Source organism: Psychrobacter sp. CX16, from assembly GCF_057396245.1.
Genome location: NZ_JBXYJF010000027.1, coordinates 1 through 43,824, shown reverse-complemented (window position 1 = coordinate 43,824; position 43,824 = coordinate 1). Strand labels below are relative to the sequence as shown.

General features: G+C 42.4%; 35 protein-coding genes and 1 pseudogene. 22 read left to right on the top strand and 14 right to left on the bottom strand.

Annotated features, from left to right (window positions below; genetic code table 11):
• Positions 1–156 precede the first annotated feature (156 nt).
• Together AC2SLM_RS10220 and AC2SLM_RS10215 are read left to right on the top strand one after the other, a co-directional pair.
• Complete coding sequence (locus AC2SLM_RS10220; protein WP_486551878.1) at positions 157–366, top strand: cold-shock protein; 210 nt, start codon at positions 157–159, stop codon at positions 364–366.
• A gap of 231 nt (positions 367–597) precedes the next feature.
• Positions 598–1,632 carry a UPF0104 family protein gene (locus AC2SLM_RS10215; RefSeq protein ID WP_486553659.1) on the top strand — a complete coding sequence of 345 codons (1,035 nt, stop codon included), beginning with the start codon at positions 598–600 and terminating at the stop codon, positions 1,630–1,632.
• A 125-nt stretch (positions 1,633–1,757) separates the two neighbouring features.
• On the opposite strand, the gene AC2SLM_RS10210 is transcribed toward AC2SLM_RS10215, so the two are convergent.
• Positions 1,758–2,666 (bottom strand): histone deacetylase family protein, encoded by a 909-nt coding sequence (locus AC2SLM_RS10210; protein ID WP_486553657.1) that lies wholly within the window; start codon positions 2,664–2,666, stop codon positions 1,758–1,760.
• A gap of 66 nt (positions 2,667–2,732) precedes the next feature.
• Positions 2,733–3,956, bottom strand: a complete 1,224-nt coding sequence (locus AC2SLM_RS10205; protein WP_486553656.1) for a type III secretion system chaperone family protein — start codon at positions 3,954–3,956, stop codon at positions 2,733–2,735.
• 329 nt (positions 3,957–4,285) lie between these two features.
• Here AC2SLM_RS10205 and ccmA point away from each other — a divergent pair, with 329 nt between their 5' ends.
• The 5 genes from ccmA to ccmE all read left to right on the top strand — a co-directional run bounded on the left by ccmA (position 4,286) and on the right by ccmE (position 7,866).
• Positions 4,286–5,053: a heme ABC exporter ATP-binding protein CcmA gene (gene ccmA / locus AC2SLM_RS10200; protein WP_486553654.1), complete on the top strand. Its 768-nt coding sequence runs from the start codon at positions 4,286–4,288 to the stop codon at positions 5,051–5,053.
• Complete coding sequence (locus AC2SLM_RS10195) at positions 5,053–5,763, top strand: heme exporter protein CcmB (RefSeq protein ID WP_486553652.1); 711 nt, start codon at positions 5,053–5,055, stop codon at positions 5,761–5,763. Before ccmA ends, AC2SLM_RS10195 begins: the two co-directional genes overlap by 1 nt.
• 259 nt (positions 5,764–6,022) lie before the next feature.
• Positions 6,023–6,811 (top strand): heme ABC transporter permease CcmC, encoded by a 789-nt coding sequence (ccmC, locus tag AC2SLM_RS10190; RefSeq protein ID WP_486553650.1) that lies wholly within the window; start codon positions 6,023–6,025, stop codon positions 6,809–6,811.
• A 112-nt stretch (positions 6,812–6,923) separates the two neighbouring features.
• Positions 6,924–7,127 carry a heme exporter protein CcmD gene (gene ccmD, locus AC2SLM_RS10185; protein WP_486553648.1) on the top strand — a complete coding sequence of 68 codons (204 nt, stop codon included), beginning with the start codon at positions 6,924–6,926 and terminating at the stop codon, positions 7,125–7,127.
• A 208-nt stretch (positions 7,128–7,335) separates the two neighbouring features.
• Positions 7,336–7,866, top strand: coding sequence for a cytochrome c maturation protein CcmE (ccmE, locus tag AC2SLM_RS10180; protein WP_486543781.1), 531 nt, complete (start codon positions 7,336–7,338; stop codon positions 7,864–7,866).
• A 135-nt stretch (positions 7,867–8,001) separates the two neighbouring features.
• Here ccmE and AC2SLM_RS10175 read toward each other — a convergent pair whose 3' ends face one another.
• The gene (locus AC2SLM_RS10175; protein WP_486553647.1) at positions 8,002–9,864 is read right to left on the bottom strand and encodes an ATP-binding protein; all 1,863 of its coding nucleotides are present in this window, start codon (positions 9,862–9,864) and stop codon (positions 8,002–8,004) included.
• 64 nt (positions 9,865–9,928) lie between these two features.
• Entirely contained in the window at positions 9,929–10,651 is a 723-nt protein-coding gene (locus AC2SLM_RS10170) for a response regulator transcription factor (RefSeq protein ID WP_486543755.1), read from the bottom strand.
• Between the two features lie 627 nt (positions 10,652–11,278).
• Here AC2SLM_RS10170 and pilG point away from each other — a divergent pair.
• From pilG to AC2SLM_RS10130, 8 genes and pseudogenes are all read left to right on the top strand, one after another.
• A complete protein-coding gene (gene pilG, locus AC2SLM_RS10165; RefSeq protein WP_486543756.1) occupies positions 11,279–11,665 on the top strand; it encodes a twitching motility response regulator PilG in 387 nt (128 codons plus the stop codon).
• Positions 11,666–11,676: 11 nt separating this feature from the next.
• Positions 11,677–12,039, top strand: a complete 363-nt coding sequence (locus AC2SLM_RS10160; RefSeq protein WP_486543757.1) for a response regulator — start codon at positions 11,677–11,679, stop codon at positions 12,037–12,039.
• A 6-nt stretch (positions 12,040–12,045) separates the two neighbouring features.
• On the top strand, positions 12,046–12,579 hold the full coding sequence (locus AC2SLM_RS10155; RefSeq protein WP_486543758.1) for a chemotaxis protein CheW: 534 nt from the start codon (positions 12,046–12,048) through the stop codon (positions 12,577–12,579).
• Between the two features lie 958 nt (positions 12,580–13,537).
• A pseudogene (locus AC2SLM_RS10150) lies at positions 13,538–14,596 on the top strand (methyl-accepting chemotaxis protein); the annotation flags it as partial.
• Between the two features lie 3 nt (positions 14,597–14,599).
• Complete coding sequence (locus AC2SLM_RS10145) at positions 14,600–20,065, top strand: hybrid sensor histidine kinase/response regulator (protein ID WP_486553646.1); 5,466 nt, start codon at positions 14,600–14,602, stop codon at positions 20,063–20,065.
• Positions 20,058–21,128, top strand: coding sequence for a chemotaxis protein CheB (locus AC2SLM_RS10140; protein ID WP_486553645.1), 1,071 nt, complete (start codon positions 20,058–20,060; stop codon positions 21,126–21,128). Before AC2SLM_RS10145 ends, AC2SLM_RS10140 begins: the two co-directional genes overlap by 8 nt.
• A gap of 42 nt (positions 21,129–21,170) precedes the next feature.
• Positions 21,171–21,674 (top strand): hypothetical protein, encoded by a 504-nt coding sequence (locus tag AC2SLM_RS10135; RefSeq protein ID WP_486553644.1) that lies wholly within the window; start codon positions 21,171–21,173, stop codon positions 21,672–21,674.
• A gap of 61 nt (positions 21,675–21,735) precedes the next feature.
• Positions 21,736–22,293, top strand: a complete 558-nt coding sequence (locus tag AC2SLM_RS10130) for a cytochrome b (protein WP_486553642.1) — start codon at positions 21,736–21,738, stop codon at positions 22,291–22,293.
• 188 nt (positions 22,294–22,481) lie between these two features.
• Here the strand turns inward: AC2SLM_RS10130 and minE are convergent, their stop codons facing one another.
• From minE to AC2SLM_RS10105, 5 genes are all read right to left on the bottom strand, one after another.
• Entirely contained in the window at positions 22,482–22,766 is a 285-nt protein-coding gene (minE, locus tag AC2SLM_RS10125) for a cell division topological specificity factor MinE (protein ID WP_486543763.1), read from the bottom strand.
• Positions 22,767–22,768: 2 nt separating this feature from the next.
• Positions 22,769–23,581 carry a septum site-determining protein MinD gene (gene minD, locus AC2SLM_RS10120; RefSeq protein ID WP_486543764.1) on the bottom strand — a complete coding sequence of 271 codons (813 nt, stop codon included), beginning with the start codon at positions 23,579–23,581 and terminating at the stop codon, positions 22,769–22,771.
• 328 nt (positions 23,582–23,909) lie between these two features.
• Entirely contained in the window at positions 23,910–24,701 is a 792-nt protein-coding gene (gene minC, locus AC2SLM_RS10115; protein WP_486553640.1) for a septum site-determining protein MinC, read from the bottom strand.
• A 285-nt stretch (positions 24,702–24,986) separates the two neighbouring features.
• Positions 24,987–26,066: a hypothetical protein gene (locus AC2SLM_RS10110; RefSeq protein ID WP_486553639.1), complete on the bottom strand. Its 1,080-nt coding sequence runs from the start codon at positions 26,064–26,066 to the stop codon at positions 24,987–24,989.
• Positions 26,067–26,327: 261 nt separating this feature from the next.
• Positions 26,328–27,290, bottom strand: a complete 963-nt coding sequence (locus AC2SLM_RS10105; RefSeq protein ID WP_486553637.1) for an acyltransferase — start codon at positions 27,288–27,290, stop codon at positions 26,328–26,330.
• A 468-nt stretch (positions 27,291–27,758) separates the two neighbouring features.
• Here AC2SLM_RS10105 and AC2SLM_RS10100 point away from each other — a divergent pair, with 468 nt between their 5' ends.
• From AC2SLM_RS10100 to AC2SLM_RS10075, 6 genes are all read left to right on the top strand, one after another.
• The gene (locus tag AC2SLM_RS10100) at positions 27,759–28,415 is read left to right on the top strand and encodes a YiaD family glycine zipper/OmpA-like lipoprotein (protein ID WP_486553636.1); all 657 of its coding nucleotides are present in this window, start codon (positions 27,759–27,761) and stop codon (positions 28,413–28,415) included.
• A gap of 232 nt (positions 28,416–28,647) precedes the next feature.
• The gene (locus AC2SLM_RS10095) at positions 28,648–30,111 is read left to right on the top strand and encodes an imelysin family protein (protein ID WP_486553634.1); all 1,464 of its coding nucleotides are present in this window, start codon (positions 28,648–28,650) and stop codon (positions 30,109–30,111) included.
• Between the two features lie 243 nt (positions 30,112–30,354).
• A complete protein-coding gene (locus AC2SLM_RS10090; RefSeq protein WP_486553632.1) occupies positions 30,355–31,965 on the top strand; it encodes a di-heme oxidoreductase family protein in 1,611 nt (536 codons plus the stop codon).
• Between the two features lie 114 nt (positions 31,966–32,079).
• Entirely contained in the window at positions 32,080–33,225 is a 1,146-nt protein-coding gene (locus AC2SLM_RS10085; protein WP_486553630.1) for an imelysin family protein, read from the top strand.
• A gap of 4 nt (positions 33,226–33,229) precedes the next feature.
• Complete coding sequence (locus AC2SLM_RS10080; RefSeq protein WP_486553629.1) at positions 33,230–34,630, top strand: DUF1513 domain-containing protein; 1,401 nt, start codon at positions 33,230–33,232, stop codon at positions 34,628–34,630.
• Between the two features lie 5 nt (positions 34,631–34,635).
• Positions 34,636–35,340: a M48 family metallopeptidase gene (locus tag AC2SLM_RS10075; protein ID WP_486553628.1), complete on the top strand. Its 705-nt coding sequence runs from the start codon at positions 34,636–34,638 to the stop codon at positions 35,338–35,340.
• Between the two features lie 36 nt (positions 35,341–35,376).
• On the opposite strand, the gene AC2SLM_RS10070 is transcribed toward AC2SLM_RS10075, so the two are convergent.
• Complete coding sequence (locus AC2SLM_RS10070) at positions 35,377–36,120, bottom strand: HD domain-containing protein (RefSeq protein WP_486553626.1); 744 nt, start codon at positions 36,118–36,120, stop codon at positions 35,377–35,379.
• A 59-nt stretch (positions 36,121–36,179) separates the two neighbouring features.
• Entirely contained in the window at positions 36,180–37,082 is a 903-nt protein-coding gene (locus tag AC2SLM_RS10065) for a hydrogen peroxide-inducible genes activator (protein WP_486553625.1), read from the bottom strand.
• Positions 37,083–37,487: 405 nt separating this feature from the next.
• On the opposite strand from AC2SLM_RS10065, the gene ahpC reads away from it, so the two are divergent.
• On the top strand, positions 37,488–38,054 hold the full coding sequence (ahpC, locus tag AC2SLM_RS10060; protein WP_486543776.1) for an alkyl hydroperoxide reductase subunit C: 567 nt from the start codon (positions 37,488–37,490) through the stop codon (positions 38,052–38,054).
• A gap of 182 nt (positions 38,055–38,236) precedes the next feature.
• On the opposite strand, the gene AC2SLM_RS10055 is transcribed toward ahpC, so the two are convergent.
• From AC2SLM_RS10055 to thrS, 3 genes are all read right to left on the bottom strand, one after another.
• Entirely contained in the window at positions 38,237–39,490 is a 1,254-nt protein-coding gene (locus AC2SLM_RS10055; RefSeq protein ID WP_486553623.1) for a toxic anion resistance protein, read from the bottom strand.
• Positions 39,491–39,815: 325 nt separating this feature from the next.
• Entirely contained in the window at positions 39,816–40,319 is a 504-nt protein-coding gene (infC, locus tag AC2SLM_RS10050; RefSeq protein WP_486543778.1) for a translation initiation factor IF-3, read from the bottom strand.
• A 23-nt stretch (positions 40,320–40,342) separates the two neighbouring features.
• Positions 40,343–42,277 carry a threonine--tRNA ligase gene (gene thrS, locus AC2SLM_RS10045; protein WP_486553622.1) on the bottom strand — a complete coding sequence of 645 codons (1,935 nt, stop codon included), beginning with the start codon at positions 42,275–42,277 and terminating at the stop codon, positions 40,343–40,345.
• Positions 42,278–43,824: the final 1,547 nt, after the last annotated feature.

Below are 43,824 nucleotides of genomic sequence, written 5' to 3'. Positions count from 1 at the left end.
CCATTGGTATATACTGGGCACCTGCTTAAGAGAAGTCCTGCAGCAAATCATTACCTCGTAGTATTAGCATTAATCCTTCGTTTTAAGATTTACAGTAGTTGCTCCAAGCGTTACCGACCAAATTGGTCATTATGTTTTAAAATTAGGATTATATATATGTCAGATACTATCAAAGGTACAGTAAAGTGGTTTAACGAAGCTAAAGGTTTTGGTTTCATTGCTCCAGAATCAGGTGCAGACGTTTTTGCTCATTACAGCGAAATCGCAAGCTCAGGTTTCAAAACCTTAGCTGAAGGTCAAGAAGTTGAGTTCACAGTAACTCAAGGTGCTAAAGGCCCACAAGCCCACGGTATCACAGCAGTATAATTTATTACTCATACTGTGTAACCACAGATTGAGAATAGATATACAATAAAAAACGAGCCTCGCGGCTCGTTTTTTTTGGTTTAAAATTTGAGTTATTATTGCTTACCTTAATCACACACCCAACTGCCTATCTAGCTAGGATAAATGCACAATCGAAGAGCAGACACTGTTATCATATAGACCATCACTAATATCTCTATTAGCATTAAGGCGTCATAACGAAGCGTGAGTATGTCTATTAATCTAAAAACAGTCTTAAAACCAAAAGTTATCTTATTCAGAGGGTTTCTATTTTTATTAACCTTGGCGATATTTGTACTTGCGCTGAAGACACTGTATTCATTAACGCAAAGTATTCAGCTCTCTGAAGTATTAAGTGCGATCGAACACATTCCTAATATTGATATTTTTTGGGCAGTTTTGGTTGTGGCGTTTGGTTATTTGATTCTGACGTTGTATGATGCCATGGCTTTTCGGCAGATGAACATCAAGCTACCTTTTAGAAAAATAGCTTTCACTTCTTTTACCGCTTATGCCATTGGTCACACCATTGGGTTAGCAATCTTATCTGCCTCCGGTGTGCGCTACCGCATGTATAGCGTGAACAATATACGCCCTGAGAGCATCGCCAATGTGGTGTGGCTGGTATCTATGGCCTTTACCTTTGGTATTACTACCTTAGTTGCCTTATCAATAGCATTCAACCCTGACGCCACTGTTATTATGATGAGTCAGCTTGATATGCAGCTGGCAGAGGTTTCGGTAGATATCCCTAACTTTATGCGCGATGTGGCTCTAATACGAGGGCTGGGACTTGCTCTACTAGCTTTAGTTGTAGCTATTGTAGCTTGGTCGGGATCCAAAGGGCGCCATATTCATATTAAAAGTTGGCGTTTTGACTTGCCGGCGGCCAGTGTCTTAATTAAGCAAATTATCATCTCAATAATTGATCTAGCAAGTGTCGCCTTTGTGTTGTATTTACTATTACCACATGATGCTAGCATTGGTTATTTCACCGTGTTCTCAGCCTTTGTGCAATCGATGATATTAGCGATATTGAGCCATGTCCCAGGTGGTTTAGGCGTATTTGAACTGACTATGATGGCCTCATTGCCGCAAGTGGATAAAGCCTATTTGTTGGCAGTATTGCTTGTCTTTAGGCTGCTTTATTATATTTTGCCATTTATATTGGCAGTTCTCTTCTTTATTCTGCATGAAATATGGTTACGTTGGTTCCGCAGCGTTCAAGATCAACCAGTCAAATAGATTTATCAGTAGATATCTTGCGTGCACCTGAGTTTACTATGGTAGTCAAGGTTACTTAAGGTATACCACCCTTAACTCAAGCATTTCTGTTATGTCGGCCACTAGCCAGTTTGATTGACTCTGTTTTATTCATCAAAGAATATCTGTTTGGCCAGTCGAAAAGTATTGCAGTGTGCTTCTACTACGTGTTCGATGTCTTCTGAATAACCGCCGCCCATAACAATCGCAATGGGGATGTTGTGGGCTTTTGCTTGTCTGAGTACAAACTCATCACGCTGTTTGCAGCCCTCTAAGCTTAATGCCAATTTACCCAGCTTATCGGTTTCTAATACGTCAACTGCTGACTGATAAAAGATGACATCAGGTTGATGCTGCTCAATAAGTTTGGGCAGAGTATCGGTTAGAATCTGTAGATACTCTTTATCACCGGTATTATTGGGCAACTCAATATCTAGATCAGAGGGTGGTTTACGAAACGGGTAATTTTTCGCACCATGCATGCTAAACACAAAGACTCTAGGCTCGTCCACCATAATACTGGCATTGCCATTGCCTTGATGTACATCTAAGTCGACAATTAAGATACGTTGCGCTTCACCACGTTCTAACAGTAAGTTACTGGCGATACATACATCATTGAACACACAAAAACCTTCACCATGGTCTGCGAAGGAGTGATGTGTGCCGCCTGCCACATTTAACGATACGCCATATTGCTGAGCATGTTGGGCACATTCGTAAGTGGCATGGGCAATATAACGACCACGCTCTACCAGTTTAGGAGTCATCTCAAAGCCAATAGGACGTGCTTCTTTGCGAGACAGTGACTGGGTTTTTAATTTATGCCAATACTCTCGTGTGTGAGTGGAGAGAATCTCTGACTCAGATAACTGCTGTGGCGCAAAAAAATTGGCTTCCGTGACTGTACCTTCCTCCAACAAGCGCTGAGGAATCAGCCAATATTTTTGCATAGGAAAGCGGTGCTTTTCAGGCACCTCGTAGATATAGATAGGGGAGTAGGCGATTTTTAGCATAGCATCATTAAAAGTCTGGTTTCAGTCAGTCAAAATGGATAAGCACAGCGATAGCTATGATTAAGGCTACTGCGGCGTAGTAGTTGCTAAAAAGAAGGTGTTATTTGCTTTGGCTTTATGCAGCTCATCGAGAATGCTTTGTAGCTCAAAGGCTTCAGGGTCACTATTAAGTAAATCAGTAAACAAGGGTGCAAAGGACGAGGTCATCGCCATGATGCCCTTAAGTAGATAACTGATAACCGTCGGAGGAACGATACCGCCGCTGGCATTGATAATCGGCTCCATATCCAAGGAATTCTTGAAGCGAATCTCACCATCCCGAATGTCAATTTCGACACAGCCAAGCATCATGTCATAATTGAGCTGAGTTGCTAGGGTTATCCCAGCTTGTAGGTGCGACGCAGGCAGTTGAAACGGTAATATACCGTACATAGCGACAAGTTGAGTGTGCTCATGGACCCGAATAACGCAGCCCCATTCCAAGTCTTCGGGCTGAGATGAAGCAATATCATCTAGGCTGTCATCCATATAGGCCTGCTCGTTAATACTGTTTTCGCTATAGTAACGCATCGCCATCGAGATATGATGCACTTTGCTTTTATGTGGTGGCTGCTCTGGATTAGAACGAGAGTCATCAGTATTTGGCGCATCAGTATCTGTATTATTCTGAGTGTTTTGAGCATCACTATCGGCTGTTTTAGATTCATTATTAGCGCTATCCCGATTGGCAGTGCTTTGCTCAGGGTCATGATAATAATAACTTAAGTCACTGGCCTCTAAGAAGTCTAGAATAGCATCAGTAATTGGCTTGTCCGAGTTACGATAGGTGCTGCTGCGCTGTTTCATGGTGTCCGCATCATCAAGGTTTGATAGGGTAATGAATTTTGACTGTTTACGCTCTGCGCTGTGATAATCAGACTCTTTCTCAAGCGAGTGCTGAGGTGCAGTTTCTGTAGATGCTCTACGCCCAAACGCTCCATTCTCATCGCTATTATTACGGTTGTCGCTAGACTCTACATTAGCGCCAGATGGCGCTTGCTGATGAGTAGTGACGTCAATATTGGCCTTGCTAGAGTAAGGGTGTGAGCCGTGTTTATCTACGGGTTGCCTTAATGATTTTGAATGAGATTCAGAGGCGTTATGAGAGTCAGTAGTCGATTGTCCAGACATGTCTTTTGAAGACTGTGAATAGTCCTCGTTTTGGGAGACGTTCGCGCTGCCTGTCTTATTTTCTGTTAAAAGTAGGTTTTTGATACGTTGCCAAAAAGACAGTTTATTTTGTGAGCTCATAGTAAGGACAATAGGTTAGTTATGGGTCGGGGTTTGATATACTATGCTATAGTCATTATTAGACATAGTGTTCAAAATAAGTGTTAATACGATAAGCCCCTATTGTTATAGGATGCTGTTTTTGTATTTTATTCGTGTATCACTTCATATATGACGGCTAATCTTGCTGATTGCAATGCCTTAACGCCTTAGCTGTTATAAATAATGAGCCAATATGTATCTATAATCAATGTCAGTCACTCCGATATTGCTAATCCATCCATTATGCCAACAGATCGAGCCTGTAAGTTTGGCTGTGGTAACGTAATTTTCCACGGGTAATCCAGTTAATGCCTTCTTTTGAGACACTGCGAACCATGACACCGAGCAATCCGTCATCCATTTTAGGGTTACAGAATTTGACCGTACAGCGAGGCGACTTCCCGCTGTGCGTCGGCGTGAACTTGTCTTTGCAGCACGGCGAGATATGCCATTTAATAGGTGCAAATGGGACCGGTAAAACTACTTTGCTAATGCAATTGGCCGGCTTATTGCCGCTACTTGATGGCAAAGTGATGTATTTGAGTGAGCCGCAACTTCCCATTGCACCGCTATATGTGTCGCATCAATTAGGTATCCATCCTAATTTAACCGTAAAACAAAACCTGTCTTTTTTATTAAATCTGTATGGTATTCGTCCAACTGATCAAGAGATTGATGCTGCACTCGAATGGGTCGATTTAGCAGGTTTTGAGAATATGGGTAGCAATCAGCTGTCCGCAGGGCAAACACGGCGCATTACGTTGGCTCGTTTATATCTTATGACACCAGAGCAGACGCCTTTATGGCTACTTGATGAGCCCTTTACTGCATTAGATGTGAGTATGGTAGCGCGTCTTCAAGAGCGGCTACAGTCGTTTGTGGCCTCTGGGGGAGCGGTATTGATAACCAGTCACCAACGTGTTGATGTGGTCAATAAAACCTTTAATCTATCAGATTATTTGCCTAAATATCAGCCTGATGATTTTGAAGATGACGATGACGACAACATCTATTACGAGTCTGCTATTAATGCGAATGATGATGATAATTCTGCGGATAGTAAGGGGGCGCACTGATGTCTGAATCTGTATCCCATGTTCAAAATTCCGATCATACAGGCATTGGTACTCGTCAGCTGTGGCGCCGCGAATGGCAGGTTAAACAACAAGGCGCAGTACAATGGCTATATCCGCTAGTGTTGTTTTTGGTAATCATCACCCTGTTTCCATTAGCGGTGGGCAGTGAACCACAATTATTACAGCGTTTGGGTGTTCCTGCGGTGTGGATTGCTGCTTTATTATCTTTAGTCATGGGCGTTGACGGACTATTTAAACCCGCTATGGATAACGGGACACTAGCCCAATTAATCGTCTCAAGAACTCCAATACCTATTTGGGTACTGATACGCTTGACGATTCACTGGGTATTCAGCAGTGGCTTAGTCGCTTTGCTAAGCTTGCTTGCTGTGCCCTTGTTTGGGCTGTCATGGGGTGAGGCAACAGCGTTATTGGTCTCAATTCTGGTCGGTAGCCCGATGTTGCTGATGTTATCGGCGATTGCCAGTAGTTTGACACTATCGCTTAAAAATGGTGCAGTATTAGTACCACTCATCGCATTACCAATGCAGTTACCAGTGCTTATTTTTGCCACCGGTGCTGTCGACCTATATGCTACAGGTCTTAATGGACTACCGATTCTTGCGCTACTTGCCGCAGGTAGTATTATTTCAGTGATTGTCATGCCTTGGGTTATCGCCATGACCTTAAAGATGGCGTGGCTTAATTAGCTTAAATCAGACCAATCTTTGCTATAATGGGAAGATTCTTATTAGGTTATCTATACGTCACTTAAAATTTGCTAGCATCAAGATATTTTTTAAAAGCCAGCGTCATAGAAAGTACGGTCTCATACCAATGGGATGATGAATGATTAGTTGGCTGTTGAAATAAATAAACGCATCGTGATATAGAATTATAAAGGGGATGATTTCCTTTATAGTATCTGTCTTTAGTCGAACTCACCGTGGCTTACAAGGTCGTCTTATTATGCCAAATGCTAAATCATCACCTCAGAACTCAGGATTTTTCTCACGTCTTTGGCAGGTTTTTTTGGCCACTGTTGGCACGCGAGAGTTTTTCCGTATCTTTGCGCCATGGGTAAAGTGGTTGGCAGGTTTGGCGGCTATTTTATTGGTTGTCGGTGGTATTTGGGGCTTGGCGTTTGCGCCGCCTGATTATCTACAAGGCAACAGTTACCGTATTATTTTTATTCATGTGCCGGCTGCGGGTATTGCGCTATCGATTTATTTTGCGATGGCGGTACTTGGCGTTATCTTTTTGGTATGGCGAATTAAAACGGCCAATTTAGTGGCACAAGCGATTGCACCTATCGGCTTCACATTGTGTGTATTAAGTCTGCTGACCGGCTCAATTTGGGCTAAGCCAACTTGGGGCACCTTTTGGGTGTGGGATGCGCGTTTGACCTCAATGCTTATTTTGGCCTTTTTATACGCCGGTGTGATGGCATTGTTTGCCGCTTTTGAACACACCCCGAACCGAGGTAAAGCCGCTGCTATTTTGTCTGTGGTCGGCGCCGTTAACTTGCCGATTATCAAATACTCAGTAAATTGGTGGAATACGCTGCATCAGGGCGCCACCATTACCGTTACTGATGCTCCTAAAATGTCTCTTGATATGTTAATGCCATTATTAATGATGATGCTAGGCACTTATTTATTGGTAGCCGCATTGGCTATCTATCGTACCAATACATTGATTTTACGCCGTGATCAAAATAAGGCTTGGGTCAAAGAGTATGTACGTTTGTCCAAATAGTCTCTGTTTCTTTGTTGAGGGTTAGTAATAGATATAGCCTCATCATATAGGTTAGGAAAAGCAAAGCACAAAAGACTGCGTTTGGATTATCAGCAATTAAAAGGAGAGCAGAGTGCACCCTTATTTTTATAGCTTTCAAGAGTTCTTAACGATGGGTGAACATGGCCCGTATGTTTGGAGTAGTTGGGGCATTACCGTGCTCGCTATTCTTGGTCTGATATTTTATAGCTTGAATCAGCGTCGCCGATTGTTAAAGGAGCTTAAGATACAAAATGCCCGTCAGCAGCAGCGCAAACGCGGCTCTCAAAACAGATAACATTATTGTGTAAGAACAAAGAAAGATGGCATCGTGATAAGCATATTATGCGATGCCGAAATTGAATATTAGAGACATGTATTTAGCATTAAAGAGACTAATAATAAGGTTTCGTTAAGCCGAAGAGAGATTTTCTTCACTCACACATTATTGGTGTCTTATTAGCGGCTATGCTGATGGGATACTTTAGGTTATGAAAGGCAATCTTATGAATGCTGTACGCCGTAAGAAGTTAATTTGGGTCGCCGCGACATTATTCGGTGCAATTATCGCTGTCGTTCTGGTGATTTACGCCATCGGTCAACAGACAGATTATTATTTCGACCCTACCGCAATTGCGGCTGGCGAAGCACCGCAGAATAAACGTATTCGTGCTGGTGGTATGGTGGTCAAAGACAGCGTGAAGCGTGATCCAAATAACGAGTTAAAAGTGCAATTTGCTATCACTGACTTTAATGCCAGTGTGCCTGTCAGCTATCAAGGAATTTTACCGGATTTATTTGCAGAAAACTCTGGCGTGGTTGCCACCGGTAAGATGCAAGGCGATGTGTTTGTTGCCAGTGAAGTATTGGCTAAGCATGATGAGAACTATATGCCGCCGGAAGTAGCTGCTTCACTCAAAGAAGAGCATGCAGAGCGCGGTGTTACGCCAGACTCAGAACAATTTAGTCCGGCTATTCCAGTTAAAAATAATACAGAGCAGGGCAATCATATGACTCAAACGTTAGAAAAAGAGTAGAGTATGACGAGATATTAAAAAAAGCGTGGTTTAGATTACGTCTATTAAGATAATGGATATTGAGCGTCTAAACCAGGGTAATAATTTGATAGTAAAAAAGGGTTAACCTAAGCATCATCTACTGATGGGCTTGGTTTAACCCTTTTCTTTTTGGGTAGGAGACTTGGCGTCGATAGGTAGGACAACGATAAAGCGCGTATGCCCATTATAAGTATCAGTGCGGATAGTGCCTTGATGCGCTTCTACAATCTGTGCAACCAATGACAGTCCCAAGCCTGATCCTTTATTCTTCTGCTGTAAGCGCACAAAGGGACTAAAGATCTCTTTACGCTTGTCTAGTGGGATGCCGGTGCCTTGGTCAATAACAGATACTACCGCATAGTTTGGCGTGACCACAGGCTCAGCCTTTGGACGACGTAAACGTTTAGCAAAGCCCATTTCGTTGAGTTTACTGGTTTCAGGCTTCCCTTTTTTAGCCGTTTTGGCTGGTTTTTCTTTCGAGCTGTCCTCAGCTACCGCGTTCCCTTTATCCTCAGATGATGTGTTCTTAGCATTCTGGAAATCATCAGTATTTACTTTGGCATCAGGCTCATTGGGGGACAGTAACTCTACATACTTTGAATCATTATTAGCTGAGGTAACGCCTAAATCTACTGAGTTACTATGAATCGCATCCTCTGTTATCGGGTCATTAGAAGCAATCGAGTTTTTATCTTCAGCTATATTATCAGTCATTATACCATTATTTGTATTCTCGACCAGCTCTGCATCTTGTATATCTCCTTCAGTACTAGGTGCAGCCAAATCAAATAAGCCTTCTGGCGGATAGATGGCATCTGCTTTATTCACCACGCCATAGACATGAACGTCAATAGGCGGCTTGCCATGAATCAGAGCATTATTTAATAGATTACGAATCAGATGGATCAGCAACTTCGGTTGACCTTCAATTGTCAATGCCTTGCCGTACAGGGTGGCTTCAGGATAATGCTGACATTCTTGACAGACTAAATCATATAGATTCAATTTCTCATTAGACTGTGCTGCATGACCCGCGTCGAGACGACTGACAAGTAAGATACTTTCAACCAAATCATTTAGACCGGTTAAATCACGATTGACTGCTTGCGCCCGTTTCTGGAATTGTGCTTTTGTGTTTTCAGACAACTCGCTTGAGAGCATATCCATCATCTCAATTTGTAAACGAATACGCGTAATTGGGGTTCGTAGTTCATGAGAAGCATGAGCCAACAGTAGATTATTGGCATTAATTAATTGCTCTATCTTTTGAGCGGCTTGGTTAAAGCCTTTCGCCAAGCTAGCGATTTCATCGGTACCTTTAGTCACTTTGGCAGGGACACGTACGCTAAAGTTACCCTCCCCAAGTGCAGCCATTTGACGGCTCATCTGATTAATACGCCACGTCATAGAACGGGCAATCCACCACAATACGCCTGACATTATACCGAGCAGTAATAAGGTACCGGTAAATAGGTTTAAGACGGCCCAGAGCTCAGAGCGCTGCGGCGGGTTACGTGGCTCATACAGTAAAGTATACCCGCGGTCACTCATTGCCTGCACATTGAGTTTATCAGATGAGAAAAAGGCCGGTAGCATACGTGAGATTAAAGAGGGGTCTTCAGGTAACGTCTTAGGTAAGTCGCTATCATCTGTCTGAATCAATAAATGACCCTGACGATCATATAGCCCCATTTTCGCTTGCAACGACTCATCAAAGATATCAAAACTCTTTTTGATAACGGCCAACATAAAGCGAGCCTGTAACAGCTCGTTTGTGGTCGTAGCATTATCTAGCTCATCAACAAAAGGGTCGACCTGACTAACGATTTGTTTAGCAAGTACTTCCCAGCGCGCGTCGGCTGAATTGTCATGCACCATATTCATGAGTGCAATCATAGCAATAGCAAACAAAACCAGTGTCAAAGTGACACTGGCAAAGAGCTTACTAAAAACCGTTTTAAAACCAATCCGAGGCATAAAAAGCTCTAACTTAAGTCAAATGGACTCATTAACTGGCTATATAAGAGTAACTGTCGATTTATTACACTTGGTCCGTGGCAAATTGATAACCCACACCGCGCACAGTGATAATACGCTTAGGTTGACGAGGATTATCTTCAATGAGTGCTCTTAATCTTGATATATGCACGTCAATAGCACGATCAATATTATCTGAACTGTCATCGTTTGGCATGGCTTGCCATAATTGTTCACGGTTTAACACTTTACCCGCATGAGTGGCAAAGTAATGTAGAAGTTGGAATTGATGGGTGGTTAAGCGAACCGGTTTGTCATCAATTGTCACTTCATGGCTGTCTGGGAATACACTTAAACGACCAAAGGTTAGACTATCAGACTGACCATCCGCTTGATTTGGCTGCTCATGGCGACGCAATACGGCACGAATACGTGCTAACAGCTCGCGCGGCTCAAATGGCTTGGCGATATAATCATCAGCACCCATCTCTAATCCTAGTACACGGTCTGTAGTGTCGCCTTTAGCGGTCAACATCACGATAGGCACTTTATTCGTTTGAGTGTTTTTGCCGCCACGGATTTTCTGACATACTTGCATGCCATCCATATCTGGTAGCATTAAATCTAGGATAATCAGATCAATGCCGCGTTCTTTTGTATCTAAGATATCCAAGCCTTCTTGACCAGTAGGGGCATGGTGCACCTCATAATAATTCATCGTGAGGTAATCGCTGATTAGTTCGGCTAAATCTGGATCATCTTCAATTAATAAAATATGTTTGCTCATCGTTATTATCCTTAAAATATTCAAATGTTATAAAAGTAATTGTTATAAAAGTGGTAGAAGGCTCTAATACGTTTGGCAATATCTAATGGTCTGTTGATTATGATTCATTATTAAGACTTGAATCACTCGCCAGACAGTAAATACGTATGCCAATTTTAAATCTATAATGCCTAATAAAGGTATATCTTAACAATACACAAATTGTTACTATTCCTCGCTATTGTTACACGAGTCATTATTCGTTAACACAATCCCACCTAATAGGGCGGTATTAGCTGCCTTTTATAAATATTGAGTTTAGTGAGTACGAATAATAGAAGCAAGCGATAAATAAAAGCATTTAGCGACTAAATAAAAATAATATCTGTGTTGACCTAAATAGCTTTAGGAGCGCTAAACCTAGGAAATTGGTAGTAAAAGCAGCTAATTTGTGCTAAAAATAGCATCACTATAAAGAATCATAGAACGTCTTTAATACGGGCTACTTATTTTCAGATCAATCTCTTGAGATTGTGAGTGATAGCACTGGTTTTTGCTGCACTTATAGACATATCAAAGCGAAGCTTGAAAATAAAAAGCAAAGCTTTTTCAGTGTATTAGAGGCGTTTATAACACAGGATAATCAGAATGGATATTAGTTTTGACGGCTTAAAGGTCATGGTCATTGATGACTCAAAAACCATCCGCCGTACGGCTGAGATGTTGCTACAAAGAGTCGGCTGTGAAGTAGAAACAGCAGTAGATGGGTTCGAAGCCTTGGCAAAAATAGCCGATTATCATCCTGATATTATCTTCATCGATATTATGATGCCCCGCCTTGATGGCTATCAAACCTGTGCCATTGTCAAAAACAATCCTGATTTTGCTGATACGCCTATTATTATGCTGTCCTCCAAAGACGGTCTGTTTGATAAAGCAAGAGGCCGTATTGTGGGCGCAGATGAATATCTCACCAAGCCATTTAGCAAAGATGAGCTGTACGATGCGTTAAGACAGCATCAGAAACAAGCATAACGGAGCATGATATGGCTAAGGTTTTAGTGGTTGAAGATTCGCAATCTGAAATGGCACGGTTTCGTGAATTGCTCAAAAAGCATAACTACGAGGTGATTGAAGCAACCAATGGCAAAATGGGCGTTGAGATGGCCATAGAACATTTGCCTGATGTCATCTTGATGGATATCGTCATGCCCGAAATGAATGGCTTTCAAGCTACCCGTCAAGTGGCGCGCGGTGAGAGCACCAGTCATATTCCGGTGGTGATGATTAGCACCAAAAACCAAGAGACCGATAAAGTGTGGGGCAAGCGTCAAGGTGCCCGCGCTTATTTGACCAAACCCGTGCATGAAGATGAGTTATTGACGACCATTCATTCAGTAATAGGATAAACCGCTGTGGCTTTAAAAGGATTTATAGAGTTACTGCGCTTAGACAGCATGGCCAAGGCAAGGCTTTCAGGTAATGCGGACAATCGAGATCCAGATTGGCAAGGTGTGGCCTTTGAAGTTGCTGGCGAGCGGTTTGTTGCGCCCATTGGCGAGATTGCTGAGGTTATTGCCATGCCGACTGCCTTAACCCCTGTTCCTTTGACCAAACCATGGCTATTGGGTATTGCCAATGTGCGAGGTCAGCTCCTGCCGCTGGCTGATTTAGCAAAATTTCTAAATCTAAACAGCCGTGCGCAGCAGTTATCGCACCGTAAAGTGTTGGTTGTTCATCAGCAAGACATGTTGTTCGGTATTTTGGTGGACAGTGTTTGGAATATTAAAAAGTTTTCTGCCGAACAATATCTAGCCAAGACGCTGCCTAATAACTCTCCTTTTTTGCCTTACAATCATGGCCAATTTGTTCAAGACGAGCAGCATTGGCCTATTTTTATGCCCAGTTTGTTAACCCAAGACCCTCGTTTCTTAGATGCGGCATTGTAGCAAAACGGGTTGCTAGTGTTTGTAGATAAGGGTGGTTTGTACTAGGCAATTGGATGTTGAGCAGTCTATGGATATTAACTGACCTGTGCATATTATGGCGTAGAATAATCATGGACAGATGACATACCACACGGCATATTCAATAGCCATTACCCAAACAATACATTAATAATAATCCATGCCGTGTGCGACCACGCGTGAAAAAGACTTAACTTAAGGATAGCCCCTAATGAACAATGCAGCCCATGTGCCTGCCCGCAATACCAATCACTCTCAAAACACCAAGTCACTGTCAGCGGTCGATGGCAATCAAAAAAAATGGCTTTATATTTTAATTGGCTTTGGTTTATTAAGCTTGATTAGTTTGTTGTATTTGACGGTTACCTTAAACAAAGTCACCAGTAGCGTCAGTAGCGTCAGTAGCGTCAATCAGCTTGAGGTGACCTCATCCAATCTGGTTCGCCACGTAAATGATGCCGTTTTTTCTAATGATACTGCGGTTAGTAGCCGTGCTCATCAGCAATTATCAGAGGACATCAATGGCTATGAATCAGCGTTAGCCGATGCCTCTGATAGTGCCTTAGATAACCAAACAGTCTATCAGGCATTGGGTGAGCAGTGGCAATCCGTTAAGCCTGATATTGAGTTTGTGATTAATAGTAGCGCACAGGTTGCAGCTGACACTAACGCAGAAGACCAAGCGGCGACAACAGAAGCGCTTCAAAATAGAGCCAATACGGTCAGTAACTTTGCGGCCCAGACGCAGGACAACTTAGCGGATGTTAACCGAAATATCTTAGCGCGTAACAATATCATCATTCCTGCCTTGCTGTTTTTATTAGGCTTTTTAGGTACGTTGTATGCACTATATCGCTTATATCAAGCAGGGCGTGATACGCAGCGCTTATTGATCGAAAAAGAGACACTGCGTCAGCGCGATGAGATGGATGTCGAGTTTCAGCGCGCGCAAGCGGTTCAAGAAGAGAACGAGCGCAATCAGCAAGCGATTTTACGCCTGCTTGATGAGTTAGGAGATTTGGCTGATGGTGATTTGACAGCCAATGCCACTGTAACGGAAGATATTACCGGTGCCATTGCAGACTCCGTAAACTATGCTATTGATCAGCTACGTCAACTGGTGCAGGCAATTAATACTACCGCATCAAACGTTGCTGATTCATCGCAAAAAACTCAGCTTACTGCAACCGAGCTTGCAGATGCCTCTGAGCAGCAGTCGAAAGAGATTGCCAAAGTATCGTCTGCGATTGATCACATGGTGAGCTCAATTGAGCAAGTATCTTCAAATGCCGCGCAGTCAGAGTCGGTTGCGCAGCAGTCGGTCGCCATTGCCCATAATGGTGCCGAGGTGGTACAGCGCTCGATTGAAGGTATGAATACCATTCGCGAGCAGATTCAAGAAACCTCTAAGCGAATCAAACGTCTGGGCGAATCATCACAAGAGATTGGTGACATTGTTGGTCTGATTAACGACATTGCGGATCAAACCAACGTACTGGCTTTAAATGCTGCCATTCAAGCATCGATGGCGGGCGAGGCCGGTCGTGGTTTTGCCGTTGTTGCTGACGAAGTTCAGCGTCTGGCAGAGCGTTCAGCGAATGCAACCAAACAGATTGAAGCCTTGGTAAAAACCATTCAGGCCGATACCAACGAAGCAGTAATGTCGATGGAGAGCACCACTGTCGAAGTGGTACAAGGTGCAAAACTGGCCAAAGATGCCGGCGAGGCGTTACAAGAAGTGCAATCGGTATCTAATAACTTGGCAAGCTTGATTCAAAGCATCTCTCATGAAGCTAAAATGCAGGCCTCATCCGCAGGTAGTATTTCGGATACCATGAGCGTGATTCAAAGCATTACCTCCAAAACCACCTCGGGCACCACGGCAACGGCTCGTTCCGTCGGGGAGCTTAATGAGATGGCAGCGTCATTACAAAAATCTGTATCTGGCTTTAAGTTAACCGAGGCTGACACCCTGAATTCTGCCAAAGCCAAGGGATAAGTAATGAGCACTGCGCCCAATTTATTGCTAACCTCTGAATGGCTGTTTCCTATGCTCAAAGAGCAACTGCTGGCTCTACATGAGCGGCTACAGCAAACGCCATCTATTGAGCTTTTAGCAAAGATATCTACTGATTATCAGCAACTTCTAGAGCAGCTACAAGTGGCTGAGGTCGTCGATTTTATGAATCTGGCGTATCTATTAGAGATGGTGAGTACGGCCATGGCAGAGCAGATATTGTCTGTTGACTATGTCGATATAACTCTGGCTGCCAGTGAGTCTTTGCTACAGGCGCTGCATCACTATGTCAAAATTGGCACTTACGAAGAGACCGAAATCATCGGTCATTGTCAACAGCTACATGACCTATTGGCCGCTAAAAACATTCGTTTAGATTTGCAGCAAAGACCTTTATCCAATAATGAGGTTGAAGCCGCCCAACAACCCGCGCAGTTGGCACACAACGCCTTATCATCAGACTCACCATCAGAGAACAGCACTACTTCACATACGTTAGAAAATCAAAGAGATGCAGAAGATAATATAGAAGACTTCTTGATTCACGATGAAATGACCGATGCCGAGCTCGACGAATTAGAGCGTCAGCTAAATCCAGATTATATCGCTAAAACTGAAGCAAAAACTGACCCTGTAGAGCCTGAGTCTTTTACGGATGTCGAGTTTGATGTGATTGAGTCTAAGCAAACTCAGATTGATGCGGATAATAGCGATATTGATGGAAATAAAGTAGATCCCCAAGCCAATCAGCCTGCATCAGTAACCAATAATAGCGCAGTAGTTTTTCAATCTACTCTTCATGAGGTCGTTATTCCCAGTGATGCGCAGGACAGTGAGCCTGAGATTAAAGAGATTTTCGTAGAAGAGGCTTATGAGGTATTGCAGGAGATATCTGGCCATGCCAAGCAGCTGCTTAATTATAGTACAGATGATACAACAGCCTTAATCACAGAGTTACGTCGCGGCTTTCATACCTTGAAAGGCTCAGGACGTATGGTCGGTGCTTTCACCACAGCTGAGCTGGCATGGTCGATTGAAAATATGCTTAACCGCGTGCTCGATGGTAGTATTGGTTTTACCTCGGGTATGGTGCAGCTAGTCGATGATGTGATTGAAGGTTATCCTACTCTGATTGATATCTTTGAACAACAAAGCAGTTATCCAGAACGTTTGAAAATATGGATGACGAGTGCCGCGATTTATGCAAAAAATAGCGATGCCGATTTTGATTATTCACAGTTAGCACCGCATAGCAAGACTGAGTTATCTATAAATCATGCAACCGAACAGGCAGATTTAGCCGAAACAAATATAGAGGCCTCGACCAATATGCCAGCAGCAGAGCTGGTATTAGAGGAGATGACAACGGCCAATGCACGCTTAGAGCAAGCGGCAAACGAGGATCTAACCGATACTCAAGATACAGATACTGAACTTCAACAGGTATTTGCCACAGAAGCCAGTGAGCTGCTTGCTGATATCGATCGAAGTTTGGCCAAAGTAGCAGGTAAACAAAGCGCTGTTGTCGAAGATGATCTCGTACGTGCGTTTCATACCCTGCGCGGTGCAGCCAGTAGTCAGTCATTAACTGCGATTAGCGATATCAGTGCTACCGTTGAGCACAGTTTAGAGCAGTTACAGCAACAAGATGAGCCGATGACTTTGCATCATCTACAGACAATCACTCAATCGGTCGAACTGATTAAAGGCTATATCAATAAGCAGCAAGTCACTGCTTTACAGTCATCGACGCAGCAGATGCAGCAAGATATTCAGCAGCTGCATGAGGCATTTGATAGCTCGCGAGCAGAGGAGAGCGAGCAGGATATACCGTTTAATGTGGCCGATTTAATAGACAAGCACGTTGACGATGTTTTGGATGCTCAGTGGGAGCTTGCGGCGGTCTTTGAGCAGTCAGATACTCAGGCGATAGCGGTGTACGCGGACAAACTAGATCAACAGTGTCAACTGTTATTAGAGCGAACACAGGGTTCAGCAAAGTTTGTCACTATTATTAGCGCACTACAGCATCTATATCAACAGATTACAGCAACCCCTGCGTTTGCTCAAAATGCTGAGGTTATTGAATCGTTAATTGCAGGCCATGATGAGTTAACAGGTTTGCTAGATTCTTTAGCAGGTAGCATGGCGTTAAAGCTAGATGATGAAGTGGTTAAGCAGTTAGAATACTGGAGTGAGCAAGCTAGCCATTTAGCAGAAGCTGTGGATGGCAGACAATCCGCTGAAGCTAATCCAGAGAATGATAACCAAGCTGATAATCATCAAGATATAAGCATCGAGCCTGTAGTTGCTGCGTTGCAAATTGAAGAGATTGAGACCGATGCTGAGCTGTTAGAGATATTCTTAGAAGAAGCTCAAGATATTGATAATGATGTCGGTCAGCAGTTGACGCTTTGGAAAAAAAATCCTAAGTCCACAGAGGCGATAGCTATTTTACAGCGTCATTTGCACACCATTAAAGGTGGTGCACGTATGGCGGGTATTAATAGTATTGCCGAGCTGATGCATGAAGCTGAGACCTTGTATGAGCAATTTGTAAAAGGCGTAATTACGCCAGATATGGCTTGGATTCAAGTCATGCAGGCGGTACAAGATACCTTAGCCAGTCAAGTTGAATATCTAGCGACTCAAGGTAAGTCCTTTTATGTGACCGACTTTATTAAGCAACTGCGTGCAATATCGAAAGCTAAAGAACTGCCTGATGGATTTCGACTGATCTTACCGAAAACCCCTAACGACAATCAGTCAGATAGTCAGAGCACCATAAGCACTAATCCGCAAAGTGCGCCAGAGTTATATCAAGATAGTACGGTTGATGTTGAGAGTCAGGTATCAGGAGAGACTGATTCTGTTAATATCACATTCAATTATCTAGACGGTGTATTAGCATCAGAAAATACAGTGATGCCAATATCAGATTTAATAGAACAGTCTTCTAGTCCAGAGTCTGAAGTTGACTCCATTGAGCTAGAATTTGATCGATTAAAATCAGAATCTTGGGCTGGCAGAGTTCCAGATCCGGATATTCTTGAGATATTCTTGGAAGAAGCGGATGAGGTCTTAGAACATCTTGAGTCACATTTTCAAGATTTTCAGCGCGATATGACCCAGCAAGATGAGGGCGGATTATCGACTGATAATATCATTTCTCCTGCACTGTATCATTTGTCAGGTGAGTTGCAAAAACTAAATGGTGGCGCGCGCATGGTCTATGCCGATAGCGTCGCTGATGTCACACAGCATCTTGAAATAGCGTATGCAGAGTTTCTTAAACCGCAACAAATAACCCCCTCTGTCTATCCACTATTATCACTCACTCATGAATGGCTCGAGCAGGCTATTTATCTGATTAAGCATGGCATTAATCCGCCTGCTGCCGATGCACTAATCACCAAGCTTGCAGACTTTAAAAAACATCCTGATGCACTGCAAGCGCTTCCAGATGTATCGTTGCAGGGTTATATGGAAGCGATTAATCGTTATGAGAAATGGCGAGATGCGCGTTTAGGCTTGCGTGATATCAGTCAAATGCCAGCACATCTAGCTGTCACTCCGCAGACAGAAAAGCAGCCAGTATCTAGCAGTGAGATGATACGCGTACCCTCAACCTTGATGGAGAAGATGATCAATCTATCGGGTGAATCTGCTATCCACCGCTCGCGTATTGAATTGAGTGTCAGTAGTGTAGGACAGACCATTCAAGAAATGGAGTCGACGGTGCAGCGACTTGCCGAGCAGCTGCGGCGTATGGATATTGAGCTTGAAACTCAGGTTCGCTCTCAACTCGATGATGATCTTAAAGCCGATGCAGACTTTGATCCACTCGAAATGGATCAGTACTCGGTCTTTAACCAACTGTCCAAATCCTTGTCCGAATCGGCGTCAGATTTATTAGATATTAGAGCCACTTTACAAGAAAAGGCGCGTGATACCGAAGGGCTATTGTTACAGTTATCACAGACGCAAACGGAGCTACAAGAAGGACTGATGACCTCGCGTATGATGCCGTTCGCGCAAGTGTCGCCACGTTTGCAGCGCATCGTGCGTCAGACCGCCAGTGAGCTTGGCAAATCGGTAGAACTGGTTATTATCAATGAGCAAGATGAGATTGATAGAACGGTTCTTGAGCGTATTACCGCACCGCTTGAGCACATGCTAAGAAACTCAGTCGATCATGGTATAGAGATGCCCGCTGAGCGACGAGAGGCTGCTAAGCCTGATACAGGGCGTATCGTGATTGATATTAATCGCGAAGGCGGTGAGATTGTTATTAGTGTCAGCGATGATGGTCAAGGTATCGATGTTAATTCGGTACGTCAAAAGGCTATCAGCCGTAACCTAATCAATAAAGACGACACCACATTAACCGACATGGAAGTGATGCAATACATCTTCCATGCCGGCCTCAGTACTGCCAGTAGCCTGACTCAAATATCCGGTCGCGGCGTGGGTATGGACGTAGTATTAAGTGAAGTGCGTCAACTGGGTGGAACGGTATCGGTACAATCACAGGTTGGGCAGGGTACGGAGTTTGTTTTACGATTGCCGTTGACCATTGCCATTACCGAAGCCTTGGTTGTCCGTTCCGGCTCTCAGAAGTTCGCGGTGCCGCTGATTCAGATTGACCGTATCGAGCGCCTAAATACACAAAGTTTACTCGATTATTATCAATCAGAAGATAGATCGCTTGAGATTGCCGACAATGATTATCGTGTGCGTTATCTAAACGAGATATTATCTAGTACATCGCTAAGCGAGCTGTCAATAAACAACAATATAAGCCTACCTGTCATTATTCTCAAAAATCAGGCAGGACAAAGACTGGCACTACAAGTCGATGAAATCGTGGGCTCACGCATAGATGCGGTGGTGAAGCCTTTAGGACGACCACTGGCAAATGTCACGGGTTTCTCAGCAGCGACCATTACCGGTGATGGCGCAGTAATGCTCATATTAGATGCGCTCGATTTGATGCGCAATGCCCCTGCTCAGCAGCAGATAGTCCATTCAGTAAGCGCTAAAAAACAAGCCATTAAGCGCAGCACACCACAAGTATTGATTGTGGATGACTCAGTGACGGTACGTAAAGTAACCTCACGTATTTTAGAGCGACAAGGCTATAAAACCTTTGCCGCGCGGGATGGGGTCGAAGCATTAGAAATGCTACAAAGCTTGCGACCCGATGTAATGCTACTAGATATCGAGATGCCGCGTATGGATGGGTTCGAAGTTGCCTCGCACGTACGTCATGATCCGCAGTTAAATACCTTACCGATTATCATGATTACCTCGCGAACCGGTGATAAACATCATCAGCGAGCGCGTCAGATTGGTGTCAATGCGTATCTAGGTAAGCCATTCCAAGAGGCCCTCCTGATTTCCACTATCCAAAGCCTGATTAAACAAGCATCAGGAGTACAGGGTGGTTAATCATAGCATTTTGGAAGGTATAGCTGCCAAACTTGATAATAATAAGACGACTAATATTCGAGTTATGGTCATCGCTGAGACTTCGCAGCAGCGACAAGCCTTTACGGATACATTGACGAAATTTGGTCTGACATTAGTAGGATGCTTGGCACCATCGGAGATTATCCATAATCAGATAGATACATCAAAGATTGAGGCAGATATTTGGTTGGTTGACAGTCAATATGATGATGCGTTGTATCATCGGTTAGAGGACGCATTTGGTGATACGGACTTATCTGATAAGGCACTAGCTAGCCGAGATGCGTTAAGCCGGCAGCGGTTGATGCTGGTTGGCTTTGAGCAAGCACCGCAACCTAATGAAATGAATCTATATGCGAAATGGCAGCGCAAACTAAGGCGTAAGCTGGCAAGTATGCTGTCACTGCCGCAACCAGAGTTGAAGGATTCTAATGAATGCTTATATAAGGATAATAGCTATAAACCGTGGCAATATATATTGCTGTTAGTGGCTTCTGAGCAGGATAATAAAGCCGTCGCTGAATTTTTAGACTGTTTACCTAGTGATTTACCGGTTGCGATGATAGTAGCGCAGCCGACAGATAGCGATAAAGTACATGCCCTACCACAGCAGATGAGTGAGCATAATCATTGGCAGAGCCAAGTGATTTCGGTATCTTTGAATATGCAGGCCGGTCATTGCTATATTGCACCGCCGCAGCCTCAGGTCGTTTATGATTCTACAGGCCGTGCTATTATCACTGATCAACAATGGTCTACCGCTAATACGCCTTGTCTGCCAAGTGTGATAGAGAATTGCAGTGATGCTTTTGGTGAGCAGTTGATTGGTGTTTTATTTTCGAATGTAAAAATGGATAGACCTCTAGATATTGGTAAGCTTGAGGAGAATAACAGTCAGATTTGGCAGCAAACGACTGAAATGTTATCGAGTAGAGCACAGCGGATGCAAACAGAGACCAAATTGCCGCAGTATCGTGGTTCATCATTGCAATTGGCACATTATCTGACGGCTTACATTAACCATCAGCAAAGCAGTGTTTAATGTTTTTTATATTGATATCAAGACAGTCAGGGAGACAGGGCGATGGTCCAATCTAAATTAGCAGATACGGCAAGGCTTGAGCATAGCGATTTGTTGACCGTCAATGCAGGCGGACTAACAGTCACAGCCATTTCTGTTGCTGGCTCGCCAAATTGGCTAGTTCCAAGTAGTCTGGTTGTAGAGGCAGTATCTTATACATCCGCATGTGAGCAAGAAGCGTATCGAGTCTTACTATTCTCAGCATTGTCTTTGGCTGAAAGGGGGCGTGACCCTGAGATGTTGGTTGTCCTACAAGGCCATGCACCCGAACAGTCCATCGGCTTGTTGGTCAATGGGGAGCTTGAAGAGTACCATATTAAGATTGCTGATATTAAAGATGCAGAGGATGATTTAAACCGTCAGGTCAAAAAGGATAATGGGGATAGGGTAGAGGATTATATTCTCCAAAACGTTGTTTTTAATCATCAAATTTATGCTGTTCCTGATATCGTAGCATTATCAGAGCATATGATATCAACCGATAAAATATCTGATTTAAACGTATAATAGCAGCCAGACTTTAAGTCAGATAATGGATGACACTCTAGCATAATCGAATAGGTGAGTTATGAGCACAAACTTAAATGAGTCCGCTTTAAACAAATCACAGCCGACTAAGCCTAAAAAGTGGTCAGGCGCTGTGCGTTTTTTTCATTGGGGCGGGGCGATATTACTGATTTTACTGTGGATAATGATAACCCTGCATGAAAGCTCGGATGGCTCCACTTATTTGATGTTGCACAGAGCCTTTGGTGTTTGTTTGCTGCTGTGGATGATTGTTCGAGTCATTGCAAGGGTTATTAGCCAGTCGCCTGCACCAATGCCTATGCCCAAGTGGCAAGTTGCACTGTCTCATCTGACTCATTTGGCATTATATGTGTTGTTATTTGCTATGCCAATTTCGGGTATATTAATGACTTGGTATGGTGGACGCAGTATCGATATGTTTGGTCTGTTCGAGCTGCCTACCATGTTGGTAACAGATAGACCTCAGGCCCGTTTTTTTAATGATGTGCATGCCGATATTATTTGGCCGGCTATCTTGTTCTTTACAGCGCTGCACTTAATCGGCTTTATTCAGCATCAATTTATTAAGAAAGACCGTATTATAGCTCGGATTAAATAGACAGCTTTGGGTCACTGCTTATGGTTTGATAGTAATGTGAATAGACTGTAGACGATGGGACTTTACTTTAGAAAGTGAAAAAGCGCTGTCAGTTAATGACAGCGCTTTTATAATGCGACTCGAGTTTTAAAGTATTGTTCGTAGTGAACCCTTTATTATAACAATAAAGAGAAACGGCCTAAGAGACGTTATTTACTCTCAGGTAAGCTAATATTCATCTCTAATACATCAAGATTGTCTTCATGGCGGTGATTAATATTAACATCGTTAATCTGTACACCATTCACATACTTATTAACCACTTCTAAGATCTCACGCTTCATATTCTCAATACGTTCTGAGGTGAGACGTGAATTTAAGCGGTTTTCACTAGCGACGATAACCTTAAGTCTTTCTGTCGCCATATTGGCACTACCAGAGCTTTTGGTTTCTGCGCTAAACCAGTTACTCCAAAATCCTTTTTTTCTAGACATGCCTAACCTCCAAACCAGCGTTGTAAGAAGCCTTTCTTCTTAACATCAATGTGACGTAATGGTCTATCTTCACCTAAGAAGCGGGCAACGATATCTTCATAACACTGGCCGGCAGTCGAATCACCATAGTGAATAACAGGTTCACCATGGTTTGAGGCTTCAAGAACACTATTACTTTCAGGTACCACACCCAGTAGGGGCACCTTCAAAATATCATTTGAGATGGTATCTATATCCATCATTTCTTTAGCAGCAGCACGTTCTGGGTTATAGCGATTGATAATCAAATGCTCACGTACGGTACCTGTGCCTTCTTCTACTTTTTTGGTTCGGCTTTGTAGCACACCAATGATGCGATCTGAATCGCGTACAGAAGAGATTTCAGGATTGGTAACAATGATTGCTTCATCAGCATGGTACATTGCAAGCTGTGCACCGCGCTCAATACCCGCAGGCGAGTCACATATAATATAGTCAAATTGTTTTGACAACTCTTCGATCACTTCAGCCACACCTTCGTCAGTTAACGCATCTTTATCTCGCGTTTGACTTGCCGGTAAGATGTATAAGTTTTCTAAGCGTTTGTCTTTTACTAGCGCTTGCGATAAACGTGCATTGCCTGAAATCACATCAACAAAATCATAAACAATGCGATTTTCACAGCCCATTAGTAGGTCTAGATTACGCAAGCCCACATCAAAATCAATGACGACAGTTTTATAACCACGTAGTGCTAAGCCTGCGGCAAATGATGCACTTGTCGTAGTTTTACCAACACCACCTTTACCAGAGGTAATTACAACGATCTTTGCCACTATGGCATACTCCTATAAATCTATAAAAATGAGCACAAAGGTGCTCATCACCATTTTAAACACTTAGTGCTTTTGTCAGCTATTTTGCAACAAATTAAACGTTGCAATAAGGAAGCACAAACACACTAATAAAGTCAAATTTTATCCCGCTAGATTATCACAGATACTCGTAAAGTTACAGTATCTACCAAAGCATACGCTTAATTTATGAGTCTATAACTTCATACTGTGTGTTAAATCTTAACGTCTGTAACAACAGTTATCGTCTATCTTACGTTAATCGAGCAGTGTTATTAAAACGGGTAGAATTAAATTAAGGCTAATTTGCTTAGGTATTGTTCATGATTTCAAAGACTAAGCCTTGGCCCTCTACAAATCGTACCTGCACAGGTTGATCAATCATCTCCTCAGGGATACTGTCATGCAAGCAGTAAGTCCCTGCTACAGATACCAGTGAAGGATTAAAGCGTTGACAGAATATACGCGCCTCTTTATCACCGGTTGCGCCAGCGACTAAACGTCCTTGCGCACGGCCATAGATATGCAGGCTATTATCAGTAATTACCTCTGCACCGTTATTGACGCTATTGGTCAAAATCAAATCACCACCAACGTGGTTAATACTTTGACCAGAACGCAGCATTTGATCATAAATCATGCTAGTAAAGCTTTCATTAGCGGTAATCTCTGGTTCTTCTTCGCTAATAATTGCCTGTGCTTGAGTAGGCGCAACTGTACTACTGCCATCCTCTGCCTTTGTTGCTTTGGTCGCTTGAGCAACGACCTGAGGTGTGGCCTTTTTGATAGGGCGAATACGCTCAATGCGTTTGCCATCGCCTGGGAAGATAGCCAAGCGTAGCTCTTTTGCGGCATCATCTAAAATTCCGGTTACCACACCAATGGGCTGTAAGCCCCAAGACCAGAATAGATCGATTAAAGCAGGTAAGTCTTGCTCGATTTCACTTTCAATAATGACAGGAATTTGACTGCTCTTATTGCTCAAAGTTGACTCTAGAAATGTCTCAATTTCGGTTAAGTCAGCAGTTTCTAGTTTAATGCGTGTAAAGGTCAGCATTTTCCCGTACATTTTCAAGGCAGGCGTCTCAGTTGCAGCGGTCATAGCAAATCCTTAAAGATAAAAGTAGCCGTATTATTATTAGGTTTTATTGGACTGATTGTCTGTAATCAAATGAATTATTGGAATAAAAAGGAAGGTCTAACTGTTTGTCTAAGATTACCAATACGCCCCGCCGAGGTCTAGGGTCAGTCGGTTATTTTAGACAAATATTTTTAAAGTTAATCTGATAATCCATATGCATCGTTAAATATAATAGGCACTGTCGCAAAAACGACTGGCAGAACATGGTAAAAGGCTGACAGGTTTAATATTAGCCCAGATTACAGATTACAGATGTAGATGCTCTTGATGCTTCCACTGTTGAACCTTAACTTGCTCCTCAAAAGCAGTCAGACTATCGTTCACAACACCAGAGACAAGAGCATCAAGCTCTGGATTATTCAGATTAATATTGGCAATGGTTTCAGCGATCTCATCAATTAGTGCATCGGTAATCTCAGGCTGAGTTAAGTGTGAGAATAGGGTATTAGTGATGTTCTCGCCGATATTTTGACTCACCATATGTAGCTGACTTTCTATCAGTCCGCCAGCAATTGGGATCATACGCAGATAGCGGCGCAGCTCAGGTGTATTATTGAGTGCATCCTGCACTGATAAACCGACTTCAACAGACAACGCTTTCGTAGCCTCACTATGCGCAAGCTTTTTGAGCTGAGGGGTTAGCTCCTCTTTTAAGACGGAGGCGAGCATGGCTTGGATTTGAGGACGATTTTTATTTAATGTCTCATCAAGAAAGCGCTGATTGGCCTGCTCATCTGCAAACTGCTGACGTATATTGCCAGTCGCAGTTAAGATGACGCGGTCAGATAACTCTTCAAAAAGCACATCGTAATAGAATTTACCTGTGGCAATCCATTTTTTGGGCAAGACTTGATAGCCCAATTGATACAGCTTACGGCCTATAAAGAAAGCACGCAATAAACGCAGCGCGCGCAGCTGAGGGAAGCAGCCGAGTACCTCATACCAGTGTGCAAAGGGAAAGAAAAACCAGCGCGTATATTCTTTGTTAATAATTGACAATATCCAACGCAGCGCTAATTCAGCGATTAAGAATATGGTAAAAAAGCCGCCAAGCACTCGAAGCGGATGATGAATATCTTCTGTATAAACCGCATGCAACGATGCCACATTCATCCATTGTGCTACTTGAGCCACAAACTTACTCATTAAGAGCAAATCTACGCTAATAATCATTAGATCAATCACAATAACAATCAACATAACAATGTCATAAAGTAGCGCCAAACGAGTGGCTGTTTTGCTTTTGAGCGGCGGTGGGAGCTCTGATGAATGTAGCTGCTTTGAATTTGGATGGGTCGGCGCTGTTTCGGTGTCTAAATCAGCCATGCGTATGAAATGCCTTTGGTCGGATGCGGTATTTAGCCGTTGCGGTATGGTGAGATTGCTATGTTTAAATAAAATCGCTGGATGTATATAAGGTATTTTCGACCTGTTTTAGACGTTCGAGACGCCGACCCTCTTTATTCTATTAGGGCTTATTTTGTAGCGTGCTTATCTCATCATATATAGATAGGCATAAGCACACAATAAACGAGACGGCGTCAGAGCGCTAATCAATGACTCAATGAACACGGTTACGGCTCTAAATTATGAGGTTTTATCTGAGTCCTCAAAATCCGCTTTCATACGTGTAATGAGCTCATCTTTTTCTTGCCAGATTTTATCGAGCCAGGCATACATGGTCTGCTTCATGGCCTCGTCGTTATTGTAATCACCTTCCTCAATGGCTGTAAAGAGCTCTTGCGGAATATCAATACGCTTCACATTAACGCCCAAGCGCTTGATATTACCTTTCCATAAGTCAGTATAAGAAGGGCTACCATCTGGATAAACGATGGTCATATCTAAAATACCATCAATCTGAGGACCAAGCGCCTGAATGGCTAGAGAAATACCACCAGCTTTTGGCTTTAATAGATTTTGATAAGGAGACTGTTGTTTATCGCGCTTCTCAGGAGTGAAGCGTGTGCCTTCTAGATAGTTCAATAACGCAAAAGGCTTATCTTTTAATAGCTCACAGGCACGTTTGGCTTCGAGAATGTCACGACTCTTAAGATCAGGGTTTTTGGCGATTTGCTCTTTGGTATGGCGTTTCATCATCGGAAAGTCTAAGAAATAGAAAGCTTGACCGACAAATGGAATATAAATCAGATTAAATTTGGTGAAAAAACGCGTTAAGGGCAAACGGCCTTGGCTAATGTACTGCACAATACTAGTATCTACCCAAGACAGATGATTACTAATTAACAGATACTGTTTGTCCTGCTCTAAATCATCAGGCAATTCAATACGCCAATCTCTTTCGGGTAATACATTATCAATCAGCTTGTTATTGGTTTCAATCCAATGTTTGGCAATCTTGATAACCGCAGTGTCAGCGACACTTGAGCCGGTAGCAACTTTGGTTGCCCCTAATAACCATAAAGGTGGACCATAGGTAAAGGTGTTGGCACCGATAACGCCAGCGGCAGTGGTCAAAGAGGCAGCTTTGCCTAATAAAGGTGATTTATCATGCAGACGTTGATATATTTTTTTTATTTTCGTTTTCATAAATCAGACCAAGGTAATGTGCTAGAAACAAAAAAAGGGAGGCAGATAGTTTACAATTGTAAACCAAGTATCCTTCCGATGACAACGACTCCCTCTAATTTAAGCACAAAAACAATTGAGATACTGCTTTTGTTCATAAAAGAGTTGGGCTAGTGGTGATGAATTCTTCTGTCAATCTACTGCAAATCCTTATAAATAATATAATAACAACTACCGTATGTGACAGAAGTCATGTTTTGTTACATATATGCCATACAGCAAAACCACAATTTATTACATATAGGTAGGTTTTAACCGGCATAATAACTATTGAAACATTTGCTAACTTTATTAAGCAAAGCTTTCTATTATAATGGGACTTATACAGTTATCGAACATACCGTGTTTATAAGTCAACTATACAACGACAAAGCCGGTGATGACCGTAAATAGAAAGTTAAATTTATGGATTTATATTGAGGATTGATTATGAAAAATAAATTAATGATTACAGCACTAGCATCAACAATGGCCCTTGCAGGTTGTGCTACTGATCCAAATACTGGACAACAGTCTATTAACAAAGGTGTATTAGGTGCATTAGGAGGCGCAGCAGCGGGCGCCGGTATCTCTAAAGTTACTGGCGGCGAGCATATCGGTCGTGATGCAGCTATCGGTGCAGCACTTGGCGGCGCAGCTGGTCTATACATGGAAAGACAAGAAAGACAGTTACAGCAGCAAATGGCAGGTACTGGCGTAGAAGTTAATCGTAACCCAAATACGGGTAATATTGACCTAGTTATGCCAGGCAATATCACCTTTGCTCATGATAGCACGAACATCAACTCATCTTTCTACAACACGCTTAATAAGCTTGCTGCTACTATGGTTGAGTACAACCAAACGACAGTAAACGTTGCAGGTCATACGGATAGCACTGGTAATTCTTCTTACAACCAAGGTTTATCACAGCGCCGTGCTCAAGCAGTTGCTAACTACTTAGTACAACAAGGTGTTTCTGCAAACCGTATCCGTACTATGGGTTATGGCGAGACTCAACCTATTGCCTCTAACAATACTGAATCAGGTCGTCAACAAAACCGCCGTGTTGAAATCCAAATCAACACACCACAAAATATGAATTAATCATTGTTTAAGTAGATTATTTTAATATCTAATAAAATTTTAGTTTATAATAAAAATAGGTCAGCAATTGTTGGCCTATTTTTTTTGTCCGAAAAAGGGTTTATTAGATAATTAAGAAGCTTTAAAGTTTTTATATTATCTTATTGATAATAGTTATCGATAACTCTATAATTCCTATGCGCATTCAAAAAAACTTTAAAACCCTTTATTAAATAAAATTTGAGAATACCTTATGGCTTTAACCACTAAAAATACTTTTATCAAATCAAAGTTAGCCGCTGCTTTGATGGCGACTACTTTGAGTGCTTTGGCGCTGTCAGGCTGCTCTAAAGAGAAAGATGCCGCAGAAACAACTACTGAAAGCAGCGTAGAAGTTGCGGAAAATGATGCTGAAACTACCAACCAAACATCGGGTAGTTATGATCAAGCGTCTGTAGATAAGCTATTAAATAGCTATGCTGATATGGCGCATGCAGCCTATGAAGACTCGCTAAATGAAGCCCTAAAGCTACAAGCGGCTATTGATAAGTTAGTGGCAGAGCCAACACAGGCTAATTTAGACGCTGCAAAAGCAGCCTATAAAGCCGCACGTCAACCATACTCACAGACTGAAATTTTCCGTTTTGATGAAGGTTTTGTTACTGCCAATGACGATAGACGCATCGGTAGCGTGGATGGTTGGGAAGGTCAAGTAAACGCATGGCCACTTGATGAAGCCCTAATTGATTATGTCTCAGACGATTATGCCGGCGAATATAATAGCAAAGACAACATTATTAACTCAGACCGCATCACGGTTGGTAGTATCGAGCAAGATACCTCGAAAATTACACCTGAGCTGCTAGCCGAAATGAATGAAATAGGTGGTAGTGAAGCCAACGTAACCACAGGCTATCATGCGATTGAGTTTTTACTTTGGGGTCAAGACACTAATGGCGTTGCAGAAGGTGCGGGTAACCGTCCAGTGACAGATTATATGGCCAACGAGCAATGCACTAGCGGTGAAGGAAATTCTGCTGATTCAGCGGTGTGCGCCAAACGTGGTGAATATTTACAAGCTGCTGCTGAGCTGCTTGTAAACGATTTAAGCGAGATGGTTGCTGAGTGGGAACCAGGTCTAGGTAATACGCTACGTAGTGACTTGATGGATCGCAGTGATGACAATGCAGTACGTCAGATTTTCTATCAAATGGGTAGCCTTGCCTTAGGCGAGCTTGCATCAGAGCGGATGCAGGTCGCTTTTGTGACCGGTTCGACCGAAGACGAGCACGAGTGCTTTAGCGACCTGACTCATTTAAGCTATGCCAATAATGCCCGCGGTATTGATAACGTGTTTAATGGTCATTACAAAACCGTATCAGGCGATACCATTGGTGATTATGGTATCAAACAGTTCTTAATTGATGCCGGCCAAAAGGAAGCTGCTGAAAAATTGGATGCAGAATTCAAAAAGGTTGAATCAAGTTTTAATACCATCGTAGAGCAAGGCGAGAAGAACGGTATTAAAGTAGACCAGATGATTGCAACGGTCGGTCAAGCGAGTAAGCAAAACGTTTCTGCTGAAGAGCAAAACAAACGCCGAGGCTGGATTGAATCGGCTATCAATGATTTAAAATCGATGACTGGCGAACTAGAAAATGCTGCTAAGTCGATTGGTATCGATAACCTAGATGCAGACAGTGGTTCGCAGTTCTAGCCATTGACTGATTAGTAGGCAAAACACAGATGTTAAACATTTGGAAATAGGAATAAACTTGGTTTATTCAACGATCCCTATTCGTCTTAGAGAAGTGGTTAATCTAAGTCTGATTAACCCTTCTAATTCGTACTAAGAGACACGTTGCTAGTGTAAAGTTGGCAGCGTGTTTTTGTTTTATAGATACTTCTATTGATTCTGATTTTTCTATTTAAATTAATCCCAACTTTTAAGCCGACTATTATGTCAGTAAATTCTACGAAAAAATTAGCCCAGGCCATTTACGTTTCTTTGACGGCTTTATCCGTCTTAGCGGTAACCGGTTGTCAGCCGCAAAGCGATGAGACTGGCGATGATAATAAAAGTGCTGAGTCAACCAAACAGATAGCCGATAGTTCAAGAACTGAAGTGATTGAATCACTCGCCGGCGTACCGTATAGCCAACTTGTGACTTTTGATCCGCAAGAGGTTAAGCAGGGCGGTGATACCGGTATTAGTATCACCTCTGCAGAAAGTTACTCTAAGCCGTCCTCTAATATCACGCCGTCACGTAAAGGCGATTTCTTTATTGGCAATGCTTTTTTTAAGCAGCCTTGGGTCGTTGCGCCGGCCAGTACCGACAGTCGAGATGGTCTGGGCGCATTATTCAATGTAGCAGCCTGTCAGTCTTGTCATATTAAAGACGGGCGAGGGCACGCGCCTATGTCGGCTAACGATGATGCGGATAGTTTGTTGATTCGGTTAGCAATGCCTGCGACGACGGCTGAGCAAAAGTCAGCCTTAGAGCAGTCTCAGGTTGAGAAGATTGCCCATGCTGTATACGGTGGACAGTTACAAGACCGCGGTGTGCAAGGAGTGCCAGCAGAGGCAAAAATAGCAGTGAAATGGCAAGATGTGCCAGTGACATTCGCAGATGGTCATATCGAGACGCTGCGACGTCCTAATTTTCAGCTGATCAATCCTGGTTATGGTCCCTTTGATGATGATTTAATGGTATCACCAAGGGTCGCACTACCTATGATAGGTCTTGGCTTATTAGAATATATTCCTGCACAGGCTATTCAGCGTCAGGCAGATGTTGATGATAAAAATAAAGATGGCATCAGCGGTAAATATAACTGGGTAATTGATCCTCAAACTGGCAAGCAAGCATTGGGTAAATTTGGCTGGAAAGCAGGTCAGACCCGCCTTATTACCCAAAATATGAGCGCTTTTAATGAAGATATGGGGCTGACCTCACGCATTCGGCCGATCGAGTCTTGTACTAAAAATCAGCCACAATGCTTAAACGCCACGACCGGCGCTGATGATCAAGGTGATGGCAAGCCGCCGGTTGAAGTCAGTGATGACGTGGCTAAATTTGTTGAGTTTTATACTCAGAATTTAGCAGTTCCTCATCGCCGTAATGCAGATAAAAAGAATGTTCTGGCCGGTAAAAAACGCTTTTATGACATGGGTTGTCAAGACTGCCATACACCGCGTTATCAGCTACCAAAAGGTGATGATAGTCATATTGAGCAGCAAGGTCAGGTGATTTATCCTTATACAGATTTACTGCTACATGATATGGGTGAGGATTTAGCAGACCGTACTGTAGCGGGTAAGCTACCACCAAAAGACGCTCAAGTTGAGTTTTTAGCGACTTCTTATGAATGGCGTACACCTGCATTATGGGGCGTGGGTCTAGCGCAAACCGTAGATTCGCAGGCTACCTTCTTACATGATGGTCGGGCACGTACATTGATGGAAGCGGTCTTATGGCATGGCGGTGAGGCGGCACCGCACAAACAAAAGGTATTGCAGTTAGATAAGCAAGGCCGTGAGGAATTGACCGCCTTCTTAGAGTCATTATAACGACCACTGGATAATAAATAAAAGAAACAGTAAATGGGCGGGGAGTGGATTAATATAAACCACTCCAACCTTGTAAATTGACAACATTAGATTAAGACAATCACTGAGAACACTATGAAAAAACACCAACTGGCAGCCATGGTTTTATCTGCTTTAAGTGCCGGTATATTAATGAGCTGCACTAAGCCTGAAGAAACGCCACAAGAAAATACACGTGCTCAAAACAGTGATAAGAGTACGCATACGGCGACACAAGCGAGTACTGATATCAATAATTCTGCAAATATTCAGAAAATAGAATTATCTGCAGATACCGCAAAAAGCTATCTGACTCAAGTGAATGACCATCAGATATTACCAGCGTATCAAAATGTTTTGCAGCAAAGCCAACGATTAAATGAGTTAGCGACCAAAAGCTGTCAAGCGAGTAGTACGGTTGATAGTGAGCAATTAGCTGCATTACGCGCGCAGTGGCTAGAGCTTGCCAAAGCGTGGGCCAGTGCCGAGGTTGTTAATTTTGGTCCGGCAATGGACAGTATGAGTAACCTTTATATTAATTATTATCCAGATGAGCGCGGGCTTGTGCATCAAGGGGTGATTGACCTAATCGATGCCAATCCTAATCTAACCCCAGAGGAGCTTGCATCAGAGAGCGCCATCGTGCAAGGTATACCTGGATTAGAGGAAGTACTGTATGCTAATGAGACGCTAAGTGCAGGCCAGTGTCAGTATGTGATTAGTGCGAGCGGCGCATTAATAAATCGCTTAGATAATGTGCATCAAGCATGGTCAGAGCAGCCGGATCAGCTATTAGGTATCGATGACTCTGGTGGTATGCTAGGTATGAACCGCTGGATCAACTCTATCTTGGCCTTGGTTGAGACGACTAAGAGCAGCTCATTAGATCAGCCTTTGGGGTTAACGGGTAACAAAAAAGGTCACTTACCTGCCGATGCGGCTGGTCAAAGTCGCGAGATTATCACGGCAAAAGTGGCGGCGCTAAATAAAGCTTTAACCGATCCTGCTCTAGTCGCTATCTTATCTGAAAATAGTCAAGAGACTATAAGCGATCAGATGTCTACTTTATTGGCGGAGATATCAAGTTTATTAGCAGAATTGCCTGAAGATATCGCAGATGCCAATACCGAGCAACAAAAAGCCTTATACGATAAGCTTACTGAACTGACTCAAGTCATTAAACGTCAATTAATGCCAACTCTTGGCGTACAAGTAGGCTTTAACGATACGGACGGCGATTAATATTATGTCGAGTATACAGACACTAAAGGCCGGTGCCAAAACCTTAGCCTTAACGGGTCTAGGTACAGCCGCTTTGGTTGGTGCTCATCATTTGGGACGTAAGCAGTACAATCCCAATGTGCGTTTGCTCGATTATGCGCATGGAATGATGCATCAGATGCGTACGCTACAGGCAAAGGGATTATCTAATAGTGAGTCTGATGTTAGTGTTAGTACTCAACAAGTTGCCCAAACAATTCAGGTAAAAGAGACTGTTGATAATGTTCTGTTGAATAACAATGCACCGTGTTGGGTTAGCGGTGTGGCGGATTTAAATACCAATGCGTTTGCCGTAGTAGGTATCGATGAAACCCGGCAACTTGTTTGGCAAACAACAATGCCAGAACGGGTGCATGACATTCTTATTCAGCCTACACACAGTAGTGAGCCTCTAAAGTTAGATAAGGCTCAACATGTGGCCGTAATGGGGCGTCGTCCTAGTGAGTGGTTTTGGATATTGGATGCTCAAACCGGCACGCTTCTGCACAGTATTCATGCCGAAGAAGGCCGTCATTTTTATGGTCATGCCTGTTATAGTTTAGCGGGTGACTTGTTATACGTCACCGAAAATAACACCGAAGACTTTAGCGGTATTATTGGTGTTTATGACGTTGCTCAAGACTATAAAAAAATCACTGAATTTGCGTCACACGGTATCGGCCCACATGAAATTGTGATGCATCCGGATGGCGAGACCTTGGTGATTGCCAATGGTGGTATCAAAACTGAACGAGCCTCGCGTGAAGAGTTAAATCTCGATAGCATGCAGCCGTCCCTTGCTTATTTGAATCGTCATACCGGTGAATTGCTGGAACAAATATTTCCTGAGCATAATCAGATGAGTGTGCGTCATCTGGCAATGCATGACAGTGGCCGAGTGGCTATCGGCATACAATTCCAAGGTCCACGTCATTTAAGCGTACCGATGGTATTAATGCATAGACGAGGAGAGGCTAATTTTACACCGCTGCAAATCCCTAAACACGATACCAAAGGTTGGCACCGATTCCACCATTACATCGCAAGTGTGGCGATTGATTCAACTCACAATTTATTGTGCGCAACCAGTCCACTAAGCGGCTGTGCATCTGTGTTTGATTTAGATACAGGGCTGCTTATTGACGATACCATGCTTGCTGATTGTGCTGGCGTGACAACAGGGGCTTCAAAAAAAGAACACGAGTCAAATCAAAGGTCACCACAGTTTTTAGTTAGTGATGGACAGGGTCACCTAACCAGTATCCGTATCGAGCGTCAGACAGATGAGCAAGGTAATAAAGTGCCTGTGTTAATGAGTGCGGATAAAGTACATCAGCCGTATGCGTTTGATAATCATCTTACGACTTTAACCATAGCCAATAGTTAGCCGTAATGAGGTTTAATAGCGGTTCATCAAAGACTCAAACGGCAGAGATTTATCATCATCTTGAGCAGATATTGGCAGAGGCAGACATTCAGCTCAATATCACCCGTAAGCGGGTTAAAAATATCAACTTTCGACTAAAGCTGAACCAACTATCTGTATCCGCCCCACATTATGTGAGCGATAAAGACATTGTTGCTGCCTTATCTCGGCGTATCGAGTGGGCGATTACTCAACATGCTAGCCTATTAAAACGTCAGCGTATGCTCGAATCTCAAACGCCAGACATAAGTAGAGATAATAACACTCAATCTGATAATGACTTCGCGCCTATTTATTTGTGGGGAGAGCCGCAAAGTCTGATTATGGGCGAAGCGGAGAGATTGCATTGGTATCGTAGCGAGCTGCAACAGGTGATGCCTCGCCTATTTGCCAAGTGGCAGCCGATTGTCGGCGCTTATGCCAATGAGACACGTATCAAAAAGATGAAAACACGATGGGGCAGCTGTAATACCCGTGCCAAAAGGGTTTGGCTATCGGTCTATTTGCCTGCCTATCCTATAGAATGCACTGAATACGTTATTGTGCATGAATTGTGTCATCTGCATCACGCCAATCACAGTCCAAAATTTTGGGCGGAAGTGGTGCGTTCTATGCCAGATTATAAACGCTGGCATAATAAGTTGGCAGGCAAGTCAGGTGATGTTGATTAGGTCCCTCCAAGGCTTTGCAGTCTTTATTAAAGGCCCTCAAAGTCGACTGGCTAAAAGCTCAATTTCTCGTCTTATATTCTGCTGGGCGATGTGCTCGCACTGATGATAAAAATCTTCAGTAAAGTATAATCGATTACGATTCAAAAACTGTTCGAGTACCGATCTTCTCCCCTCTATAAAGTTATGATTGCTAACATGAGCATACTCAAGCCGAACGAGCTCTGAGTAAGTCTGATAATCTACCCAATCAGCGCCTAGAACAGCCAAATCCATATCCAAAAAGTATTTAGCGTCTTGTGCTGTCAAATTGACTCTATTTTTTGAGTGTGTATCACAACTTTCTATCTGGTGTTTAGCTGTCATCATGATCAGCGTATCAACTTGCTCTACGAGTTTGCTCGATAACTTTAACTGTAGCGACCGCCGGAAATAGTCTGCGCTCTGTCTTTCATTATCAGCCTGAGTTGGGTCATAAATAATATCGTGATACCAAATAGCCAACTCCACCGCAGTCTTATTTTCAATATACTGAGTATAACGATCTAAATTCTGCAGCATATGATAAATATGAGTTAACCGATGATAATATCGATGTGGCTCGTTGTAATGATTTAGTAGCTCATCCCAACGTTTGGTTATCCATGCAGTCTTTTCATCAATATCTAACACTTGTTTATTTGAACCATTATCATCAAAGCCGTCATGAGAGATAGGCTGCAATATTAAGGCCGCAAAGCGGTGCTTAAGTGCTTCAAGAGTGGCTTCACTTAGTTTAGTCATCTGCTCTACCACCTTATGTTGGATTCAATATACCAAATGCTATTTAACCCTTTAAGCTATTACGTAGACGCTTTCTCTAGCGCATCTTTAAAGATTTGACCCAATAGATTTATATCATCAACACGGGCATAATTTAGGCGAGTCACAAAGGCAATGCGGCGGTGTGGTCCTTTTTCAGAAAGTGGTACAGTAGCCACTTCGTTATTTTGATGACGCACTTGTTTTAATGCCATCTCCGGAATGAGGGTAGTCCCCATGCCAGCGAGTGCCATTTGAATCAGCGTATTTAAACTGGCATCAGAGAAATTAGACTTAAACTCATCACGGTCAAATGAGCAGACAGACAGCGCCTGATCGGTTAAGCAGTGTCCTTCACCCAATAGCATCAGTTTGGCTTGGCTTAGTTCCTCAGCGCTAATGGTCTCAAGCTTGGCCAAAGGGTTATCATTTGGGAAAATAGCAAAGAAATCTTCTTGCCAAAACTCAAAGGTATGCAGACCGTCAACGGCATAAGGCAGGGCAATAATCGCTGTATCAATATGACCGTAACGCACTTGCTCAAGCAGACGCTCAGTTTGACGTTCTACCACTGTCATACGAAAGTTAGGATATTGCGTCTTTAGTTCGGGCAATACTTTAGGTAATAAATAGGGTGCAATCGTTGGAATCATGCCGACTGTCATAGGATAGGCAAGCGGTGTTTGATGACTGTGAGCACGTGTGGTTAAATCGTGTATTTCAGAAAAAATACGCTGCGCACGAGTCAAAATCTCCTCGCCGATCGGGGTAATCAAAACTTGTTTGTTATTACGCTCAAAGATTTGAGTATCGAGCTGCTTTTCAAGCTCTGCAATACCTAAGCTTAAAGCGGATTGAGAGATATTGCATTCTTCTGCAGCTCGTTTAAAGTGACGATGTTTAGCGACAGCGATAGCAAATTCTAATTGTCTTAAAGTAATCATTTTTTAATCTCTAATAGATGTTTTAATAGTAAAAGCAGTTTGATAGGGTTTTTAATCGGTTCTTATTATTGGCAGTTAAAGATAAGGTGTTGAAATTTACGGTTCGACTCGCATATATTTAGTAATCAAGTTAATAAGAGTAGCGAGTCTTTAATGATATTGTCATAAGCATAATAAAATAGATTTTATGTTTTATAAAATAAAACATCAAGTTAAAATGTTTAAACTAGATTAAACCACTATCTTTGTTAAAATACATCTTGTAGTTAGCCAATAACTTTTACAATCAATAACATCATATTTCTGTCATGGCAATATGATAGGTTATACTGGATTTAGAAAGTTTTAGTCAGTCATATAATAATCATTTTTAGTTAAACCCACCAATAAAAAAGGAGCCAAAAAATGGCGTCAATTATCAATCAAGAAATTCCTGAGTTTTCAGCTGAAGCGTTCGTTAACGGTGAGTTCAAAACCATCACTTCAGACGATGTTAAAGGTAAATGGGCTATCTTCATGTTCTATCCAGCAGACTTTACATTTGTTTGCCCAACTGAACTTGAAGACATGGCAGCTCAGTACGAAGAGCTTAAAGGCCTAGGTGTTGAAGTATACTCAGTTTCAACGGACACTCACTTCACGCATAAAGCATGGCATGATTCTTCAGAAGCTATTGGTAAAGTTAATTTCCCAATGATTGGCGATCCAACTGGTCGTATCACTCGTGGCTTCAACGTAATGATTGAAGAAGATGGTCTTGCAGAACGTGGTACGTTCGTAGTAGACCCAGACGGTAAGATTCAGGTTGCTGAAATCCATGCTGGCGGCATCGGCCGTAGTGCAAAAGACTTAGTTCGTAAAGTGAAAGCAGCTCAGTACGTTCGTGAAAACGACGGTGAAGTTTGCCCAGCAGCTTGGGAACAAGGTCAAGAAACGCTTAAACCAAGCCTAGATCTAGTAGGTAAAATCTAATTTTTCTTCTTTAATATAAAAGAAAGATTAGCTTAAATCTTAAAAAGCTCCGCTATTTATTTAGTGGGGCTTTTTTTATATCTTATAAGAATGTCGAGTATAAAAAGAAAGGCCATACCCACTAATATTATCATATAGGGTATGGCGTTTTTCTGGTTTAACCCGTTAAATAGTGGCCTATATTATAGGTCAATATCAATGGTGTTAGAGGCATTGCTCTGATTGCTGATCTTCTTAGTATCAATCTCTTTGGATACTTCAAGAATAGTAGTCTGATTAGATTTATCTAAGTATTTTTGCGCTTTATCGACCTCAGTAGTTAAGGTGTCTACCGTTTGCTTCATATTATCAAGCGCTTGAATCTTATAGTTGCTAATCATGTCCATGGTTTCATAGACGTTATTAAACGCATTTTGCAGTTTATCAAGCTCAATAGTACTATTAGTCGCTTGTTCATGAATTTCTGTGGATTGACGTTTCATCATTGCAGAAGTTGATTCAATCAAGCTACTGGTTGTTTTGTTAAGCGCCGTAATCTGATCAAGTACCAGCTTCTGATTGGTCATAGCTTGAGCAACAACAACAGCAGTACGTAATGCAGATACCGTAGTTGTGGTCGCACGGTCCACACCTTTAATAAGCTCTAAGTTGTTTTTGCGAATGGTATCTAAGGCTAAATAACCCTGAACGTTTACTGCTAGCTGGGTTAAAAAGTCAGTATTTTTCTGACGCACATAAAACAGCATCTCTTCTTTAATAATGCGTGCCTTTTCAGGATCCGTCGCTTCAATCTGATATACCTTTTGTTCCAACTGCTCGTCAATTTTTTTACCGACATAAATATATTGACGGATTTGCTGCATAAGATTCCACATATTGACTTTTTCTTGCTCAATCATGGCGTTGTCTTTTAGCAGTTCGTCTTTACCGTTATATAGACTGGTTACGACCGCATTAATATGCGATTGCGCCGATTCATATTGACGAAAATAATCTTGAACCTTATTACCTAGCGGAATTAAGCCAAACAGTTTACGTGAGCTGGTTAGCTGTTTTTTACTAGGATCTAAATCCTCAACAATACCGCGCAACTCAGTTAATGACTTGGCGATGGGAGAGTTATCGAACAAGCCTTTATCTAAGCTTTTGGCGGGCAGCTCAAGCATACGGTTTGATACCTGAGCCGACTCGCGGATTTCTTTGTTACCTAGATTATGAATCGATTGCACATTTTCTTTAAACTCATCGCTTTGCACAGGATTAGTCAATACGTGATTCACAAAAGCATCAACTTTGGCGTCGAGCTCAGGAATTTGATTAGAATCAAGTTTAACAATCTGATCCGCTTCACTGGTTGGGACTTCTTTTACCGGCTCAGGCGGCGTTAAGCTAATAGATGGGGTACTGGCGTTTTCTGGTGGTGTCAATTCTTGCATTGAAAATCATCCTTTAGTTTTAATGTTCAATTTCAAATATAGAGTCTTTATTGTAATTAGCGTTACCGCTTTTATAGACTCGCTTATAATTAGCTATATAGTTTCTAATAACTCTATGTTTCTAATAACTCTGTATTGTCTAAATAGTACAAGAAAGCAGGGCTTGATGATATTAGATAAAAGTAAATAAAACCAAACCAATACGCAGGCATAAAAAACCACCAATTTGCAATGACAAATTGATGGTAGCGTTCGATTGTGTCATTAATCAACTATCAATGACGGTCAACCAAACTTATAACGCATTAAAAATAGCGTTGAACTATTATTTTTTACGAGTTGGGCCAAGCAACATACCCATTTGACGGCCTTCCATCTTAGGATGTTGCTCAACATTTGAGAGTTCAGCGGTATCTTCGATGATACGCTCAAGCTGCTGACGGCCAAGGTCTTGGTGAGCCATTTCACGGCCACGGAAACGAATCGTTACCTTCACTTTGTCTTGGTCTTCCAAGAAGCTGATGATTTTACGCAATTTAACTTGGTAATCTGCTTCATCAGTACTTGGGCGCAATTTCATCTCTTTAAGCTGAGTTTGCTTTTGGTTCTTTTTCGCCTCTTTCGCCTTTTGCTTTTGGTCATACAAGTAACGCTTGTAGTCCATAATCTTACAAACAGGCGGTTTAGCATCCGGTACCAATTCAACCAAATCTAGATTGTCATCACGAGCCGCTTGACGGGCTGTTTCAATGTCGACAACGCCCATCTGTTCGCCGTCTTCTTTTACTAGGCGAACTTCTTTTTGCTGAATCTCTTCGTTGATGTTCAAACGGTTTGACTGTTTAATAGGTATTACTCCTCATCAGTTTTTGTTGTTAGTCGACCCTTTTGGGCGACAGCTTTCTGTACTAATTCAATAAAGTCAGCCACAGACATCACGCCAAGGTTTTCGCCTTCACGTGTGCGTACGTTTACTTGTCCTGACTCAACTTCTTTATCCCCTAATACTAGCATATAGGGGATACGTTCTAATGTTCTTTCTCGTATCTTAAATCCAATCTTTTCATTACGCAAGTCACTAATAGCACGCAGGCCTGCATTTTTAAGCTCGCTCACCACATTTTCACAAGCAGGAGCTTGTTTGTCTGTGATATTCATAACCACAACTTGCTGCGGCGATAACCATACAGGCATCCAACCAGCATAATGTTCGATTAGCATACCCAAAAAGCGCTCAAATGAACCTAAGATAGCGCGGTGCAACATAACTGGTGTGTCACGTTCGCCATTCTCGTTAATAAATTCTGCGTCTAAGCGTTTTGGCAAATTAAAGTCTAACTGCAATGTACCGCATTGCCATACACGGCCAATTGAGTCACGTAAGCTAAACTCAATTTTAGGACCATAGAAAGCACCTTCGCCTTCTTGTAGTTCCCATTCAAGACCCGCATCATCAAGCGCTTCTGCCAGCGACTTTTCGGCCGCATCCCAAAGCTCATCGGCACCCACACGCTTTTCAGGGCGAGTTGATAGCTTCATTTCAATATTATCGAAACCGAAGTCTTTATAAACGTCTAAGGTCAGCTTAATAAAGTCAGACGCTTCTTTACCAATTTGTGCATTGGTACAAAAGATATGTGCATCATCTTGCGTAAATCCGCGTACACGCATGATGCCATGTAGCGCACCAGACGGCTCATTACGATGGCACGAACCAAATTCTGCCAAACGCAGTGGTAGGTCACGATACGATTTTAAGCCTTGGTTAAAGACTTGCACATGACAAGGGCAGTTCATTGGCTTGATGGCGTAGTCACGGTTTTCACTGTGTGTGGTAAACATATTTTCAGCATAGTTATCCCAGTGACCCGACTTTTCCCACAAACCTCTATCGACAATTTGTGGTGTCTTAATCTCAAGATAGCCATTATCTTGCTGTACTTTACGCATATACTGCTCAAGCACTTGATAAATGGTCCAGCCATTTGGATGCCAAAACACCATACCCGGCGCTTGCTCTTGCAAATGAAACAGATCTAGTGCCTTACCAATCTTACGGTGGTCACGTTTTTCAGCCTCTTCAATACGCTCAATATAGGCTTTTAGATCTTTTTTATCCGCCCATGCAGTACCATAAATGCGCTGAAGCTGTTCGTTCTTGGCATCACCGCGCCAGTAAGCACCGCTCATTTTCATAAGCTTAAATACTTTTAAGAAACGCGTGTTCGGCACGTGTGGGCCACGGCACATATCGACGTATTCTTGATGATGATATAAGCCGAGCTCTTTTTCTTCTGGCATCTCTTCAATCAGTTTGAGCTTATAATCCTCACCGCGCTCTTCAAAGATTTTAATCGCTTCATCACGAGGCGTCATCTTTTTGATAACGTCATAGTTTTGCTTAATCAGCTCTGCCATGCGCTTTTCAATAGCGGCCATGTCATCCGGTGTAAATGGCTTTTCACTATAGATGTCATAATAAAAGCCTTCTTCAATCACCGGACCGATGACCATTTTCACATCTGGGTACAGCTGCTTCACCGCATGACCTAGCAAATGCGCACAAGAGTGACGAATAATATCCACACCGTCGGCATCTTTTGGGGTCACAATTTCAACTTTAGCGTCATGGGTGATTGGGTCACTTGCATCAACAAGTTTGCCGTCTACACGTCCTGCGATCGTTGCTTTTGCAAGGCCAGGGCCAATGCTCTCAGCCACTTGCATGACTGAAGTCTCACCTTCAAACTCTTTGACACTGCCATCAGGCAAAGTAATTGCAACCATAATCTAAAATCCAAATTATTTATAATATAAATTAAAATTCATCACCATTATAATTGTGACGAAAATAACAAACACAACCATTAAAACAGAAAAACCGACCTCAAAGCCAGTTTATAAGTCGTCATTCATCCTATTATAAAGGATTTTTTATCCGTTTTTATAGCTATTCCTGCTTTTCGCTACTATCTACATAAGTGAATGACGCGATGGCTTAGTTTGGCAAGTCTCCTGCTTCGCGAGCCTAGCCAAACTAACCTATCGTACCTCATTCGCTCATGTAGTATATCCGCTGCAATCAGGGCTAGCGGCAACATCGTGTTCTTGCTACTATCGTCTGTGCTATGAAGGTTATCTTATTGAAAAAGACTGATTAGAGTTAAGAGCTCATTTAGAATAATTAGCAATTTAAATAGCACATTACAACTAGAACCAATGTTTTAGTTGTTTAGAAGGGGGTGGCATGTTTTGTTAATTACTCAAAGAAAAGAGCTTTTGTTAAAGGTGGTATGGTTTTTAGTGATGGCAGGCGTCATGTATTGCAGAATATATGATTACCTTTCAAGATACGAAGCGTTAGCGCTCTTTGTCATCTATACATTAATACATGTACTGGTTATTGAAAGGCTAGTACTTGGCAAAATAAAGATAGCGAATAAGAAATGAAGTCGAACAAGAAAAGTCGTAACGAGAAGAGCAATAAAAAATAGCCATTAGCTAGGTTGCATAGTACTTAGTGTCAAATACTTATTAATACCTTATTCTCTCAACTCTTGATATAGGCTGTGGCTTTGGCCCAGCATTTTTGGTTAAAGGTCTTGATTTGATAGTTTAATAGCACCGGCGTACATTGAATTATGATGAGTTGAGAACGGGGTTATTAATAGTTTTTAACATTAGTCTCTAAATACGAAGCGTGTGCTGTAGCAGCGAAACCCACGGTTTATATTTCAAATTAAAGCGTATATCTTAATGAAACGTTGACGATAACTATGACCTACAATAGGTGAACTAGAATTAGCTGAGCGGGTAGTTAATAAGATTTGTACCTTTTGAATATCTCAAATCAAAACAATACTCTATTGTTGTTTAAATAATTCTCCCACCCGATAGACCCTGCTCTAATAGTCTATATAATACGCTACCTGTTCAAGAGAAAGCCTAGCGTAAGCGAAGCGGATAAAGAATTAAAAACTTTAAAAAAGCTCTTGACTAAATAATTAAAGCGTCTATAATACGCACCTCATCGGGACAACGAGATTGCCAATTGAAAGGTTGGATTCAAGTTACCTGAATGAAACGAATTAGAACAAAAGCTTGACAGGAATCGAAAAAGTGATATACTGGATGGCTCGCTAAGTAAGAACGCAAATTGCTTAAACTTATCTTAGTGTTAAACTTACCGCGGATGACGCGATAAGTCAACTATTTAAAAGCTAAAATCAAAGAACAACTTGTGTGGATTTTTGCTGATTTAGGATGCTAAAAATTAAAGTTGGGGCTATCTCTTATCGGGGTAGTGACTAACTATAAAAATTATCATTCTTTAA

Bases quoted from the DNA above. Each gene is read 5' to 3' on its own strand.
- AC2SLM_RS10220 (WP_486551878.1), top strand. From the start codon at position 157: ATGTCAGATACTATCAAAGGTACAGTAAAGTGGTTTAACGAAGCTAAA.
- AC2SLM_RS10215 (WP_486553659.1), top strand. From the start codon at position 598: ATGTCTATTAATCTAAAAACAGTCTTAAAACCAAAAGTTATCTTATTC.
- AC2SLM_RS10210 (WP_486553657.1), bottom strand. From the start codon at position 2,666: ATGCTAAAAATCGCCTACTCCCCTATCTATATCTACGAGGTGCCTGAA.
- AC2SLM_RS10205 (WP_486553656.1), bottom strand. From the start codon at position 3,956: ATGAGCTCACAAAATAAACTGTCTTTTTGGCAACGTATCAAAAACCTA.
- ccmA (WP_486553654.1), top strand. From the start codon at position 4,286: ATGCCTTCTTTTGAGACACTGCGAACCATGACACCGAGCAATCCGTCA.
- AC2SLM_RS10195 (WP_486553652.1), top strand. From the start codon at position 5,053: ATGTCTGAATCTGTATCCCATGTTCAAAATTCCGATCATACAGGCATT.
- ccmC (WP_486553650.1), top strand. From the start codon at position 6,023: ATGCCAAATGCTAAATCATCACCTCAGAACTCAGGATTTTTCTCACGT.
- ccmE (WP_486543781.1), top strand. From the start codon at position 7,336: ATGAATGCTGTACGCCGTAAGAAGTTAATTTGGGTCGCCGCGACATTA.
- AC2SLM_RS10175 (WP_486553647.1), bottom strand. From the start codon at position 9,864: ATGCCTCGGATTGGTTTTAAAACGGTTTTTAGTAAGCTCTTTGCCAGT.
- AC2SLM_RS10170 (WP_486543755.1), bottom strand. From the start codon at position 10,651: ATGAGCAAACATATTTTATTAATTGAAGATGATCCAGATTTAGCCGAA.
- pilG (WP_486543756.1), top strand. From the start codon at position 11,279: ATGGATATTAGTTTTGACGGCTTAAAGGTCATGGTCATTGATGACTCA.
- AC2SLM_RS10160 (WP_486543757.1), top strand. From the start codon at position 11,677: ATGGCTAAGGTTTTAGTGGTTGAAGATTCGCAATCTGAAATGGCACGG.
- AC2SLM_RS10145 (WP_486553646.1), top strand. From the start codon at position 14,600: ATGAGCACTGCGCCCAATTTATTGCTAACCTCTGAATGGCTGTTTCCT.
- AC2SLM_RS10135 (WP_486553644.1), top strand. From the start codon at position 21,171: ATGGTCCAATCTAAATTAGCAGATACGGCAAGGCTTGAGCATAGCGAT.
- AC2SLM_RS10130 (WP_486553642.1), top strand. From the start codon at position 21,736: ATGAGCACAAACTTAAATGAGTCCGCTTTAAACAAATCACAGCCGACT.
- minE (WP_486543763.1), bottom strand. From the start codon at position 22,766: ATGTCTAGAAAAAAAGGATTTTGGAGTAACTGGTTTAGCGCAGAAACC.
- minC (WP_486553640.1), bottom strand. From the start codon at position 24,701: ATGACCGCTGCAACTGAGACGCCTGCCTTGAAAATGTACGGGAAAATG.
- AC2SLM_RS10110 (WP_486553639.1), bottom strand. From the start codon at position 26,066: ATGGCTGATTTAGACACCGAAACAGCGCCGACCCATCCAAATTCAAAG.
- AC2SLM_RS10105 (WP_486553637.1), bottom strand. From the start codon at position 27,290: ATGAAAACGAAAATAAAAAAAATATATCAACGTCTGCATGATAAATCA.
- AC2SLM_RS10100 (WP_486553636.1), top strand. From the start codon at position 27,759: ATGAAAAATAAATTAATGATTACAGCACTAGCATCAACAATGGCCCTT.
- AC2SLM_RS10095 (WP_486553634.1), top strand. From the start codon at position 28,648: ATGGCTTTAACCACTAAAAATACTTTTATCAAATCAAAGTTAGCCGCT.
- AC2SLM_RS10090 (WP_486553632.1), top strand. From the start codon at position 30,355: ATGTCAGTAAATTCTACGAAAAAATTAGCCCAGGCCATTTACGTTTCT.
- AC2SLM_RS10085 (WP_486553630.1), top strand. From the start codon at position 32,080: ATGAAAAAACACCAACTGGCAGCCATGGTTTTATCTGCTTTAAGTGCC.
- AC2SLM_RS10080 (WP_486553629.1), top strand. From the start codon at position 33,230: ATGTCGAGTATACAGACACTAAAGGCCGGTGCCAAAACCTTAGCCTTA.
- AC2SLM_RS10075 (WP_486553628.1), top strand. From the start codon at position 34,636: ATGAGGTTTAATAGCGGTTCATCAAAGACTCAAACGGCAGAGATTTAT.
- AC2SLM_RS10070 (WP_486553626.1), bottom strand. From the start codon at position 36,120: ATGACTAAACTAAGTGAAGCCACTCTTGAAGCACTTAAGCACCGCTTT.
- AC2SLM_RS10065 (WP_486553625.1), bottom strand. From the start codon at position 37,082: ATGATTACTTTAAGACAATTAGAATTTGCTATCGCTGTCGCTAAACAT.
- ahpC (WP_486543776.1), top strand. From the start codon at position 37,488: ATGGCGTCAATTATCAATCAAGAAATTCCTGAGTTTTCAGCTGAAGCG.
- AC2SLM_RS10055 (WP_486553623.1), bottom strand. From the start codon at position 39,490: ATGCAAGAATTGACACCACCAGAAAACGCCAGTACCCCATCTATTAGC.
- thrS (WP_486553622.1), bottom strand. From the start codon at position 42,277: ATGGTTGCAATTACTTTGCCTGATGGCAGTGTCAAAGAGTTTGAAGGT.